This window comes from Chitinophaga oryziterrae (assembly GCF_009758125.1).
GTDB lineage: Bacteria > Bacteroidota > Bacteroidia > Chitinophagales > Chitinophagaceae > Chitinophaga > Chitinophaga oryziterrae.
The window spans coordinates 1-57,671 of record NZ_WRXO01000015.1 but is presented as its reverse complement, the minus strand read 5'-3'; the positions used below and the strand labels follow the sequence as shown (position 1 = coordinate 57,671).

Below are 57,671 nucleotides of genomic sequence, written 5' to 3'. Positions count from 1 at the left end.
GAGTTGGATATGTATGTATCTAAACTAAGAAAAAAATTACAAGAAGATCCTGATATAAGTATAACTAATATATATGGGAAAGGTTACCGGTTAAGTAATATGTCTAGTTACCGCCTCCTGATCTACCGATATAACTTTCTTAAAAAAAATTATAATATAATTCAAATTTTCAACGAAAAGGTTCGAAGGTTGTCCCTCTTGGCCCGCAAACTAGAAAGGACAAATTATCGAAAGATAGTTTGTCCTTTCTTCATTTTAATCCAAAGCTACTTTGCTGTCATATCTTTAATAACTTTATCCCGGTGCAATTTACCCCACACAGCCATTTCATCTGTCAGCGGTTTAAGTGACCGGGCATATTCAGTAAGTTCATATTCAACAGTAACAGGCTTAGTTTCCAGCGCAGACCTTGTAATCAGACCGTTTAATTCCAGCTTGTTCAATTCCTTTGAAAGCATTTTGGGGCCTATACCTTCAACGATACGCTGAAGTTCTAGATAACGCTTTTTACCTGATGCCAGGCAAGCTACGATTACCACTCTCCACTTACCATTTAAAATGTACAATGTATCATTTATCGCTTTAAAGTGGCGTTTACAGTCGTCGGATATTTTCCCGTTTTCCAGTTTGTTAACCATGCTCCAAATTTAAATACTTTCTTTCATGGAAGTACTTCCCTGTGGGGAAGTCACCATCATTAAGAGACTGTGCCCATTAGCTTTGCACAAACAAAATTAATTCAATGAACAACAATAAGCCAAGTGGTATTGTCCTTATCGAACAACCGGGAGCACCGGACGTATTGAAATATCAAAACCTAACACTTCAGCACCCCGGCCCTGATGAAGTGCTGATTGCCCAGAAAGCTATAGGAGTAAACTTTTTGGATATATTTTTCAGGAACGGAACTTTTCCGATGAGCCAATATCCTGCGCCCATTGGCTTCGAAGCCTCAGGCATCATTGAAGCAATTGGAACAAATGTCAGCGGTTTTACGGTAGGCGACCGCGTAGCTTATTACGCATCAATCGGGGCCTATGCCGAAAAAAGAGTCATCAACACCAATGAGATATTTAAACTTCCGGAAGATATATCTAACGAACAGGCCGCTGCTGTGATGATAAAAGGTCTTACCGCTCACATGCTGATCAAACAAAGCCACAAGGTTAAATCAGGCCAGGTGGTTTTAATTCATGCCATGACAGGTGGGGTGGGCACGCTATTGAGCCAATGGGGCAGGGCATTGGGAGCTACTGTTATTGGAACTGTAGGTAGTGCAGCAAAAAAAGATTTAGCGGTAAAACGCGGCTTCAATCAGGTCATAGATCTGGGCTCTGAGGATTTTGTTGCTCTCGTTAACCAGTACACCAATGGCAAAGGTGTTGATGTTGTGTATGATGGTACAGGCAAGACTACTTTTGAGAAGTCGTTGACTGTAGTTAAAGATGGCGGAAGTGCTGTATTATACGGATGGCCTTCTGGTATGCCTGATGTAGACAATAAACTGATGCTGCAAAGAAAAATAAAATTTGCACACGATGCACTTAATGACTACCCGCTTTATCAGGACAAAAGTGGAAAGGGAATGCCTGAAATATTCAGTTTGTTAAGGAATGGTGTATTTGAACCGGAACAGTCATTCATCTATTCATTAACAGAGGCAGCTACAGCTCATGCAGATATGGAATCACGCAAAACAACAGGCAGTATTATCCTTAAACCCGATTAAAGCAACGAGCTTCTTGCATCATGATAGAGGGGGCATCTTGAGGGCTTCTTGTTCTGATAAATTTTCTACTTCGCCAATATATCAAACTAAAAGCTTACTGAAAACCGGTCTAATGATTCACAATCAATTGGATTTTCTTCTCTTGCTCTATGACTTATTACGAATATGGAAAACTATGCTCCACACTCCACTATGGTTTATCTCTATATTTGGGAATGGAAGAATTTGGTGAAAAAATCGAAGTAAACAATATGCACTTCTCCTTGCAGGGCAGAATTTGAACCAGCCTGTCGAAAACTTAAGAATATTACTTATGCCTGTTTTTGACGCAGTAAATTCAAACCCTGCTCCACGAATAGTTTCTAATATAATTTCGGTATAAGAATAAGATAAAGCAGTAGAGCTCGAAGCAGGGATTTTTTGTTGCTTCACTTAAATTACCCCAAAAGAGAATGTGATACATAGCATTGAAGTATCATACAGGCAATGCACCTAAATATATTTTAGTCTTTTAGCAGAAGCTTGAGTAAATTGTGCATAATTTTAGACTTGAACGATGTCCAATTTTGAAGCGTTTTTCGATTACATTCAAAAAATATCAGGCAAACTTCTATCAGAAGATGATAAGCATTTATTGACTGCACATTTCAAAACCAGGAAACTCCGAAAGCGGCAATATTTTTTACAGGAAGGGGACGTATGCAAATATATTGGGTTTATTGTAAAAGGATCCGCCAGGACCTTTACGGTAGATGAAAAAGGACATGAACATATACTGAAATTGTCCGTGGAAAATTGGTGGCTGACAGATTTTGAAAGCTTTTATCTATTAACGCCAAGCCGCTTTAATATTGAGGCGCTGGAGGAATTGGAGATCCTGCAATCAACCAACGCGGAAATTGAAGAGTTTCTTAAGAAGATTCCTGCCTTTTCAGCGATGTCGAACGTAATCAGTCAAAACAACACCATTGCAGCCCAGAAAAGAATGCAGGCTATTAACTATTCGGCTGAAGAGCGTTACGAGGAATTGGTCAGCAATTATCCTCATTTTCTGCAGCGGTTCCCGCAAAATATGATCGCTTCTTGCCTTGGTTTATCCTCTGAAACTTTAAGCAGGATAAAGAAAAACGCTTTAAAATAGACCCTTTGGCCATTTCAGGCTTCACTATCATTACAAATAGGCCTGCTAAAATGAATCGCCCGGGGATATTCTCTCCCCACTGATATAAATGCGTCCGACTGATCAATGTCTGGATTTGCAAAGGTAATAGTCTCCTACTTCTGCCAGAGACTCCAATTCGTTATTTGCCAATTTTATACTTCCCTGGATGAGAAAAAGCGCTCAACAATGGAATATATGCCGTTGTGGTCTTTCTGGAATCCTGCATCTTGATCTCTAATCGCTGCATTAAATGGTTGTATTATAAATAGTTGCCGTGTTTTCTTGATTTAAGTCACCACTTCAACTTGACATTTATCGTGTGTATTTTATGATCCGTGTCAGCATGCAGTTCGTTAAGATGCACCAATTTTGAAGTGTAATTCAGAACGGAAAAAACCGTAAGACGTGAATATAATTAATAATAGAAATCATGAGTAAATTAGAAAACAAGGTAGCGGTAGTTACCGGTGCTTCCAAAGGAATAGGTGCAGCTATTGCCAAACATTTTGCTGCTGCAGGCGCAAAGGTTGTTGTAAATTATGCTTCCAGTAAAGAAGGAGCGGACAAAGTGGTTAAAGCGATAACCGATAATGGCGGCACAGCCATTGCGGTAAAGGCCGATGTATCGAACGAAGCCGATGTGATCAGGCTGTTTAAAGAAACTGAGCATGCTTTCGGCACGCTGGATATTTTAGTAAATAACGCGGTATATCAGGGGTATGCGCCTATTGAACAAATTTCAGGAGAAGAATTTCATAAAAGTTTCAACGTCAATGTATTAGGGCCTATATTAACTATTCAGGCAGCGCTGAAACTTTTTGGCGATAAGGGCGGAAACATCATCAATATCAGTTCGGGTGCAAGTAAATACCCTCTTCAAAATGCCTCATTATATTCTTCAACTAAAGCGGCACTGGATGCCTTCACGATTGCTTTATCAAAGGAGTTAGGTATTAAAAACGTTCGTATCAATTCTATTTTGCCGGGCGCTACGGACACGGAAGGAGCAGCCAGCGCTGGCGTCACTGCCGGCAGTGAGTATGAAAAGATGTTTGTCGAAAAAACACCGCTTGGCCGTAGAGGCCAGCCCGCCGATATTGCGAAAGCAGCAGTATTTCTGGCTTCAGATGATGCAGCCTGGATCACCGGTGAGCAAATTTCCGTGTCGGGTGGTATGTACGGTTTTTAAAATCGTAATCCCCAAAAATGAAACTCAATAAGAAATAAACTATGAAATTAATAGGCATCCTTGGAGCAGGGCATATCGGCAAAGCCGCAGCTACTCGATTTTTGGCCAATGATTTTCAGGTCCTGATCAGTAACAGTAAGGGACCTGAAACCCTTACCGATATTGTCTCACAACTGGGAACCGGCGCAAAAGCTGTAACAGCGGCTGAGGCTTCTGCAGCGGATATTATCCTAGTAGCAGTACCCTGGACTAAGGTCAAGGATCTTACCGAACTCACGGACTGGAACGGAAAGATCGTGATCGACGCCACCAATCGTCTAGAATACGGTGCCGGAATTGAAGATGGCGGAGTTTAATTGGCCGTTAAACAGTCAGAATTTTATTAAGCATTAAGTGCACAGGGGCTTTTCAGAACAGGATATTAATGATTTTATCTAAATCATCCACAAAAAGGTTCGAAAACTGTCCCTCGTAGCTCGCAGATATTAAATGGGGATAATTAAGTTTGATTGCTTGATTATTCCCATTTTTGATTTATATAAATCGGGGTTCGGGATAGCTCTTTTTTTAATTGCCTGAGCTATTTACACTTGTATTATAAAGGATGATTCCCCAAAAGAAATTATCAGGTGGTGGCGAATCCCAGTTGTTATAAGCATGTCCCGCATCTGATTTATACCTTAAAAAATAGCTGCCGGCAGGTAGGGTGATTTCCTGGTCTATCTTCTGGTTTTTAAGCGCTCCGCCAGCATGTTTTGCCGGTTGTCCCTGCATCTGCCAGATCGTTTTGCCCGAGGTATCTTCAATCCAGCCATAGTCACACCATGAACTAAAATCTCCCGAACAATTTTCACCCACACCATATACTCTTAGTCGCATAGGTTTTGAAAGTGTAAACTTTTTTGTAAGGTCCTGATTAATATCTGCATTCTGAATAGCAGCAATTATTTCTCCTGCAGGTAATGTGTCCGTGTGATTAAAATTAAGACTCGCATAAATTTCATAAAATTGCTTTGCCTTTATAGTATCACCATTTATGAGAGCCATGGTAGCCTGTGTTACCAGCTCCTTACTATAAAAATCTTTGTAGGAAGAACTGGCTGTAGTTAGACTTTTCCGGATAGTTTGTACAGGAAGATGATAGTCAAGCCGGATAAAATCACTGTCTTTATTAATGCAATATTTGTAGAACAATTGTCCTACCGGTGACAAAAAGAGATCTCCATCAGCCAGAGGAAAAGGCTGACTGAGTTTATCTATATTAGTAAGTACCACCATTGTCATTTTCAGGGAAGGTACTTTTATAAATAATCCTGATTCACCTTGCGTTTGTCCGTAATGCCAGTAAAAGTCAATTCCTCTGTAAGTTTGTGTAAACCATCCAAGACCATAAGGGGAAAGCGCTCCATTTTTGAGCTTGCTGGCAGTAAAAATCTCCTTTTGAGTGTCTGCTGTTACAAACTGGTTTCTATCTATAGCCGCAGAGTATTTCAGCAGATCTTTTATTGTTGTAATCAATCCGCCAAAAGCGCCAAATTCATCAAAGTATTGTGATGCAACGATTTCTCCTTTTTCATTAAGCGCATAAGGTTTTGCCAGTTGTTTAATGGCTGTTTCAAAATAAGGGATCATGCTTTTATTCTGCCGGGTAAAAGTGAAATAAGAGTAAAGGGAGATTCCCGGAGCTGTTGACGACATTTTGAGAGGAGTTACTATATTCTCCATTAACAGCTGATAAAAAGGAATTCCGGAAGCCTTTTCAATAATAGGTGTTAATTTCCCAAATCGATAACCATTGTATTGATAATGTGTGCCTGGTTCCCCTTCAGAGGTATGGGTCAATAAGTTTTTTACGGTAATATGAGTGTTGTCGAGATTTATACCATAAGCCGATATGGGTGTTTCCAAACTTAAATTCTTCCGTTCTACCTGTTGCATAATAAGTGTAGAAGTAAATGTTTTAGTAATGGATGCTACCCGGAACGAGGTATTTGCCGTTGTTTTGATGTGGTTTTCAAGATCTGCATACCCGAATCCCTCTTCAAAAAGTATAGCGTCTCCTTGCATAAAGGCCGCAGCCATACCTGGTATTTTCAGTTCAACACGGATTGAGTCTAATCCTGCAATGATGGTCTGCATAGGTGTTCTTACCTGCGAATGCCCCTCTGCTATAATACCGCAAAAAAAGGTCAGTAGTTCCCCCAAGATCAGCTTATACTTCATGAAGTTAGTTTTGAATACTTATTTTGTTCATCATCAATCAGATCAGGTCTAGTATAATACCCTGAGATAGCCTGATAAAGTAAAGACGTTGAATAAATATAAAGTTGCTCCTTATAAAGTATTCATTTTGAAATGAGATACTTTCCTTTGTTGATAGTATCTTTTACGGGGCCGATATAATAAATAGGGATAATCCATTCAACGTTGCATCTGCCAATATCCGTCTGGTGTATACTTCCAACAGATGAATAACCAGTTGGTCAGCCTAATTCAATATCCATCTGTTGCAACAAACCATCATTAATTACATATATATGCTTTACTTTTCCTTCAAATAAAATATCACCCTTTAAATCCTTTACCAGTTGGTCAACTTCAACTTCTAAAGTCCCATTTTCTCTTTCACGAAAACCAACCGGTGTTACATTCGGGTCAATCTCTTTCCATTGTCTTTCCCAATAAGCTCTGACTTCATCATGCCCGTTTGCATGGTCTCCTTCCCAAGCCCTTGCCCATTTAACTTCCAGATGCATGACCAGGAGTATCGCGTCAATGTCCCTGGCGTTAAAAGCGGCATAAGTATTTTTAATCAGAGTTTGATTTTTAAGCATTTGTTCTTCATTCATGATATGCAGATTTACTTATTAAACTCTAATTGCAGACGTGGATTTAATCCGCATCCCCTAACACCTCGTCTACCATACCGTATTCTTTAGCTTCTGGTCCTGTCATCCAATAGTCCCGGTCAGATGCTTTATGGACCCAGTCCTGGGTCTGACCGCTATGTTTGGAGATGATCTTATACAGATCCTGCCTTACCTTTACTACTTGTTGTGCGGTAATTTCGATATCTGCGGAAACGCCCTGCACTCCGCCGGAAGGCTGGTGAATCATCACGCGCGAATGCCGTAGCACTGCACGCTTTCCTGCTTTGCCCGCGCAAAGTAAAACAGCACTCATGGAAAAGGCCATACCAATACAAATGGTACCCACGTCAGGTGTGATCAATTGCATAGTATCATAAATACCCATGCCCGAATAGACATCACCACCAGGGGAATTGATATAAAGCTGGATATCCTTTTTAGCATCTACTGATTGCAGAAAAAGTAATTGCGCCTGAATTATATTTGCCATCCTGTCTGCAACAGGTTCGCCTAAAAAAATGATCCGATCCATCATCAGGCGGGAAAAAACATCCATCTGTGCTATATTAAGTTGCCGTTCCTCTGTAATGTAAGGCGTCATGTTTTTGGGGATAGCTATTGTACTGTTCAGGTACCTGTCCACATGCTGGCTACCTATGCGGTGATGTTTAACCGCATATTTTCTAAATTCTTTACGACCTGTGTCCATGGTTTATTGCTATTTAAAGAGGTTAGCGATGCGCTGCATATAGCCCCGGTATTGTGGAGCAGCAGCTAATTTTTCTTGTACAGCAACAATCTCGTCCTTTATCTTTTGGCGGCTATATTGTCTGATAATCTCATAAGCGCTTTGTTGATGCTGTATTTCGTTTATCAAATCGTTGTTCAGTAAAATGTTCGCCTCAAACAAAATCGCATCAGCAGGGGCCATGTGGCCCAAAAGATAATCGTCAATAGCTTTGATGTTATTCAATGAAGTCCGCATAGTTCAATGAGTGTTGTTTAATTGTTTCTCTGACTTTCTCCAGGCATTTATATTTTGCCACCGTTGCCGAATGTTTGCCAGAGTAGCCAAACAGCGCAGCGACATTATCTACCGGCAAATGATCGTAATAATAAGCCTTAAGCAATTCCATACATTTCTTACCTGCAGTTTCAAGGTAATGCAGTATTTTCTCTGTGGCCAGTTGCTCCTCAGGTACAACTTCGATGTTCTGATCATTTAAGGGCTGGTTCTTATTGCTTGCTTTAAAACGCTGCAACCATAGTCTTTTAGCAATTCCCATCAAATAGGCTTTCTCGCTTATAATGATTTCAGGTTGTGTGGACACAGCTTTTTCGTAATATATAACCAGCGAATCCTGAAAAATATCCTGTGCTTCTTCAAGGCTTCCCCCCATCCTCGCTACATAACGCGCAACTATGGGAAACGCCTTTTTGTAAATTGCCCAAAAAAAAGCTTCACGCTGTTTAACCGTTGATAAACTATGATTATTCATTGCTATCATGAGTGTTTATAACTATGTGTATTATATGCATGAAATATCACCCGGAAATTACGAATATTTAAAAAAATGGGTGGTATGGATGAAGGGGACGCAGGGATAGGAGCAAAGCTGCCAATAGCCTCACCATTGACCATACCAGATCTTGTGTTCATTTTCGGCTAATGCCGTTGTCGAAATAGATCTTGAAGTAAACCTTTAATCCCTATTTTGCTGGAATTCCATATCTACCCCAAATTGTGCTATCATTACCTGATTCTATTTATTGATGGTCCGCTATTACTTTCATCTCTTTGCATTGATTAAAAACCATTGATATGCGAATAGTAACTTTAGAGGAACATGTATCGTTTCCGGAAATGGGAGCGCACTTGCCGGATAATATATTGGAAAGCAGGAAACAATCAGAGGCTGCATTGCAAATGCAGGCAAAACTAGCGGACATTACAGGTGAACGTTTGAATTCGATGAAGGCGTCCGGTATATCCATGCAGGTGCTTTCGGTAGAAAGTACGGATGTTTACCTGCTGCCGGATGGTCTTGCGCCGGATTTTGCCTCAAAATATAACGATTTGCTGGCTGATAGAATGAAAGGGCATCCTGAATTTTTTACGGCATTTGCTCTTTTGCCAATGACGACACCGGAAGCTGCGGCAGACGAATTGGAGCGTACTGTAAAAACATATGGCTTTCGTGGTGCGATGATTAGAGGGCTAATAAACGGAGAGTTTCTGGATGCCCCCAAATTTGCTCCGGTTTTTGAACGGGCTGAAAAATTGGGTGTTCCCATTTATATTCATCCTGGCGTTCCGCCGAAAGAAGTAATAAATGCTTATTATAGCAATATAGGTGATACTACAGGGCCAAATGAAGCTATTGCATGTTATGGCTGGGGATGGCATTCAGAAACAGCGATACAAATACTGCGCCTTTTGGTGGCTGGGATTTTTGATACTTATCCGCAGCTAAAAATAATCATAGGCCATATGGGTGAAATGCTGCCTATGATGTGGGGAAGGTCGAACAGAATATTTCATCCTGGCAATGGTGGAAAAAACAAACGTACACTTGTTGATACTTTCAGGGACCAACTTTATATTACTACCAGTGGTTTTTTCACACAACCACCGCTACAACTTGCCATAGACACTGTTGGCATAGACAATATATTGTTTTCTGTAGATTATCCTTTCAGCAGTAATCAGATGGGGATCGACTTTTTGAATAACATTCCACTTCCTGTTGACCAGGTTGCCAAAATTGCTCACGGAAATGCAGACAGATTACTGAGACTTTAATGTATAAAAGCTGGTGAGAAAGGATAATTTTGTTGTATGAAGCGTGTTCCAGTACATAAATTACAGGACAGAAGTAGCCTTGGCTTTAAGCTGAAGTCATTTTCCCAGGAAAAGACCGATCGCAGACAGTCTGCGGATTCAGACGCACACCGGGATGATCATTATATATTTTTTATCATGATGGAAGGATCGGGGGCTGCTATTGTAGACTTTGAGGAGAAAACTGTTGGTCCCAATCAGTTGTATTATATCTTACCTGAACAAATACACCATCGGATCAGATCATATAATGCAAAAGGATGGTTCATAGCTGCAGATCCTGCTTTGGTAGACCCCGAATGCCGGAATATTATTGAAAGCTGGTCAGGCTTCCAGGAACCAATTACATTAGCGCCTGATGAGATAAAGGATTATGATCTGCTGCTGAGTATTCTATATCACCAGACATGCAAGCAGCTCCAGGAGGCTGACCGGTTGTCACTGCTTCATTCATTATTGCGCTCTTTCTTTGAAATGGCTGCCAGCACTATTCGTTTGTATTCAAAAGTGGAAGCTAATAATTCAAGGCCTGCAATATTATCCATGCAGTTCAAAAAACTGCTCAATGAAAATATAAGAGCGTATAAAAGTCCTGCTGACTACGCAGATATGCTCCATATTTCGGAGCCTTATCTAAATGAGTCACTAAAGAAAATTACAGGCTCCACCGTTTCATTTTGGATAAAATTCACCATTGTCACAGAAGCCAAACGGCTTTTATATTTCACCAACCTGAACGTAAAACAAATAGCGGGTGATCTCGGCTTTGAAAACCATTCCTACTTTTCCCGGTTCTTTTACAAGGAAACCGGGATGACCGCTCTGACTTTTCGTAAAAAAAACAGAGGTGATAAGAAAACGGTTGATGACAGGAGTGTATCATAATTGTGGTCTATTCTGGCAGAGATTGGCACAAAACTACTCATCATATCTACCCTTGTCCGCTTCCGATCAACGATTTACAGCTAAAGTAGGTGTCTCTGCCCCCACTTGAGATAAAACCTATATTGAGGGCTTGGTTCTAACCTTTTCTGTTTTTTTTTGACGTTTAAAAAACTCAATTCGTTTCTTATACTCCGTTTCACTTTGTTGCTTTGTCCTGGAGTCCCAATTTGTTCTCTTTTGATCTATTGAAATAGCCAAAGTAGCACAGTCAATCGCTTCTTCATATTTCTTTTGCATTTCCAGGATGTCAATTTTTTGTCTGTAGTACCAGGATTCACTTTTCATTGCAATTGCCTTGTCAATAAGTACCAACGCTCGATCTAAATCCTTGTTCAGGTAATAATAGTACTCTGCAGCCGCCGCGTATTCGTCTGAATTTCGTGACTTATCTGTCAACAGATATTGTTGAATAAAATCATTGACTAGTTTGTCAGATTCTGTTTTTACCTGGAATGAAATCTGGGTATTCTCCCACGAAAGGTAGACGATGGCATTGTTTGGTACTATGTCGATGTCTATGGTTAGGGATTCGTAGTATCGATCTGTCGGGTGCGCCTTTACTTTGAATCGAATTATATCCTTTGTCGCGTCATACGAAGTTACTCCGTAAAGAGCCGTGTCCTTATTCAATATCACAGTCCATTCGCTTCTGCCTGGAATAGTAAAGATTGAGTAGGTCCCTTTGCTTATGTTTTTATTGCCGATAACAACAGCCTTACTGAATCCAATCTTTGTACAATTTCCTGCACCAGTTCTCCACAATTTGTCGTACTTGACTAATTCGCCAAATACTTTGCGCCCTCGGGCTGCTGGTCTCTCGTAGTCTACGGAAATGTCTGTTAGTCCGATCTTTTGCTCAATTCTTCCTTTCGGACTTAGACCAGGAAAGATTGTTTGCGAAAAAGAAACAAATGTCACAGCTAGAAAAAATATAATTAAAAGTATCCTCATTTTTAGTCTTTTTCGATACCACAATCCCGGACAGCATCTTGCCCATAACATTTTATTTCCGTTATTATACATTACTTCCATGAGAAAAAAATTTGCAAACAATTATTTTTACCTATTGTTCAATATTATCAACTAATTACATAGAGAAATCTCAAGATAGTTTGCTCGTCGTTTCGGCAAATGCGTTAGTTAAAATGGTTCGAAAGTTGTCCCTCTTCGCCTGCAGATAAAATGGATATCTTTTAACCATGCCGTATTCCCCTCCATGTGCTCCTGCTGAAAACTTCCAGTCCGTATTTCACTATAATGATGCCGGTGATCGCCCTGAGAATAATGAGCCATCTATCAAGGTAGAGGCTGGACGTAAATGATTTTCTGATCATAAGTTAATGTTTAATAAAACAAACCTAATCTACCTGATTTTTAAACTCTGAAACTAATTGTAAAAAAATGTAAATTGGAATGTAAAATCTTTGTAAACATGTATTCACGGATGTTTCTACTGATTGGAATCATCGTTATTTTTGCTTTTATTAATACGAGAACATCTACTTCTTTAGCGCTAATATTACAAGAACTTTTACTACCATTATCACATTTACAGTAATCGGGTTTTTCCCTTTTAGTTCAATCGTCCTATCCCGGATAGTAGTTATATTTGTTATTATTAACCTTGTACCCGATCGGAGAGCAATCAAAAGTACCCGCGAATACTGGAAATAATCTCTCTTATCCCAATATTACCTTATGAGATTAAGTAAGTATTATCAGCAAGCGATTCTCTACCCATTCCTGATTACAGTTGTAATTACCTCCATTTTTACAGTTATAGAAAACAAGAATTACAAAAGTGAATGGCTGACGGCTGAAGCGGTCACAATGATGACAATCGTGTATATAATTTTATACTGTTTGTTTCTTTGTGTATTATGTCTGACTATTTTTTTGTGCAAACTGGAAGTGGTACGGGATAACCGGTTATTGACTGTTTTAAGCTGGTTTTTATTGCCCTTGTCTCCCACTGTATTAATAGTCCTTAAGGATTTTAGCTATTATCTGGACATCGGATTATCCTCAGCAGGTAGCGACTTGCTGTATTTAGCATTTTTGAACGGGCCATTTATAACCGGACTGACCTGGGCGTTTATACGCTACAGGAAAGCAATGAAGTTGAGCTGACAGTCGGTCTTTTCAAATCAAGACGATTGGCCCCTTTTTCATTTTCAGCTACAACATAAAACAGGATAGGTATATTTGAAGAAAATAAATTTGCAGGCAATTTCTCTAACCGCTCCATGGAAATATATAATCTGATTTTAAAAAATATAAATAAACACATCACTCTTACCAGAGAAGAGGAAGAGCATTTTATTTCCATCCTGACCTATAAAGAAATACCCAAAAGAACAACTATACTGGCGGAAGGACAGATTTGTAACCAACTAAGCTATATTCATTCAGGCGCTTTAAGATCCTATTGTCTTGACGAAGGAGGTAAGGAGTCTACTATTATGTTTGCTATGGCTGACTGGTGGCTGACGGATATGTATTGCTTTCTGAATGAAAAGCCCAGCATGACCTTCATAGAGACCATAGAAGACAGTATCGTTTTCAACTTAAGTAAAAATAATTTTGATCATTTATTCACTGCCATTCCCGGTTTTGAACGCTTTTTCCGGATACTGATGCAGAACGCCTATACACGGGAACAACTACGTACCATAGAAAACCTCACGCTTAAGGCAGAAGAGCGCTACTACCGGTTTCTAAACAAATATCCTCAAATGGCGGGTAAGGTAACGCAAAAACAAATTGCTTCTTACCTTGGCATTACGCCGGAGTTTTTAAGTGGCATCCGTAAAAAACAGCTGCGCAGAGAATAACTTAAACTACCTTAAGATAATTTTGCCCGATTCTGTTTTCTTTTGTAAAAAACAAGCGCTCATGTTAATTCTTATTGCCGGTCCTTATCGCAGCGGGACAAATGATGATCCTGTATTAATGAAGAAAAACCTCGAGAAGCTGGAATCTGTTGCCTTGCCTTTATTTAGAAAAGGACATATCCCTTTTATTGGAGAATGGATGGCGTTGCCATTAATTCGCCTGGCTGGCTCTCAGCAACCTGGCGACAAAGCATGGGAAGAAATTCAATATCCGGTAGCACACCGGATGTTAGAAAAATGTGATGCTGTTCTTCGACTGGAAGGTGCATCTAAAGGTGCCGACGAAGATGTAAGAAAAGCCAGCGCGCGCGGATTGAAGGTTTATTACAACCTGGACGAGGTGCCGGATGCAGAAAACGAATAATGAACTTTTACCAGTTATATTCATGTCCAGCTAAAAAAGGAACAATTCTTTCTAGCGTGATTTGTTCCTTTTTTAGCTGGCAACAACCTGGACAATTTGCGATTTCGGTTGATTCGATCAAGCCTCACTGATCCGATCGTTGACTGAAAATTCTCAAATCACTGAATGTTCTCATCCCAGCCTAACCAGGCAGTACTTGTAGCCTGCTTCGCCATACCATCCGCTTCCATAATTGCATTGGCAAACGCCTCCGGGGCCTCTTCCGGCAAATTATGTCCTATTCCTCCCGTAATGGTATGATGTACATATTTGCCTGTAAATTTAGCAACATACGCTGATGGTGCAGGGTGAGGAGCACCATTCGCATCTCCTTCCAATGTAACCGTCGGTACTGTTATAACCGGTCCTGCCGCCAGCTTCTTTTCAATTGCATCATATTGTTTTTCTCCGCTGACAATACCCAAACGCCAGCGGTAGTTATGTATTGTAATCGCAACATGATCGGGATTCTCAAATGCCGCAGCTGAAACGGCGAATGTGCTATCATCAAAATGCCATTGAGGAGAAGCCGTTTGCCAGATCAGTTTTGCAAATTCACGTGTATTGGCTTTGTAGCCTGCCTCACCGCGCGCTGTGGCAAAGTAGAACTGATACCACCAGCTAAGCTCTGCTTTAGGCGCCAACGGCGCCGCATTGGCTTGTTGACTGCCGATCAGGTAGCCACTTACAGATACGAGGGCTTTACACCGTTCCGGCCAGAGGGCGGCAATAATATCTGCAGTGCGCGCTCCCCAATCAAAACCACCGATGATTGCGTTGTCTATCTTCAACGCGTCCATGAAAGCAATGATATCAGCAGCAAGTGCTGCTTGCTGACCATTGCGCATGGTCTGAGCAGACAGGAACCGGGTAGTGCCGTAACCACGCAGATAAGGCACAATCACACGATAGCCTTTGCCGGATAGTACTGTGGCCACCTGCGTATAACTGTGAATATCATAAGGCCATCCATGTAACAGGATAACAGGTTCTCCATTGGCAGGCCCAACTTCGGCATAGCCAATATCCAGTACGCCTGCTTTGATCTGTTTAACATGACTGAATGCATCTGATACGGCTGCGCTATCGGTTTTATTGGCTGCGAATGCCTGAGATGTGCTCATATAAAGAAGAATAGTAGTGATGATAGAAGGTAAAGTCTTCATGACTGTAGTATTAATGGGTGATTACTGTTCATTATACGCATGAACGGCTTTATTTGTTGACAGATACATAAGTAGCAGGATATAATTTCCTGAACATTATATACGTTACCGTGATAATGGTAAATGCAATGATAGCATCAATGGTAGCAACAAATCCCAGCACTGCGATCTTAGAGAAGAATGCAAACAGGATGTCGAAGAAGATCCCTGCAAAAACCCATTCTTTTAAACGAAGTAGTTTGTTCGGTATGAGCAATACGGCAATGCCGGAGAGCTTGAAAACACCCAGGATATATATAAAATGAGCAGGATAACCGAGTTGTTGTGTAATACCCCATACGATAGGATTGGTGGTCAGTTCGAAAAATCCACTGGCGCCAAACCATAAGGAAATTAATATTGCGCCTGTCCAGTAAATTGCTTTTGAAGTCTGTAAGTTCATAATATTTAGTTTTTTGTGATTGTGATGACACAAAGTTGTATTGAATCTAGCTGGTTGCATAGGGAGGATTTCCTGAAGTGGACAGGTTAAGGGGTCAATTAGACAATCCTGCGGTTAATGTTGATATACTCCCCCTGAAATAGACATAATCAGCTCCCGGGTCCCAGGGAAATGTTATGCCAAAGGATTGCATGTTATTACTATTTTTGCCAATCGTATACAGCAAACAATTTGTCTTTCCATAAAGGGTGTAACATTGTTATTGATGAAAACAAAGTCTATCAACATTTCGCCGGTCATCATCTGGACAAGCTCCATCATACTGGGATTGCTGTCTTCCGTACCACAGTTTGCGCAGCATCAGTTTAACCTGGCAGAGGCCATTGTCAATGCAGTACTCACATCCTCGTTCGCTTTGGTAATGTGGTATGTGAACCTGTACATGCTGTCCCGGTACCCTGCAAAATCTCCAAAGCAGCAGATCTCTTATCGCCGGTTGTCTGTTACGCTGGGAATAGGTATAGTGATCATGTTCGCACTGGCCTGGATACAACAACAGATCCTGACGCATATCAATTTCGGACCGGTGATGCTGATGGTGGAGGTAAGGGGATTACTGATCAACCTGGTATGTTATATGTTCCTGCACTTGTTGCAGCAGAATTACGAAAACCAGTATGTGAATATGGAACTGGAACGTATGAAGAATGACAATCTCGCCGCCCAGTACGAATTGCTGAAACAACAGGTCAACCCGCATTTCCTGTTCAATAGCCTGAATACATTGAAAGCGATGGTGGAAACCGGGGATGAGGATGCGGTCGACTTCATCCTGAAACTGTCTAACTTTTACCGGCATACGCTGGAAAGCCGGAAGTCCGACCTGATACAGGTAACAGATGAAATGGAGATTGTCAGGGCTTTTTTGTTCCTGCAAAATGCCCGGTTTGAAGGGGGATTTACCTTTACAAATACTTTAGAGGAACGTGTGCTGCATACGCTGATCCCTCCATTTACTTTGCAGTTGCTGGTAGAGAATTGTATCAAGCATAATGTGGTGTCATTGGAAAAGCCCTTACATATCAGATTGTATAATGAGGGGGATAAGATCGTACTTGAAAACCCGGTTCAATTAAAGACTGGCGATCATCACTCGCTGGGAGTAGGGTTAGAGAATGTAAACCTTCGTTATAAGCACCTGCTGGATCAGCAAATAGAAATTGTAAATGACAAACACTTGTTTCAAATCAAATTGCCTTTAATTTATGAATATCATCATCGTTGAAGACGAATTAAAGACGGCACGGTCACTGGAAAAGCTGATCCTGGATATTCGCCCTGGAGCAACGATCGCCGGCCGGTATCAGAGTATAGAAAGTACGGTAAGAGCTTTGTCGCAGGAAGTGCAGCCGGACCTGATCTTTATGGATATACAGCTGGCGGATGGTTTATCATTTGAAATCTTTAAACAAGTCAGCGTTACCAGTCCAGTGGTTTTTTGTACTGCATTTGATGAGTATTCTATACAGGCATTTAAACAGAATGGCGTGGATTATGTGTTGAAACCTTTTTCCCGTGAGGACATCGAGGAAGCTTTTAAGAAGGTGGATACGTTAAAGAATTTTTTTCAGCAGAAGCTGATGCCTGATCTGGGACAACTGCTCTCAAAGCTGGGTACAACGTCAGGGAAAACGAGCTTTCTGGTATTCAGGAATCAGAAGTATACGACGATACATACCGATAATATCGCATTCTTTAATATACGCAACGATGCTACCTGTATTATGTGCTTTGATAAACAGGAATACGTGATTAGCCAATCGCTTGAGCAGATCGCTCAACAGGTATCTCCCCGGCAGTTTTTCAGGATCAATCGTCAATGCCTGTTGAATTTTGCAGCTATCAAGGAAGTGGAACATTTCTTTTTGAGAAAACTGCATGTTAAGCTGGTGATTGAAACAAAGGAGAAACTGTTGGTGAATAAGGAAAAAGCAACACGTTTTCTTGCCTGGATGGAGGAACGGTAGAATATCGATCAGGACTTTATGCAATGATCTCTCTTTAGCCTATAAAAATGATAAAATCCACTGCTGTAGCGGATTTTATCATTTTTGCACAATGCCGTATGGTATGCGTCTGTCAGGATACACTTGCCATTGGTTATTGTTTGATAAATTTTAACACTTGATATATTCCCTTTGATTTTAGTTGCACGAAATACATACCGGCTTTCAGTTGGTCAACCGCGATAGATGTTCCAAAGGATGATATCTGCAACAGACCTAAACTATTATATACTTCAATACTTACAGGATTCGTAACCCCACCTACATAAAGTGTGGTCACGGCCGGGTTAGGATACACGGAAATACCGGTTATATCGTCTTTCTTCGTGGCGCTGGCAATTGTGGCCGGCATCGCTGCACTCAGTCGGATTAATTTCCACTGACCGCTGATTTGATTGACATCCGTCCATTGCTGAACATTCCCTCCATTAACGGTACTGAAATTGGAAACCTCAACAAGTTTACCACTGTGTTTTGCTACTATTTTATAATAATCGCTATCAACAGGCACCATCGAAAATTGTTGGTTTGCTCCACTGCCATAGCCCCATTGTTGTACATTGACGCCATCTGCGGTATTGACTCCGGATACGTCAACCGATTTTCCGGATTTGACACAAATGATTTTATAGACATCATTCCCTAAATGAGTAAACGTAAATTGCTGATTGGTCGTACCCATAAAGCCCCATTGTTGGATATTGGCGCCATCTTGCGTAATCAGATTATCATCAACATCCATGTACAACCTGCTGAAACGGTTCTGGAGGTAGTAGGTTCCTGAAATAAGGTTCACTTTCCTTACCTTATTTGTACTCTGTGCCAGGTTTACAATGGGATCTGCGCTAAATACATTAGCACCGTCAAGCGGCGAATAAATTTCGAGGCTGGATTTCAGCAAATTAGCATCAACCATTGCGTTTATTTCTTCGGCAGCCATACCAGAACGATAGAGGAGTAACGTTCTGTAATTTGCCGCCGGGGCATTGGATCCATTTAAGTCGAAGCTGGTCGTAACAATTTTTTCAGCTATAGCGCCTTGTAGTACCTTATCGATATAAAGTAACGTTTTACCCATAGCATAATAATGCGTTAACGTTACTTTATGCCATTGGTTGTCGTTAAGAACAGTAAGTCCCGGAATGCCGGTTGATGAGGCCGACGAATAATCCATTTTACCCGAAGCATTGATAACCAGTTTATTTAGCCCCGCAGCCGTGCTCAATTCTGCCACCTGCCCTGTTGATGAAGTTTGTATATCATAAGAATAGGTAAAGGAATGAAGGGTTTCTTCCGGCTTAATCTGAAGCTTATAACCACTGGCCGCGCTTAAGCTTAACGACGTACCATCCACCCTGTAAGGCTGAGACTTCCCTGCTTTTAAGGCATCGAACAACGAAGGAACAATTGCATACTCAAACTCAAGATGACCGGCATCGTTAGGATGCAAATCGTCATACTTATAGCCCGTAGCCCATCTACCCGATCCATTGTCCAGTGCACCTAACAAATTTACGCTGGCCACATTCCAGGAATGAATCAATAAATTCATCTGCTTAATAAAATTGTATTCCGTAGCAGTGTAATCTTCACGGCTATAGCAATTGGTTATAATGGGTTCGATACCTTGTTGTCTTGCTTTATTTATAAGCAATTTCATATTGTCTCTGAATTGGTCGAAAGTTGCCTGTCCTCCTGTAGTAATGCCTTCATTTCCTAATGAAAGTGCATAAATAACGTATCTGCTGCAGAGTGGTAATAAGTCATTATCCCAGCGGTTTATAACGCTAATGGTGTTGTTGCCGGGGACTGAAATATTCGACACGTTCCATGGTTGCCCCACACCACCGTTTACCCGGGCTGTAAGCAGTTGGGCGTATAACTGGGCATATCCCTGATTGTTGGTGGCACCGGTCCCTGACGGAACAGAAGATCCCATGATTGCTATGCGACCAATATCCTTTGTTGGACAATAGGGCTCAAAGACAACAGGATCAACCTGATTCATTTTCATAACTCCCAAATAGCCAAACGATCCTTCAGTTTTGGTTACTGTAAGGTTTATCTGACCATTATCATCAGGCATTATTATATCTGAGGTCAAAATGGTTTTCGTATTACCATTGTAACCTGTTCCTCCCAGATCGGTCCCGGAGGTTTGCAAAATTCCGTTGTAGAATGAAGCGCCTGTCAGTGAATACGTGGTAATTCGTTTCTCAGGGTCATTCCGGGTTCCAAACAAATTGAAAACATAACCTTTTGTTTTATCTAAACCTCTTATAGAAAGACTGGAAGATGCGGTTGTGTGAAAATAATCCTGGGTAGCTGTAGGGATAGCAAAATCACCTAATAAACCAGCATCTGGTGATAATAAACCTCCATTTTGAATACCATTGGATAAAAACCCGGAAGTGATTTTAATATACGCCCCGGTAGATGCATTCGCTTTATCTGCGAGATTTACGGGAGGGGCTGTGGTATTGATATTGGTTACATTGTTCCAGTAATTACCATTTATGTCTGGGCTGGCGGTGATATTACCATTGGTAACATCATTCGGTCCGAAATCAATATACACCGTTTTCAAAGCTGTAACAGGTATCCTTACTTCCTCAATTTTCAGCGCACCAATATAGGCGAAACTACCAAGTTCCCTTTTTACAGTAATGGCTATCTGGCCCTTTGCATCGGGGCTAATAGTACCCGTAGTCAAAACAGTACTGTTATTACCATTGTACCCTGTTCCGCCTAAATTCGTTCCGGAGGTTTGAAGTGTAGCGCTATAGGTCGTTTTGCCAACAAGTGTATAATTTGACTTGCGCACTTCAGGATCATTCCGGGTAGCAAAAAAATTAAAGACATATCCTTTGCTAACGTCCAGGCCCTTTATTATAAAACCCGCGGTATTATCCGTATGAAAATAATCCTGCGTAGCTGTATTGATCGCAAAGTCCTTTAAGAGTGCCGCAGCAGGTGCTAATAAACCGCCATTGTTAATACCGTTTGAGCTAAATCCGGCCGTAATGTTTATAAATGCACCGGACGATGTGTTCCTGCTTGTTAACAGATATACCGAAGGAGCTGTCGTACTGGTATTCGTAACGTTGTTCCAGTAATTGCCATTTATATCGGGACTGTTAGTGATGTTGCCATTGGTAACATCATTGGGGCCGAAATCAACATAAAAGGTTCTAAGGGCTTGAGCATACGTATCAATCGTGCCAAGACAAAGAATCAATAAATAAAAAAACAGTTTTTTCATAGGGAAATCTATTTTGAGGGTATTTTCAATATAAAGATAATTTATAGTCTTACAAGTTGACACTGTGGCCCCCGTGATAGCCATATTGAATAATGTCTGCACACTGGTCAAAGTAAACCATTAATGGAATGTGATAAGCCGTAATAACTTCGTCTGATAAAAAATCCAACCGGTTTTAAAATTATATATTGGATAATCAATGTTTTATATAGAGACTTGTACCCGAAAATCTAAAGGATAACTGATAGGTTTCAGGCTAAAGGGCGATATTTTTAACTGCTTTGAGGCAACGGATTCTAATGCCGGGAGGTATTGTTTCAGGTAGCCGTTATCCTGAAAGGTTTATGATCAATAGTGTACGGATTAAGTGTAATACAAAAGAAAATGGCTTGCTTACAGCAGGCCATTTTCAAATAATATTAAGGGATGATCTGCCATAACTCTGCGTCATATTGATTTTCCCACCACTGTTCCAGCTTTGTGCCTGGCGTCTGATTGCTGTAAGGCACATTCAACGCCATCAGACTTCTTTTGTTGATGATCTTGAAAAAGCCATTCGCCATATCCTGTACTCTCCACTGCTGCGCAATGTTGCCGTTGTCCGTCTCCTGGACCAGGATATTGCCGGCATCAGGTGATCCACCTGCATTGTCCAGACATAAGCCGGAAGCCACACTGGTGATCTTGTAATAACCATTACCCAGACTGGCGAACGTCCATTTCTGGGCCGTCGCCCCGTTATCCGTCCATTCCTGGATCTGCAATCCGGGAGTGGAGCTGCCGCTGGGCACGTCCACACATTGGGAAGTAACCTTTGATTTAATCCTGTAAGTACCGTTAGCCAACGGCATCGCATAACTTGGCCCGATAGAAGGCGCTGCAACAGGAATCCCCTTTTCAATAGGATAACCAAAATAGGGCACATCCCCGTTCCAGGAGAACTGTTGTGCATTCACTCTCCTGTCCCAGCCGGAACCATCTGCATTGGCGCTGTGATACACGATCCACCACTGGATATTATCAGCAGACTTTACAAAGGAAGCATGACCGGGGCCATAGATGTTCCCGAATTTAGCAAAGGCAGGAGTAGAAGCTTTCGTCCAGGATGCTTTTGCCATCAGGTTGCCATTGGTGCAGGTAATTCTGCCCAGGCAATAGTCATTGGTCCAGCTACCGCTGGCAGAGTAAATGATGTTGACCGTATTGTTGCTGATCAGCGAAGTTGGACCTTCATTCACTGTAGGAGTGCCGACCTTCTCCCAGTCATAATCAGGTCTGGAAATCTCCACCCTTTCCCCTGAAATCGTATAGGGGTTGCTCATTTTGGCAATGTACAGGTACTGGGACACGTTCGTGGAGCCTTCCCATCCCGACCATATAAAATATTGCTCGCTGTTGAAATCAAAAGGATGCCCGTCAATAGCCCAGCGGTCGGTAGTCGCGTTCAGTTTAGCTTTATAGTTATAAGCTCCGTCCAGCGGATCACTGGCATTGGAGCCACCTTCGAGTACGTACATACGGTGATTGTCATTGTTACCATCATCCGCTGCAAAGTAAACATACCACCTGCCACTATAGTAATGCAGCTCAGGAGCCCACAGGTTGGAGGAATAACCTGTCCCCGGGGGAGGTGTGAAGATGAACGTTTTCGTTTGCTGCAACAGATTCTCTAGTATGGCTGACCTCGTGATATACAAACTTCCGCCATTGGATCCGCAATAGTAATAATAACCGCCAATGTTGATCACCCAGGGATCATAATAGCTGCCATTATCTATAGAGGGCAATGAGTTTGTGAAAATATTCGAAGTGCTTAATGCAACACTGTTCGCTGCTACAGTCCTGGCTTTAAATGTATCTGACTGACTCTTCTTACAGCCTTGTGTGAATGCGAGTACAAACAATCCACAGAGGACTAACAAATTGTTTCTTTTCATGGTTTTCAGGTTATGAGGGAGCTACAATAATACACTATGGTATTGAATAATGTAACGCACTCCCGTCATGATTAACGGGAATAATATTCAACAGATTGATAGTTATTGGCTTCGTAGAAAAGGAATCTAAAATGGACAAAAGAAAAGCCCCTACGGGCTTTTCTTTATTTGATTTTTACTGTACGTATAGTCTACGCCATACTAACCATCTTACTCACTTTGCTACTATAAACCAGCAAACCGCCGACCCAGGTTTCCAGCACATTGATATTCCGGATATTCATATACGGATCTTTGATAGTAAGCGGGTCTTGCTGCAACACAACAAAGTCAGCAAAGTTCCCTACTTTCAGTGAGCCTGTCCACTGTTCTGCATAACATTGCCATGCCGCATCATAGGTTATCGCAGTCAATGCCTGTTCAGCAGTAATACATTCCGGCGCATTCAGGGTCGCGAGTGCCGGATCGGCCTCCATTATCCGGGTAACCGATTGCTCCATCATTCTCAAAGGCCCCAGGGGGCTTACCTGATTATCACTGTGCAGCGTTATCTTCATCCCTGCTTTTAGCGCAGCATTACAAAGATCAAGCATATTGGATTTGTCCCCGAAGATCGCTTCCTGGAAAGCATATCCCCAATAGCCCACATGGCCAATCAGGAAACTTGGGGATACCTCCAGTTGTTTCATGGTATTTAACTGATCCAGGGTTGTTAAGGAGCAGTGTTCTATCCTGTGCCGTACTCCCTGCGAGGGTGTGGGTATATATTGCTGATACACCTGAATGGCAAATTGAATAGCGCGGTTACCATTAGCATGGAGCATCAAAGGCCAGCCTTTTTCTGCAATGACAGTTTTCATCAGGTCTTTAAAATCCTGTGGCGCCTGCAGTGGTTGCTTATCCTGTCCGAAATTATATATGCCATAGTTGTTCTCCGGGTTACATAAATACGGTTCAGATTGATATCCTGTTAATCCCTGATTGGAGCCATCAGAAATTACTTTTACATGCCCGATATATACATCCTTGTAATCGGTAGCAGGAGTATAAACCGGTAGCGCTTTCGCATCATCTACAGTATAACATATCTGGGCGGCCCCAATGCGTACGGCCCTCGGATGCACCAATAAATATGCATCAAGTAAAGCTTTCAGACTATTGTTCATCCCTGCATCGTACATAAAGGTTACCCCTCTCTCATTGGCTGTCTGGAAAAGCTGCTTCAGGTGCTTGAATGAATCCAGGAACATGGCTGCTTTCTGTTGCAGCGGGATTGTTTTAAGGGCCGGGTCCATACCCTCAGCTTCCTGCAATTGCCCTTTTGTGGCATTTTTGTAGTCGTTGAAATCAGGATACTGTTTCCTTAAAGAACTGTTTTTTTCATTATTGTAAACTTCTTTCAGCGCGGGCGTGTTCAGATAAAGCGTATGCATGGAAGCACTTATTATCATTACAGGCACTGCTTCGGTAATGGTATCTAACAGGTCAATATCTATAGTTATTAACTCCGTATTATTTTTTTGCAAAGGCATTAAAGCCGGATCAAGACCTGTTCCCAGTATCCAGTGTTTCGGCTTTACATGAGGTACTTCCTGTCTGATAATATCGCGAACGGAGGTGATATCATACCCCTGACGCAAATCCTGTCCGTCAAATCCTCCCACATCCAGCCAGCCCATTAATATAGCTGTGGGGACGAGATGAACATGTGGTTCTATAAGGCCAGGCAGTAATGTGTGCCCCGGTTGCAACTCCCTGGTGATAAAACCGGGATGATTTTGCTGCATGAATTCGTATACCTGTTTTTCGGTACCTGTAGCTACTACATATCCATCTGCAATGCCTATGGCCGGTACTGTTTCAACCGATCCGTTGATCATTGGTCTTATAGTGCCGCCACTGATCATAAGGGTTTTGGGCTGTTCTTTAGCAACGACCTTTGCGGTTGGTAGTGCGGAAAAGTTCGCAGGACTGAATAGCTCATCTTTTAATATTGCCAGTATTGGATTGTTACAGGCACAATGCGTGCAGGAATGGTGGTGGTGTTCCATATTATTTGAGGTTTTGGTTGCTTTTGAGTGGAAAGAGCAGACTTCTGCCAGCAGGAATATAACAATGAACTCCTGTTATTGTTTATGGCTGATATTAAGGAGGATACTGAACTATAAACACGACTACATTTGCCAGGGTATGCCTGCGGCGAATGCCCGGCAAGATTAGTTTGAGTGATATTTGTTTACTGCAGTCAGAAATAAAGTGTTAACTATATATAAGTATCCATATAATTTCATGTTCATGCATAGAATATCCCTGTTTATAGTTCTATTAACGCTTCTTGTTCTTAATATTAATGATGTAAGCCAGGCACAGCAAAGGAAAGATCATATAAGAAAAATAACTTCCGGTACGGATACATTATTAAGTTTATTTCGTTCACCGCCGGATTCTGCCAAGCTGAGAGTTTATTGGTTTTGGATTTATAATCGGGTGACCAAAGAAGGAATTACGCGGGATTTAGAGCAGTTTAAGGCGAAGGGGATCAGTGGAGTCAATCTGATTTGTAATGGGGGATATGCAGGGAAGGAACCTCTTCCTGGTGTAAAGTTTCTTGGTGAGGAGTGGCGTGAGCTTTTTCGTCATGCAGTCAGAGAAGCTAAAAGGCTGCATATGGAAATCGGCTTTAATCTGGCTGGTGGATGGACCCTGATGGGGCCGTCGGTAACCAGGGATAACGCAATGAAGAAGGTTGTGTCGGCGGAATTGAGGACTTCAGGACCGGCAACATTTTCAGGAATACTTCCTCAGCCTCAAATGATAGAAGGATATTATCATGATATTCTGGTACAGGCATTTCAGGTACCGGATAGTACCAAAGAGATAGACCCTGAAACGGTCATTGATTTAACTGATAAACTGGATGCGGGTGGCCATTTTGAGTGGGTGGTGCCGAAAGGGAACTGGGTGATTTTGCGGACCGGATATACGTTGACCGGACATCCATGGAGTAAATGGAAAGCGTATCCCGATGGGGATACTTTTCAGGGAGGAGAAGGCTATGAGATAGACTATTTAAGCAGAGCGGCATTAGACGATTATTTCGCCCATTTAGGCAAGCTTGTAATTGAGGAGACCGGGAAGGCAGGAGGTCATTTGGATTATTTGTGGTCTGACAGTTGGGAATGTGGAAAACTTACCTGGACGCAGGATTTCACTAATCAATTCAGTAAATTCCGGGGATATGATCTGAAAGCTTATATGCCTGTTCTTGCTGGATATACGGTCGCTAATGCAGATGTATCTGCACGGTTTCGGGATGATTTTGATCGTACTATCCAGGATTGTATAGCAGAGAACTTTTATGGCCATTTTGCAGATTTGTGTCATGAGCATGGGATGCAGGTAGGTAATGAAGCCGGAGGCCCTAACGATATTCCTCCTCAGGATGTGTTGAAGAATTTTGGACATTGTGACATCCTTGCAGGCGAGTTCTGGGTAAACGGACATTATAACTCGCCAGATGGCTATAATAAAGACAGAAGAGAACGACTCAATCTTAAACAAACAGCAACTGCTGCCCATGTTTATGGTAAGCGACAGGCTGAGGCTGAGGCTTTCACCCAGCAGGAAAAGGATGTTACACATTGGTCTCTGGGGCCATCCGACCTCAAACCATATGCTAATGATGCTTTTTGCGAGGGGATCAATCGCTTCATGCTACATGAGGCTACCTGCCAGCCCCCATCTGATGGCAAGCCGGGATATGAATATTGCGCCGGGCAGCATTTCTCCCCAAACATTACCTGGTGGGAGCAGTCACCGGCATTTTTCACCTATCTCTCCCGCTGCCAGTATATGCTGCAACAAGGGAAATTCGTAGGGGATGTTTGTTTCTATCTGGGTGAAAGACCGCCGCTTCTTGCCCCACCTAAATATGTTATTCCTTCGCTCGGTCCTGGCTACGACTGTGATTATGTTAATCCGGAAGTCTTACTTACCAGGATGACTGTCAGAGATGGACGTATTGTTTTACCTGATGGTATGAGTTACAGGCTGTTGGTTTTACAGAATTGTACTTCTACATCTCCGGAGATTGCTAAAGAGGTGGGAGCATATCAGGGTTTATCTGTGTCTCCTGTTCCGTCTAATGCGATGTCACTGCCGGTGATTGAGAAGATCCGGGAGCTGATTAATATGGGTGCAACTGTAGTAGGTTCCCCTCCGGAGATGTCGGCAGAGTTGAAGAATTATCCGGAGTGCGATATACAAGTGCGAAAGATAGCGGCAGAGATATGGGGTGATCTGGACGGTAAGAGCCGTACAGAGCGCCGCCTGGGAAAAGGGCGTGTAATTTGGGGGAAAACACCAGGGGAAATCCTCCTTGCTGATGGAGTTGCTCCGGACTTCACTTTTACCGGGCAGACTGAAAACCCTGAGCAATTCGATTATATTCATCGCACAAGCGGTGAAACCGAAATTTATTTCGTTATAAATCGGACTAATCAACAGGAAATACGTGATTTTACTTTTCGGGTTGCGGGAAAACAACCAGAGATATGGAATGCTGTAACTGGTACAACCAGGATGGCAAAGGCCTATCAGCAAGCGGGTAGCTGCACTACATTATCGCTGGAGTTGGATGCGTTCAGTTCTTATTTTGTTGTATTTCGTAAGCCCATTGCCATTGATGTCAAGGGCCTGGCAAAGAGGAATTTTCCTGAGCTGACAGAGCTATGCAAATTAGATGGCCCGTGGCATACTGTATTTGATCCAAAATGGGGAGGCCCGGCTAAGGCGGAGTTTCCGGAACTGGTAAGCTGGACCAAACGATCTGAAGAAGGAATTAAGTATTATTCGGGTACGGCCACGTATACAAAAGCTTTTGATTTGAGTAAGTATGCAGTTGAAAATGTAAAGGGACAAAGATTATTTCTTGATCTTGGAGAGGTTAAGGATGTCGCAGAAGTGCGTCTGAACGGAAAAAAACTAGGTGTTTTATGGTGTGCTCCCTGGCGCGTTGAAATTACTGAGGCCGTAAAACAAAAAGGAAATATACTGGAGATCGATGTTATTAATTTATGGGCTAATCGTGTTGTTGGTGATCTGAATCTACCCAAAGAAAAAAGGTTTACCCAAACACACGACGTTTTCCGTTTTGATATGCTACGGGGAAGCACGCCATTGCTTGAATCCGGATTACTCGGTCCTGTGAAAATATATTCGGCAACTGATGATTAATACATAGTTGCCACCTCTTCACCCCGCAGGAAACAAAAAGCATCCAATAAAAAATCGCAGAAATATTTGCGTAGTTAAATAACTACATATATATTTGTAGTCAAATAGCTACGCAATGAATTTAAGACGAGATGTATTTCAGGCCATAGCTGACCCGACAAGAAGGGCTATATTGTTGTTGGTTGCTTCGCAATCCATGACAGCAGGTGCAATAGCCTCAAACTTTGACACAGCAAGACCTACAGTTTCAAAGCACCTGCAAATACTCACCGAGTGCGAATTGCTTAAACAAGAGCAGAACGGCAGGGAGGTTTACTATCATATAAATGCAAAAAAAATGAAAGAGGTAGCCGACTTCATTGAACCATTCCGCAAAATGTGGGAAGACCGGTTCAACAAATTGGAAACAATCATGAAAAAATATAAAGGCAAATAATGGAACAAAAAACAAAAATAAATGCCGTGGACGGCAAACAGGAATTGGTAATTACAAGGGAGTTTGATTTGCCATTGGAATTGCTTTTTAAAGCTTATGTAGAGCCCGACATTGTTGAGCAATGGATGGGAACGAAAGTGCTGAAACTTGAAAATAAAAGACACGGTAGCTGGCAATTTGAAACAACCGATCCTAAAGGAAACAAACACGGGTTCAACGGGGTAATCCATGAGTTTATCCCGAACCGGAAAATCACGAGGACATTTGAAATGGAGAACACGCCTTTTGGTGTCCAGCTTGAGTTCCTGGAATTTGAACAACTTACAGAGGACAGGAGCAGACTCAATATGCATGTAGTCTACAGATCAGTTGCAGTCAGAGACCAGGTGCTGCAATTACCCTTTGCTCAGGGCATAAATATGGCACATAACCGGATACAAGACATCGTAAGTAAATTAAAATAACACATTATGACAAAGAGAAATAAAATCATCTATTGGATCGCCACGCTCTGGCTTTCATTGGGAATGGTATCAACCGGAATGGTACAGTTATTGAAAGTGCAAGGGGAAGGGGCCGTGGCGCCGCCCGGGGTATATGGTATTAAATATTTGGGCTATCCCATCTATTTTCTAACAATAATAGGTGTTTGGAAAATTTTGGGAGTTGTAGCGATACTTATTCCTAAATTTCCTTTACTAAAGGAATGGGCCTATGCAGGCTTTTTCTTTCTCATGTCGGGAGCAATATTTTCGCATATCGCATTGGGCGACTCCGTGAAGGAAATATTGCCTTCGTTGTTATTATTAGCTCTGACTATAGTATCATGGTATTTCAGGCCCGCGGATAGAAAAACTGTTTTAGTTAACTTTAATAAATGAATAGAATGAATCCCAAGGTTGATTTTTATTTTAGTAAAAACGAAAAGTGGCAGAAAGAACTGGAGCAATTGAGAAAGATCGTTCTTGACTGTGGACTGACAGAAGAATTGAAGTGGGGTGTTCCTTGTTACACGTTTCAGAACAGTAACATAGTTTTGATACATGTATTTAAAGAATACTGTGCGTTGTTGTTTTTCAAAGGAGCCCTGTTAAATGATGCCAATGGTATTCTGATCCAACAAACGAAGAATACGCAGGCAGCGCGGCAGATCCGGTTCACCAATGCCCGGGAAATAGTTGAGATGAAAGCCATCCTGAAAGCCTATATCTATGAAGCCATTGAAGTGGAAAAAGTCGGTTTGAAAGTGAATTTAAAAACGACCGCGGAACTCACCATTCCTGAAGAATTTCAAAATAAATTAGATAAAACCCCTGCATTGAAAACTGCTTTTGATGCATTGACTCCGGGACGGCAAAGAGGATACATCCTTTATTTTTCTGCACCCAAACAATCCAAAACCCGGGAGTCGAGGGTTGAAAAATATACGAAACAGATACTCAATGGAAAGGGATTGGATGATTAGTTATTGCTCCATGATATTTATCCGGATGATTTTTTAGTATTTGTTTATCGTTTTAAATCATAAATATTATTTCCTCTGTTTACATCAGGATAAACCTGATCCGGATCAATAAGGACTTTGGAAACAAGGTCGTCTTTGTTGGCTGCAAAGGTATATGAAGCCCCGTTTTCCCATATTTCCACAGGGAAAGACCGTTTCTCATGCAAGCCATTGGTATAAGTTATATCTATGACAAGTGGCATTGCCGCTCTATCAATATTTTCAATGGTTATGAGAGTCTTGTTCTTAGCGGTAGTTTCAACTTTTGCAATCCTTTGATCCAATCTGAAATTTTCTATAAACATAGATTTCCAGAACCATGTGAGGTCTTCGCCTGTAGATGCGTTCATGCTTCTGAAAAAATCCCAGGGAGTTGGATGTTTGTATGCCCAGTCACGGATATATTTTCTGAAAGCATGATCAAAGCGGTCGGTCCCAAGGATCTCATTGCGCAACAGCGCCAGCAAATACGCAACTTTCTGATATTGGATGGGGTACACCTGATTACCAGGTATTGCATCAGGACGGGTTAAAATAGGTAGTATGGTATCTGCAAAGAGTGCAGCGACCGGCATGTCAATTTCAGCATAACCAGCGAATTCTGCTTTATTAAATTCCCTGGTTGCTATATTGTCTATAAAAAGATTAAAGCCCTCATCCATCCATGCATACTTGCGTTCATTGCTGCCAACGACCATAGGGAACCAGGTATGACCTAATTCATGATTTACTACCGCCCAGTACATGTTACCGGTATCTTTGGCTGAACAAAACACCATGCCGGGGTATTCCATGCCATCCAGGTTAGATGCAACATTGACCGCTTTGTTAAATGGATAAGGAAACCACTTTTGAGAAAAATGCTGTAATGTAAACCTGATGTATTCAGAAGATCTTGACCAACTGTTACGCTTCTCTGATTCAACAGGATATAAAGAACTGCCTGTAACAGGTTTTCCATCACCTATCCGGAAATTTAACACTTCCCATATGAATGATTTGGAGGCCGTCCATGCAAAATCCCTGGTACGGTCCATCCTGAACTTCCAGGTACAGGTGGGTTTTGCCGGCCTGGAAGAAGCATCCAATACCTCTTTGGCCGACCTGATAAACACCGGACCGGAACTTTCTTTAGCAGATTGCCATCGCTTCAACTGAACAGGGGTTAAAACTTCCTCCGGGTTCATTAAATCACCGGATGCTTCTACAAGGTAAGAGGATGGTAATGTTATGTTCACCTGAAAATTGCCAAAGTCAAGATAGAATTCTCCATTGCCAAGATATGGTAACGTGTTCCAGCCTTCTACATCATCTAATACGCACATCCTCGGATACCATTGTGCTACGGCATAAATATTACCATTTTTCGATGGCATAATATCTGTTCTGTTCACCTGGAAATCGGCATTCTTATAATTGACAGGAAAAAGATAATTATATTTTACACGGAAGGTTAATTGCTGTCCTTTTTTTAGTGGTTCAGACAGGGACAATTTCATTCTTGTATCGTATACATCATAAGCGATGTTACTATTGTCAGTCAGTTTTACCTCCTCAATTTCAAACCCGCCATCCTTTACCTGTTCATCAGGATTCTTGTACTGAAACAGTCCGGATAATATTCCCCTGGAATTCTGCTTATAAACATTCTGGTCCAATTGCAGCCATAAGGAAGAAAGTGGCCGGGGACTATTATTAGTATAAGTAATGGTTACAATCCCCTTGATCAGGTTTTGCTGGTCATCAAGCGTTACATCTATTACATAATCCGACTGGTTCTGCCAGTATGCAGGGCCCGGTTCTCCCGTGGCAGTGCGGTATTCATTACCGGCGGGTAAAAGCGGCAGTGCCGGAAACAAAACGGAAGGATTATACCTGGATTGACAAAATGATGTATGACAGGTAAAAACCAGGATAATAATGGTTGCTATTTTTGTAAAACTCCTGTTGCGGGAAAATATATACATGTTGTCAATTGATTAAGAACCCTGGTAAACTACTATAATTTTCTGGCAAAAGAAAGCGGCTGAATCCCCCACTTATTTTGGATACAGGTCTTGTAATTCATCTGTTTCTGATTTTGTGAAACAACAACAGCAGAAGATGGTAATGACTCAGTTTAAATGTTATGACAGCGTAGATTGGCAGATGTTGTTGATCATAAATACACTGCATCTGACTGTTTAGTTCCCTGATGCAGCTTTGGAATATGGGTTCAGGATTTGTTTTTCAATATAACTTCACCTGATATTCACGTCAGATAAGGTGTATTTATTGATCAACAACATCCAGCGCGAAGATTATGTAATCAAACTGAGTCACTACCCCAAAGATGGACATTGTTTTTAAGACCGGAATTTACTTATATTAGCTTGTGTAAGTATTTTATATGAAGAGGATATTTGAGTTGTGCCCGGGAAAGTTAAATACTATACAAAGAGCCCAGACTTCGGTTGTTGCCGGAGATACTGTTTACATCCGCGGTGGTAATTATACAATGACGGAATCGCAGATAGCTAAGTACACCGGCATATGGGCATATGTTACTATTGGTTATCCGTTTAAGGGAGCCGCACCTGATCTTGGTTGTTTTGAATAATTTAGAATGCTTCATTTAAGCCAAGAAAGAACCCTTTGGCGCCATATTTTCCCCAGGCATAATCCATACAGAGGTTAGTGCGTGTATGCTTGTTAAATAGTACGCGTAAGCCTGCACCTCCGCCGGGCTGCCATACCTGGAAAAGTTTTGTACCTGATTCATCATTTGCGGTTTGCATGTGAAAGAAGGCAACACCACTGAGGAACTTATTTCTTAATATGGGAAAACGGTATTCCACTTCGGCATCATTGTATTTTGTGCCTTTAAAATAACCGATAGTATATCCTCTTCCACTGTGGAACCCTGCATCTTTACCTGTCCCCGGTAGTTCCAGGTAAGGGATATTCCCACTCAGCAGATAAGATCCCCAGTTCCAGAAGGCCAATACATGTTCCGGGTTACGGTGGGAAAGACTGAAGTACTTCCTGAAATCAGTAGTAAATTGTAAGGCCCCTCTTGTACTTCCCATCCAGGTTTGATTCAAACGGAAGCCCGCATCTGCGTAGATCCCTTTATAAGCACGGTTCTGGTTGTCGCGGGTGGTATATTGAACGTTGAAGAAAAGGCCGTTCGCCATGTAGTGCGTCCTGTTAAATCCATGTCTGTCGCTATAAATATTGTAGGGGGTTAAGTTGCTTGTATCCTTACTGTGAAGATCTCGTCTTATATCAAATGATACGCCCACTCCGACAAAAAGATTTTTTTGTACTTCCTTATATACTTTTTCTCTAATGTTATAATATTGACCATTGAGCGCACGTCCCTTGCGACCGGGATTGGCTAATATCTTATCTTCCGTACTGCCATTGGAAGGCTGGGCTATCCCTAGCCCGAAATCGGGGGTAACGGTCTTTGCGGCTACTATATTGCCCTGGAGATTCCACTTATTACCGGGCGTATAAATATTATGATTGACATAAAAATAAATGATCCCCTTGGTGGTAATAGATGCTGATGTAGCAGCTACAGACATCAGAGTGGAGGAATCATTCCCCAGTTTCCTGCCTGCCACGGCTTTAATGCCTATCTGAAACCCGATACTCGGGTTAGATGCTATATTAGGAATGACAACAATCCCGGAAGGCTTTTTAGGCCGCTGAGGGGGAAGCCTGTTCGGGTAAAAGATCCCTTTGATCAGATTGGCTACATCGTACTGTTTGGACAGATCTTCTGTTTGTATATGTTTATTGGGTAAAGAGTCCACATGTAGAGAATCTGCCTGGACAGGCGTCTGGGCATGTACTTGTATACCTATCATGATGAAGAATAACAGACAAAATATTTTGCGGCACTGGCCTTGCGCACTTTTATAATGTAGCAATGGGTTATTTATATTGTTCTTTAAACCAACCCGCAAATTTTAAACCAGCATTGTTTGTGTAACAGCCCGGTCTGCCCCCAGGTATCATAACCTCGAATCAAATTATGCAGGATTGGACAGATTTGGAGGGGGTATTATCTGACGGCAAAAAGTGGAGAGAAAATTTAACTATGACTCCAAGTCGGTTGTTGCACGGGCTTTCAGCGTGTGGCAAGGCGTTTGTGATAGATTTTATTTTATCTTTGTTAGTATGAGGAAGTATCCAATAGGTTTACAGGATTTCGGAAAAATAAGAAAGGGGGGGTTTCTATATATTGATAAAACTCGTTTGATCTATAATTTGATTGAATCGGGTAACTATTACTTTCTCAGTCGTCCCCGGCGTTTTGGTAAATCCTTGTTGCTTTCTACCATTAAGGAGATTTTCAGTGGCAATAAAGAACTATTTGAAGGCCTTTGGATCCATGATCAATGGAATTGGGCGCAAATACATCCGGTAATACACTTAAGACTGAGTAAGCTTGATTATCAAAAATTAGGATTGTATGAGGCGCTCAATATAGAAATGGGCGTTTTGGCAAAAGAGCTGGGCATAGAATTGGAAACAAATCATTTAAAAGGTAGGTTTGAAGAATTAATACGTAAGGCCTCAGCGAATGGCCAGGTAGTGATCCTAATCGATGAATATGATAAGCCCATTACGGATTATCTTGAAGATTTAGAGAAAGTGGAGGAGAACCGGTCGGTGTTTAAGAGTCTTTATTCTGTATTAAAGGATGCCGATGAATATATTCGTTTGTTACTGATCACTGGTGTAAGCAGGTTTACCAAGGTGAGTATTTTCTCTGATCTGAATAACCTGTATGATATTACGCTTAATCCCCATTATGCTACACTTATGGGTATCACCCAACAAGAACTGGAGTCAGATTTTAGAGAAGAAATAAGTGTTCTTCAGCAAAGACAACCTGATATTTTGCAGAAATTAAAAGAATGGTATAATGGCTATTCCTGGGATGGTACTAGTAAAGTGTATAATCCATTCTCTGTGCTTAGTTATATGGGATCAGGGCGGATTCAAAATTTTTGGTTTCAGACTGGTACGCCAACCTGGTTAGTAAATCTGATGAGACATAACCTGGAGTTTGATCTGGAAAATGTACAGATTGGAGAAAATGCCTTGAGTAGCTTTAATGTGGAACATATTGCCCCAGTACCGGTTTTGTTCCAGACAGGTTACCTGACTATTAAGAGTTATGATGCTGAAACAAGGTTATTTGAGCTGGGGTATCCTAATAAGGAAGTAGAAGAAAGTTTAACCGACGCGCTACTGAGTGCTTATCGGAATGTATTTCCTGGTAATGATTCGATGGCAGTTACATATGATTTAGGAAAGGCATTAAAGAATAATGATATTCCTCAAATGATCAAAGCGCTGGATGTACTTTTATCAACTATTCCTTATGATCATTGGAAAGCCGAAAGTGAATCGATCTTTCATATCATAGTGCATCTTTCTTTTAAGCGTTTAGGTCTTGATATACGTAGCGAAGTACATAGTTCTACCGGTAGATGCGATGTCCTGGTATTTACTGATCAATATATTTTTGCTTTAGAGTTAAAACTGAATGGCACCGCACAGGCGGCCCTCGACCAGATTTTTGACAAAGGGTATTTACGTTCTTACCAATTAGATGCGAGGAAGAAAATAGCTATTGGTATTAATTTCTCTTCAGAGAAACGATCTGTTGAAGAATTTCTGGTTAAAGAAGTGGAATGATTTTCCATAAACAATTACCTCATTTTACGATATCTGTCGAACGTTTCAGGAAAAAGAGAACCCCGACTTGCTGAGATAATTCTCAAGAGGTCTGGTGTGACGGCAGCCTGATTACATGAAAATCCCAGAGGTCCATAAAAAAGAAACCCTTTATCCACCTGCCTTTCAGCAGGAAAATAAAGGGTGCTGGTATTTACGCAGTTAACTGTATATTGAAATGCAGCTTTATTTCCTCTCCGACAACAACACCGCCTGCTTCCATCAGCAGGTTCCAGACCAGCCCAAAATCTTTACGATTGATTTTTCCATCTACCTCAAAGCCTGCCCTGGTTTCGCCAAAGCGTCCTTTGCCAGTGCCGGTTAATTCAGCGTCTAATGTAACGGGCTTGGTCACATCATTAATGGTAAGGTTACCGGAAAGGGTATCATTATTAAACGTACCCTTAAAAACAATGTGAGGATGTTTTTCAATGCTGAAGAAATCGTCGGATTTAAGATGAGCGTCTCTGTCGGAATGATTAGTATCGATACTGTTTGTATGAATCGTAAAACTGATAACTGCATCACTAAAGTTTTCATTCTCACTGATTACCTCTCCTTCAAACTTTTTAAAAGTACCTGTGACAGTAAACATGCCCAGGTGTTTTACTTTAAACTGAATATCAGAATGCGCCGGATCAATTGTCCATTTTGTTGCTTTTGCCATAGTAATACTTGTGATTTTAAGTACCACAAAATTAGTCCGGCTTTGGCTTTTGGACGTTGAACCAGGATAATATTAAACAGGAAAGATATTGAACCAGGTTAAGATTTTACTTTTGTTGTAGCTTTTTACGGATTTTACTCAGGAATTCCGGTGTAATGCCAAGATAGGATGCAATATGTTTTTGAGATACATGCTGTTCCATGCCCGGAAACCTTTCCCGGAAGGACAGATAACGGCTTTCCGCCGTAGCAGAGTAATTCTCAATAATGCGGAACTGCAGCCGCATTAATGCATTGTGAAAGAGAATACGAAAATAGCGTTCGAACTTGGGATACTTATCCAGTAGCTGGTCCTGGGCTGCTTTGGGGAAGAGCAATACTTCTCCGGCGCTTAGCGCCCGTGTTGAATAAATCGTAGGGACGTTCTCGGACAGGCTGTAAAGATCGCCGGACCACCATCCTGTTGAGGCAAACTGGATAACATGATCAAACCCCTCTTTATCAGTATAATAGGTCATCACATAACCTGCGTTCATGAAAATCATATACCGGGCTGGTTCGCCACTTTCCACAATTAATTCACCCTGTTTTATTGTTTTAGAGATCAATGCGGAACTCAGTGCCCTGACTTCCTCTTCATTTAACGAAACGTATGAATTTATATGCGATACAATGACGTCCATATTCATTGAGTAAATATAATATTTTTCTCATAGGCCTCAGATAGACTATGAATAGCCACTTTTATTTTCTCTGGCCCGCTGATCTTTATGAGCATGAAAGAAGGGGTATTTATTATCTTTGGATAGTGAATGAGAAAATCCTTGAATATTTCCTGCAGTTAGTACCTCTTTCTGAGGAAAGTATTGCTATACTGACAGCAAATCTTGAACATAAGACCCTTGAGAAAGGGGAGGCTGTTTTAAAGGAAGGCCAGATATGTACGGATGTTTATCTTGTGGAAAAAGGATATCTGCGTACATACTACAATAAAGATGGTATTGAAATAAATATTCACTTCAACTTTGAGGGCACTTTTGCTACTTACCTGAAAAGCAGTAAGGTGGGGGAAGCTTCTGCATTTACCATAGAAGCTGGTGAAAAAAGTGAGGTGTGGATATTAAGCCGTCAAAAGCTGGTGGATCTCAGTTTGTTATATCCTGATATTATGCTTCTCAGCAGGCGGGTGATCAGCCGGATACTGGTTGATACAAGCGCTAATAATAGTCTGCTAAGAATTTATTCCCCGGCAGAACGCTATCAATATATAGAGAAAAACAATCCGCAGTTGTTACAGCGTGTTTCCTTGTCACATATGGCCTCTTACCTGGGTATGACCCGGAGAACACTTACCCGTATCAGAGGAAAGAAATAAGCTGCATTTTGAGACTTTTGTCTCACACCTGCCTTTTACGAATGAGTAGTTTTGTCTCATATTTATGAAGACAGGCAAAATTACAAACACATTCAGGGCGTTCAGGAACCGTAATTATGCATTATTTTTTAGTGGACAGTTAGTATCCCAGATAGGTACCTGGATGCAACGTACAGGTGTTACCTGGGTTATTTATACGATGACGCACTCGACCTTCATGTTGGGCCTTACCGTATTTGCGTCTCAGTTTCCCTCTTTTCTTCTTTCGTTATTTGGAGGGATTGTTTCAGACAGGTACAGCCGTTATAAAATATTGCTGTGTACACAAACAGCTTCTATGATACAGGCGATACTACTGGCTGTATTGACACTTGCAAATCACTACAGTGTTTGGCCAATACTCTTTCTCAGTGTCATTCTTGGCGTGATTAATGCCTTTGATGTACCGGCAAGGCAACCCCTGGTACATGAGATGATCAACGACAAAGCGGATCTGCCCAACGCACTTGCGCTCAATTCTTCTATGGTGAATCTTGCCCGGCTGATTGGCCCTGCCTTATCGGGTATTGTGCTGGCAAAATTCGGTGCAGGCATATGTTTCTCTTTAAATGCATTGAGTTTTGTAGCCGTACTGCTTTCCCTCTTATTAATGGAGCTACCGCCGCATCAGCCAGCCATCGTTAAGAAGAAAGTGATGTCAGAGCTTACTGATGGATTCGTATATCTTAAACAGCATACCGCATTAGGTATGATCCTGTTAATGCTCACGCTGATAAGTCTCCTGATATTCCCTTACAATACACTGTTACCTGTATTTGCTAAAGTGATTTTCAAAGGAGATGCTGTTACCTTTGGCTATATTAACAGCTTTATAGGTTTAGGCGCAATCATCTGTACTTTCTTTCTGGCATCATTGAAGCCACACGCCAACCTTACCGTAATATTACTTGTTAATACGATCATTGTTGGCATCTGTCTTATCTGTTTCTCTCTTATTAGTTATTTCCCCCTGGCCATGGTTTTTGCCACTTTAATCGGATTTGGAACGATGGCGCAGACGACTATCTGTATTACGATTGTACAGGTGCATTCGGCGCATGAAATGAGGGGCAGGGTGATCAGCTATGTAGCAATGTCTTATTTCGGAATGCTACCGTTAGGGAGCTTGCTGAGCGGAGCTGTTTCCCAATTGATAGGATCGCCTGTTACCCTGCTTTGCGAGGGTATTATGGGCCTTATTATTGCGGCTGTATTTGCAAAATTTTTAAGAAGTGACAGTCTGAGTAAAAAAGAGGAGAAACTGGTAATGGAAAAAGTATAGTTAAATATTCAATCATAAAATACCGTAAAAATGGAACAGAATACCGCCCTTCTTGTGATGGATATGCAGACTGCTATCCTTAGCAACCTTTCTGATAGTTCAATAGTGAAGAGTAATGTAGCTAAAGCTATTGCGAATGCACGGAGTAAAAAAATCCCTGTTATTTATGTAATAGTCGGCTTTAGGTCCGGCGCTCCGGAAGCAAGTGTAAAGCAGAGAGAAATGTATGGTAAGATAGATATGGATGAGTTCCTGAAAATTGATCCGTCAGTTGCTCCTTTAGCTGGGGAGATTATCGTTACCAAACGACGTGTCAGTGCTTTTTCAGGCAGCGATCTTGAAATAGTATTGAGAGCACAGGGTATTCAGCACATTGTGCTTACCGGTGTGGCTACCGGCGGAGTGGTATTATCTACTGTACGTGAAGCTTCTGACAAAGATTACAACATCACGGTATTAGATGATTGCTGTGCAGACAGGGATGAAGAAGTACATCGTGTGCTGACAACAAAGATCTTCCCCCGTCAGGTAGAGGTATTGACGCAGGGGAAATGGAGTGAAAAGTAGCTTGATACTGTATTAAAATAGTGAATGTTATTCCACCATCACTATTTTAGCGCTACCGGTATTTTTTACGATACCGATCAGTTCATTGGTAATAGGCTCGCCCATTTCAATCCCAATTGATAATATCAGTGTCTGACCTTCTTCATCTGCATATCCGTTTTCTATTTTTACTTCAATCTGTTGTGCAGCAAAAGGTATTTGTGCTGTCTGCCATGCGGTATAAACGCGTTTAACGAAACGATGGGTTCTTTCCTGTACTGGTTTAGCCCCATTATCAGTTAATATACCCAGAGAGATAATAAAGCGGTAGAGAGGCGCTTTCCAGGGGAGGAACAGGTTTACACCGGGGATCAGGTCCGGAAACTGGACTATTGCACTGCAGGTTGTCCTGTTAATGGTACATTGCAGTGGGTGTCTTACAATGCCATCAAGAGGATACCTGTTATTCAGACTAAACCCGTTCAGCAGTTGCCTGTGTTTAGCGAATAATACTTCTCTCTTACCTTTAGGATTTACCCTATCATAAGATTGAATAATTTTTGATAAGCTATTCAGTTTTGGAGTGATATTATAATCTGCCAGGTGTTTCACATAGGTCAACATCCATCTCACATTACTACCCGCCTTTGAGCTGACGCCAAAGTCTGCGTTATTGTCCCGGATAGCTTTACAGGTGGGGGATTTAGCTATTTTCTTTCTGGAGCCACCACCTTTTGTACGTACTATGTAAACGCCCTCCATGTCTTTTCGTGTGTAACAAGACATGTTACCCACGCTTCCGGTAAATGGGATCCCGCTCTTTAATATTGCCATAACAAGTTCTTTAAAAGGTTATAATGAGTATTCTAAAATACTTAAATTCTATATAAAAACCAAGAACAAAGCATATATAAAGCATACTTCTAGAAGGATGCTTTATATATGCTTCACATATGGATTATATATGGCTTATATATGGATTATACTCCTGATCACAAGCCTGTTAAGGCCTTAGAAGGAACCTTCTAAAAAGGACTAACACAGATGACTGATGGAAGAATTTTCCTTATTACATAGTTGGTTGTAATAATATGTGTATTGGCGGCGCTATTAACGAATAAACTATGTACTGTGAAAAAATTGTATGTAGCGGTAGCGCTTTAATTGACTCCGTAGGAGTCAATTAAAGCGGATATAAATATTGCTACCAACACGTCGCTCCAACGGAGCTAATTATGTTTTGTTATGAACACAGAATCCAACGGGGCCGTTTTATTTCCTGTTCCAGAGCGGATCAGCTTTCAATACTTTTTTATAAACACTGCAACTGGCAGCATGTGCACCGGGCAAATATCCTGCACTCATCAGAAACTCATTCACTATTTCTCCTCCTGTAAACCGGAACGTTTTTTTAAACAACTTTACCCATTCGGCTTTTGTTTTAGGATGATGCAGTTCCAGCCATTTTTCAAATGAGCCATGTTCCTTTTGTAATTGCAGGATAGTTTTGGCGTTTTCTATAGCTGCATTGATCTTCAGCCGGTTTCTGATAATACCGGGATCTGCTATCAGTCTTTCCCTGTCTGCCTCTGTATAAGCTGCTACCTTCTTAATATTAAAGTTGTCGTACGCTTTTCTAAACGTAGCTTCTTTCTTCAGGATGATTTCCCAGCTAAGGCCTGCCTGGTTAATTTCCAATACCAGCCGGCAAAATAATTCATTGTCATCATGAATTGGAAAACCATACAGATGATCGTGATATGGTTTATGTATAGCCTTTTTATCTTCAGACATATACTCGATTACACTGCAATAAGACATATCGTAAATTAATTAAAAGAATTTCTGAATTCGACCGGCGATAACTTTGTTTTACGTTTGAAGATCTTATTAAAAGACTGAGGATGTTCAAAGCCCAGTTGATATGCTACTTCTCCTATGGAAAGATTAGTTGTACTGAGTAACTCTTTCGCCTTTTCAATCATTTTATTGTGAATATGTTGTTGTGTATTCTGCCCTGTCAGCGTTCTAAGCATATCACTCAGGTAATGGGGCGTAACATTCAATTGATCTGATAACTGCTGAACAGTAGGTAACCCTGTCATCAGCGTTTTTTCGGTATCGAAATAAGCAGACAACAATTCTTCCAGCTTAATCAGTATATCATTATTAGCAATTTTGCGTGTAATGAACTGCCTGTTATAAAAACGTTTACTGTAATTCAGTAATAGTTCTATCTGCGAAACCATCACATCCTGACTGATCTGATCTATTGCTGTATTCAACTCATATTCAATATTCTTAAAGATACCGATAATGATTTCCTTCTCCTTCTCGGAAAGATGCAATGTCTCTGACACTGAGTAAGAGAAAAAACCATAGTTTTTGATATTCTTTCCCAATGGGAAATTCCTTATAAAATCCGGGTGAAACAAAAGTGTATAGCCTCCATAATCCGCTTCCGTTTCGACCGCTGAAATAAGCTGGTTAGGTGAAATGAAAGACAATCCTCCTTCATCAAAATCATAATAATTCTGTCCGTACTTCACCTTGCCTTTAAAATTCTTTTTATAAGAGATTTTATAGAAATTAAAGATCATCCCCTTAGAAATTTCGGTCGTATCTGCTGTAATTTCACCATAATCTACCAGGCTAACCAGCGGATGCAATGGCTTGGGTAAGCCTAATGCCTTATGTAATTCCGAAATGGAATTGAATATATGTGGTTGTTTCGCGGCTGTTTTCATATGCTAACAATTAAAGCATCAACCCCTTGAAGGGGTTATTGTACCAAGTTACTTATTGTTTCTAATTGTTTAGCAAAGGTCTGTTCTTATCAGGTGGGGGAGGTAGCCAAATGGGAGTATGTTGTAGCCAAAATGAAAAGTCCGGGGGGCATAAGATAAAAAGCAGAAAGTAAATTACTTTACTTTCTGCTTATAAGACGGGTGAGCCATATTAAAATAACAGCGCCTACCACTGCAATAAACAATGAGCCTATGATGCCATGGCCTATATGAATGCCCAGTTTCCCAAACAACCATCCACCGAACCATCCTCCTACAATTCCTAACAGGATGTCCACGATTATTCCATATCCATCGCCCCTCATTATTTGTCCGGCCAGCCAGCCTGCAACAGCGCCAATTATCAGTGCTAAAATCATATATTGTTTTATTTTGATACAATATACAACTTTTACATGAGTTTGCTCTTTAAAATGTTATCCTGTAAATCTTAGTATCCGATGCCGGTACTGTAACATTCAAACTGCCGCTCGCCGTACTTGTAACGCCTGTAAATAATTCTTTTACGGCACTGTAAGTAGCGGTGGGATTAAGGCCGATCCTTGCCAGGTTTATCGTGTATGTTTTAGCCGCCGAACCAAAATTGATAATGGCCAGGTATTGATAATTGCCGATGGTCGTTGTAAATAATTCATTGGGTTGATCTCCTGTATTTCCTTCTACCGGCTGGAAGGCTTTTCCGTTACCGTTTCTCGAAATATTCAGGAGGTCCTGGTTTTGCAGGAGAGATTGTGCGGTGGTAGTCCATGCGCCGGTAGTGGAATAATCATCGCCGGTGATCAGTGTTCCTGTAACGATACCGGAGGTCATTCTTGCCCTGTTTTCGGCCAGTGGTTCTGTGCTGAAAACGAGGTGATCGGCATCGATATAATTATAGATGTTCTTTTGCCACCATCCGTAGGTAGTACTATTAAGTGTATATCCTGTTTCGCTGATATCTTTATAGGCGTCACATGCAATGCGGCGCATGTTGACGTATCTGGCAGTGGCCAGGTTAGGACTGATGGCGGCGTAGGTCAGCATCGTGCCTGCCAGTTGATCTGATACATATTCCATCCCTTTTCTGAAGGCTTCCATCCCTGTATGAATAGTGTTATCATAATAGCTGTCTGCTTCCAGTGAGGCATGCGCCAGGAAATCGAGTTTGATCATTTCGAACCCACAGGCTTTGAATTTACCGATGAGGTATGCGATTCTGCCTTTGGTAGCGGGGTGGGTAGGGTCCATGGCCCTGGCGCCATCAAGATCTACCGGTGAGCCGTTTACTTTTGTCCAGCAGCTTTGATACTGGTAAGAAGTACCTTCTACGGTACCACCGGCATTTTTGCCCCAGTCGACAAATGGAGCCCAGTATATACCTGCTTTGAAGCCTTTGCTTTTACAATAGTTCACGAAAGTGGTGAGCTGACTGAAATCGCCTGTCCAACCGCCGGAAGCCAGGTTGTCCCAATAAGAATCGAGGTCGATGTACAGGGTGTTATCACTGTTTCTGAAGGTCGTGCAGTTGTTGGCGAAGAAGTCAACAACGGACGTCGCTTTTGCAAGAGTAAGATTCGACTGGACAGCCCCCCAGCTATTCCATCCAAAGGGAGTACCATGTGTCCAGGAGGAAACATACCGTGGTTCAGCGAGGGCGGTAGCACTGCCATAAGTTTCGAAAGCAGTTCTCCAGTCGCTTTCATAGTCTACGAATATCTTAGGCGATTTACAACTGGTACCACCTACGTTTACCCAGCCGTGTCCGCGTCCGTCGCGGGTAACGGTAGCGCTGGTGAAGCCCCCGAAGACGGTTAAGTTGGAGAGGGAGGACGCACCGTTGCCGGTAACGGTCACCCCTGTTTTCCAGGTAGTATGTTCTACAGAACCTACTATCAGGCCATTCCTGCTGGTATTATCATAGATACCGGTTACTTCTGCACCGGTGAAATTGGCAGAAGCCATTGACAACGCATTGTACCTTACCCAGGCATCATTATCAAAAGGAACGTTTAACGCCCTCATATCACCTCCGGCAGGTAATGTGACTTTTGCGGTGGTCAGCGGTGACATGCGGTAACAGTTAGAGCCGTTGCCGTTCAGCAATACTTCGGTAAAGAAGTAGTCCTTTCCGCTGTAGGTATAAAATACCTGTTGCATTTGCAGCAGTCCGCTGCCATTCATTGTGATGATGTGTTTAGTCCCGTTACCGAATGCATCTGTGATACTGGCAGATGAATAGGAGCGGCTGGTATATCCTGTGTAGCTGGAATAGGCAGCATCGGAATTACAGACAGCGTAGGCATCTTTAATGAGCTGTTTATTGCCGAAGGACACATTGTATGTACCGGTACTGAGATTATAAAAGATGGAGTTACCTGAACCGAAGGAGATGGTAACGCTTTGCTGTAATTTGATCTTGTCGATGTTTGGCCCATAACCTCCTTGTCCGTTATCCAGCCTGATGATGTTATTACCGGCATTCAGGGCCAGGTCTGTGGTAGTACTGTCTACGGTAGTCCATCCTCCGGAAGCTGCGCAGTTTATACCGGTATAGACGCCATTGTTTGGTGTGACGAAGATCGTACGTGGGTCGGCGGTACAATAATATATGGTGAGGGTATAGTTGCCCGCCACGTTAACGCTGACGGGAATGGAGACCATCCCGTTGGTAGGGCCGCCTAAGTAGCCGACCTGGTTGCTGCCGGAGCAACTACTACAGCTTTGTATGTTGGCTCCACCGGAAAGTGTACCGGATTCTGCTTCATATGTCTGAGGAAAGGCCGTGGAAACAAGCAACAAACAGAGAAAGGTAAAAAGGGTGTTTTTCATATTTCATGTTATTGGGTGAGGGATAGGTAGCGTTTTCAGGTTTTCAAATATAAGGATTTGGAAGTTCTTCCAATTTCAACAATGATGACAAGTATTATCCCTAGAGTATAACAGAGCATGTCTGTCCAGGAGAAGCTGGTACCTAATATAATGCAGGCTAATCTTGAATGCCGGAGGCCCAGCCACGCAATTATCCGGAAATATTGTAATATTTCTACCACGTAAGCAAACAGCAATACGGCAATGGCTGTAGGTATAATTGGGGTGTTTAAGCATGTTTTAACCATGCAGTAAACGAGTATTACTACCAGAAAGTCCCCGCCATAAGGTCTTATGAAGTTATCGTGCAGGTATAATGCAATCAATATTTCTGTTATGAACAGCAATATTGCCAGGATAAAATAGTTCTTATAAAAGTTCATGTATAAAGTGCTTTGAGGTGCAAAGTAAATATTATTATTCTGCATTTACAAATGCTATGAAAATAAGGCCCCTATAATAGATCCTATATAATAATCTTCTAAAAAAAACGGCCTTTCATTAATTATTCGTCAAGGTTTAAGATCCGTTAACATTCTGTAGGATTCTGTTAACAGGTTTTGTTAAGAAAACCCTATAATTTTAGGATGTTGAATAAAAATGCAGGGCTCTTTATATAAACCACTCATAAACAGGTCTCTCGGAGAGAAATTTCCTTGAAGGATGTAATGGAAAACAGAATCAGGATTTACAGCAGATCCAATTGTAGTACTATACCGAAAAAATGCAGGGGAAGTTTTAAGATTGTACCTATGGCCGTGGCTAGAGTTTAGATGTAATAATCGTCGAAGTAACTTTTATTAATTCAATAATGGGGATCGTAATAATGATTAATCAGCCAGAACAGTAACCGTCTTTTCATAACAGATCAGGATTAGAACAATTTCAATTCATCAATATATAATCTGCCGGCATTAGCTCTGCCGGGCGGAAGGGGGAATTTCATGCTTATTCGAAACACGTTACTCGACAGTAAAAACTTTTAATAGCCAAAATCAACTTGAATATGAAGATTTACAAATCAACCAAATTTAGTGCGGTTATCCTGCTGACTCTGATGGTTGCAATTTTCATGGGATGCTCTAAAAAGAAAGAGCGTGTCTATGAACTATTGCCTCCCGATCCGGAAATGGAAAAGGATCTTACCGAACTGGTAGTTAACCTGACCGTTAGTATTGAGAACGACGGCGGACCGACTGCAGGTGAAGGGTCTCCAAAATTGATCGACGGGGATCTTGATTCTAAATTCCTGATCCAGTCATTTGCTCCATCTTTCTACATCCAGGAAGAATATGATTCTGCTTATAGAATAGATGCCTACACACTTACTTCTGCCAATGATGCAGATGGACGTGATCCTAAAGACTGGACTATTCAAGGTTCCAATGATGCATCAACCTGGACTATCCTGGATACACAAACAGGCCAGCTATTTGACGCAAGGAAGAAAACAGTGCGTTATGAGTTCACGAACGCTGTTAAGTACAAGTACTACCGTTTTGCCATCACTGCGTTGAAAGGAGGTACCAGTGGACTTTTCCAGCTGGCTGAATGGCGTATGATCAGAAGACCGCAGCAATAAAAACATAACAACCTGTACCTGACATTCCTCTGGACCTGTTCAGCATACATTACTCTAATCAACTAACCAAAATTGGCTATGCTTAGAAATCTAAGAAAGTTTGTAGCGATAGGCAGCCTGTGTTTCCTGGGCCTGTCCATAACATCGGAGGTGCTTGCCCAGCAGTCCGAAAAAATTAAGATCACGGGTAATATCAAGGATGAACTGAGAGCAGTGATGCCTGGTGTTGCCGTTTACAACCAAAATACCAAAGGGGGTGCAACCACAGATGACAAAGGTAACTTTGCTATCGATGCAAGAAGAGGGGATACCCTGGTAGCCCGTTTGATCGGTTACGAACCATATATTATCGTCATCAACAAAACAATCGATTTTGATATTACACTGAAAGCTACTAACAGCAGTCTGAACGAGGTGGTTGTTGTAGGTTTCGGTCAACAGAAAAAGATCAGCCTCGTAGGTGCACAGTCTACCGTTAAAATGGAAGAGCTGAAACAACCGGTGGCTAACCTGAGTGCTGCACTGGCAGGTCATATCTCCGGCCTGGTTGGTGTACAGCGTTCCGGTCTTCCGGGTTCAAACGGCGCTGACCTCTGGATCCGTGGTATCTCTACCTTTAACCAGTCCGGTAACAGTGCTTCTCCTTTAATAGTAGTAGATGGTGTACAGGGTCGTGATATTAACAGCTTTGATCCTGAGGACATTTCTTCCTTCACCATTCTGAAAGATGCATCTGCCACTGCGGTATATGGTGTGGCTGGTGCGAACGGTGTTATCATTGTTACTACCAAAAAAGGTTTACCGGGTAAGACTAACCTGATGTTTAACTACAATCAGGGTATCACTTCTTTTACCAAGAAACCAGAGCTGACTGATGGTGTAATGTACATGATGCTGCGCAATGAAGCAGAACGTAATACAGGCCTCACGCCGGAGTATTCCAACAATACTATCAACGCTACTATTCTGAAAGAAGATCCGAATGTATATCCTAATGTAGACTGGATGAGCGCTATCTTCAATGATGTAAGTCAGAACAGACGTGCCAACTTCAGCGCCCGTGGTGGTACTGATAACACGAACTACTACTTATCACTGGGATATTATGACGAAACGAGTTTACTGAAAACAGATGCACTGCAAAGCTATGATGCATCTACCAAGTTCAAACGTTATAACTTCACTTCCAATATAAATTCAAACTGGACAAAGACGACCAAGTTTGATCTCGGTATCCAGGGTTATATCTCTTCTACCAATACTCCTGACGTAGGCCCTGAAGATGCATTCAGAAATGTAATGCAGACCAACCCTGTATTATATCCTATTATGTACCCGGGCAACCTGGTACCTAGTGTGAACTCACAGGGTGCACAGCCAAACCCTTACGCTCAGATTACGCAGACTGGTTACAGGAATACTTTCCAGAACCAGATCTATTCCAACGCACGTCTGACTCAGGACCTGAAAGCAATTTTGCCAGGGTTATCCGCTTACGGTTTATTCTCATTTGACGTATATAACTCGCACCAGATCCGCCGTTACCGTAACAGAAGTGCTTACCTGATCAATAAGGCACGTCCTTATAACGCAGATGGCTCTATCAACCTGAACCTGATCTCTAACGGTAGTGATGATCTGTCTTACGAACGTAGCAATAACTCTAACCGCCAGTTCTATGTAGAAGGTGCCTTGAATTACGATCATGATTTCGGTCCTAAGAGTCATCTGACTGCATTATTCCTGTACAACCAGCGCGAACGTGTGGAAGCATTTGCAAGTGACGTTACCAGCTCTCTGCCTTACCGCAGTATGGGGTTGGCAGGTAGAGGTACTTACTCTTATGATAACAAGTACTTTGCTGAAGTGAACTTTGGTTATAATGGCTCTGAGAACTTTGCACCAAGCCGCAAATTCGGTTTCTTCCCATCCTTTGGTGCTGGTTGGGTAATATCTAATGAAGCATTCTTCGCAGAAGCTAAAAATACATTCCAGTTCCTGAAACTGCGTTACTCTGATGGTAAAGTAGGTGATGGAGGTAATGGTGGCCGTCGTTTCGGTTACCTGACACTCGTAGCAACTAACCCTGGCGGTAGCGATGTAGGACTGGACTTTGGTAAGGCAGGTGCTACAATTGGCCGTAATGGTACGGTAATCACAGACTATGGTTCCAATGTAACCTGGGCTACTTCACACAAACAGGATTTAGGTCTGGAATTCAGAACACTGAAAGATCACCTGTCTGTAACAGCAGACATCTTCAAGGAAAAACGTTCCGGCGTATTCCTGCAGAGAGAATCATTGTCCTCTTTCGTAGGTCTGAACAGCGCTCCATGGGGTAATCTTGGTGTGATCCAGAACAAAGGGTTAGATGCAACTATCGAATTAACACCTGTTAAGATCGCCAGGAACATGACCCTGGATATGCGTGCAACTTTCAGTTACAACAGGGATAAAGTAATTGAAAATGACCAGCCTACCCAGCCTTTCGCTTACATGGAAAAACGTGGTACCAATTACAACTCAACTTTCGGTTATGTAGCAGACGGTTTGTTCATCGATCAGAACGATATCGACAAACATGCCAATCAATCAATATTCGGTACCGTTCATCCCGGTGATATCAAGTACAGGGACCTGAACAACGATGGTATCATCAATGCAAATGACGTACAGAGGATCGGTAACGGGGACGTACCAACTACCGTGTATGGTCTGGGAGTTAACGTTACCTGGAAAAACTTTTACATTGGCGTATTCTTCCAGGGTGTTATAGGTGCAGACAGACTGTTATCCGGCGATGGTATCATTCCGTTCAACAACAGTACTGGTCCTGAAAGAAGTAACCTGTTCGCAATCGCAGAAGACAGATGGACTCCTGAAAATCAAAACCAGCATGCATTCTATCCAAGACTTGCATATGGTAACGCTGCTAACAAAAACAATTCACAGACTTCCAGTTGGTGGGTAAAGGATATCAGCTTCCTGCGTTTGAAAACTGCTGATCTTGGCTATAATCTGCCAAAAGGTACGTTCAAAGGTATTGGTTTAAAGAATGCCCGTATATATGTACAAGGATTGAACCTGTTCTATTGGAGCAAGTTTAAACTGTGGGACCCTGAGTTAAATACAAGTAACGGTACTAATTATCCAAACACGAGATCTGTAAACTTTGGTGTTCAGGCTAATTTCTAAAACAAAGACATTGAATCATCGTATTGAGATCAGTGCATAAACAGTTTTAAATGAAAAGAGTTTTCTTAATATTAGCAGCCGTAATGGCATTAGGAGTAACCTCCTGTAAAAAGTATCTTGATCAGGTGCCAGATGATGTACTCACCATCGACGATATCTTTAAATCCAAAACAAATACGGATAACTTCCTGGCAAACATATACTACTATTTACCAAATGAACACGAACAGCGGTTCACCGGAAATGAGAACTCCGGACCATGGTATGCCGCTTCCGACGAATCGAAATACACCTGGTCTTTCAACTACACCAATGATATGAATGTTGGTGCATGGGCAAGCACAGATGATGAAGTAGCTACTTACTGGACCAATTATTACAAAGCGATCCGTAATGCTTCTTACTTCATTCAGAACATTGATAACGCAAATACGGTAGAAGTAAACGCGGGATTAAAAAAACAATATAAGGCTGAAGCAAGAGCATTACGCGCTATGTTCTACTTCTTCCTGGTACGTACCTACGGGCCGGTAATTATGCTGGGCGAAACACCGATAGACATTAACGCTTCTGCAGATGAACTAAAACTGAAACGTTCGCCGATGGATAGCTGTATCAGCTTCATCGTAAGTGAACTGGATAACGCAGCAGCAGACCTGGGAGCAGCTATTCCAGGCGGTAAAGAGTATGGGAGAATCACCAGCGGTATAGCTAAAGCCTATAAAGTTGAAGCATTGTTGCTGGCAGCAAGCCCTCTCTTTAATGGTAATACAGACTATGCCAACTTTAAAAATCCGGGAGAATCTGATGCGTTGATCACACAGACCTATGATGCAACAAAATGGGAGAAAGCCGCTACTGCCGCTCAGGAGTTCATTACTACGTATGTTCCAAGTCAGTATAGCCTCTTCAAAGTATCTGACGATGATCCTTTCGTAGCTGCTTACAAATCCTGCCGCGACGTAATGACCACTGAATGGAATAGCGAATGGATCTATGCCCGCGCTAACTCAGGCAGTTATATGCGTTACGACAGAACTCCTTTCCATGCGGGCTTGCCTGCCGATGAACATGGTGCAGGCGCAAATGGTGCTACACAGGCAATGGTAGATGCTTATTTTATGGCAAACGGTTTGCCTATTACTGCAGCAGGTTCAGGATATGTAGCTACTGGTTTCTCCAGCTTCCAGGCACCTTTTGATGATGCAGCAAGAAGCACCTACAACCAGTGGACAAACAGAGAGCCACGTTTTTATGTAGGCATTACCTATAATAACAGCTACTGGTTATACCAGACAGGTTCTGATCCGATCGTTACCAATATGGAGTTTAACGGTAACTCCGGCAGAGGCCAGAGTACTTCCGACGTTTCACCAACCGGTTACATCGTAAGGAAAGATGTAGCGGCTAATGATGACTCCCGTGGTGCATTATTGCTTAGATTAGCAAACATCTACCTCGATTATGCAGAAGCACTGAACGAATCAAATCCTGCCAGCGCAGATATCCTGAAATACCTGAACCTCATCCGTGAGCGTGCCGGTGTTCCTCAATATGGTACTACTATCCCTGCTCCGGCTTCACAGGCTGATATGCGCGAAGCTATCCGTGCAGAAAGAAGAGTAGAGCTGGCATTTGAAAGTGTTCGTTATTTTGATACACGCCGCTGGAAGATCGCAGAGACTACTAACAACGGTCCTATCTATGGTATGGATATGACTAAGAGCGGTACTGATTTCTATAAGAAAACAGCGATCGAAACACGTATCTTCAAACCAAAGGATTATCTCTTCCCGATTCCAAACAAACAAATCCTGATTAACTCCAACCTGGTTCAAAACCCGGGATGGCAATAATTCCGATCTAATCATTATAACCTCCATTCTGCATAGGGGCCGATCTGAAAAGACCGGCCCCTTTTTTATTTTGGTTTTAACATTGAGTTCATATTGCATCTTTATTTTGCGTTTCGATTAATATGTGAGACCCGACAGGAACATCTGTTGATGAAAGCCTGCAACCTATACCCATGTACTGAATACAAAGAGCAACAAAATCTGGTTTATTAATATTTTATCCCTTTACCTAAAATTCACAACCCTCATGAAAACACTTAACCTATGGATGTTAGGCTGCTGCAGCGTATTGCTGTTCACGCAGTGTAGCAAGCAGGACAATGAAGAATTGTTATCCCGTAAAGACAGCCGTCTGGCAGTAAGCTCCACTTCAGAACTGGCCTGTAATTGCCAGGAAAGCAGTACCAAACTTACCGGTGCTGATGCTGATGCATGGGCGAAGAAATTTGCACCTTTATTGAAATTTGATCAGGCTGCTCCTGATTATCCAACTTCTGTTGAAGACGTATGGGTTGCTACAAATCCTGCCAGTATCGTTTGTGGTGGTAAGTTGATCTTAACGAACAACACACCTCCGCGCAGCCTGATTTTCCCTACCTATTATGAAGTACAGGTACACCCAACAGATGCCAACAGGATCTTTGTTGACTACTGGTGGATTTACAAACGCCAGGAGAATTGTATCGGCAGCATTGGCGGTCATGATTATGATCTGGAACATGTAGTGGTACAGTTCAACAGATCTACACAGGCAGCTATTTCTGTTACTTATTTTCAGCATGCCGGCTGGTACACCAAGAAAGCGCAGAATGTAACTTCAAATGGCGCAATAGAAGTGTACGTAGGAAAGATCGCTCATGGCAGTTACCACTTCAGGAACACGATCAGCTTCATTGGTTACGCCTGCAGCTACTGGGGTGACTACAGAAATCCAAATGGTACAAAAGACGAAGCTGTTACCGGTAACAACTTATCACAGATCTCCTGCGATATCACACAGTTTAACTTCAGCGGTGGCTGGGGAGATCCTGGCTATGGTCCGTTATACCGCGACAGAGCTTACTGGAATTACACTGCCTGTAAAGGTACTGATGGTGCACTGGGTTCTGTAGATGGTTGCAGCCAGAGCGATTACAACAATACTACTTTAATTGGTAGTTTATAATGTTTGATTAGTTTAAGAAGCCCTGGTAACGTCACTGTTATCAGGGTTTTTATTTAATGTCGCAAAAGACCCCTTCTTTTGTCGCCTTCGCGTATCTGATGAGTGAATATCACGGTGTATGTTTGCATTATCAATTAAAAAATATCAACTATGGCAAATAGAACTGCAATCACCGTAGAAACTACCATTCAGGCTCCTGTAGAAAAGGTATGGAAATACTGGACAGAGCCTGCTCATATTCAGAACTGGACTTTTGCTTCCGATGACTGGCATGCGCCTTATGCAGACAATGATCTGAAAGAAGGTGGGAAATTTAAAACGACGATGGCTGCTAAAGACGGGAGTTTTAGTTTTGATTTCGGCGGCGTATATACAAATGTAGGAGAATATAAAGTGATTGAATATACGATGGACGATAGCCGGACGGTGAAAGTTAATTTCAGCAGCGATGGTAATGCTACTAAAGTTGTGGAGACCTTTGAAGCAGAAGATACAAATTCCATTGAAATGCAGAGAGGCGGATGGCAGGCTATTCTGGATAATTTCAGGAAATATACAGAGGCAAACTAGTGCCTTATAGCAGGCTGTTAAAAGTAACGAAGACACCCCGGGATGTTTTGCTGCAAAACGTAATGCATTTTGTAACAAAATATGAAAGGCTCCGTCAGGAGCCTTTTTAGTGTCTGCTAATACTTTTGACAGCCTGTTACCTTTAGGGTAGAACTTTTAATGGACTCGTAGATTGGCCAGAAGTTATGTTTACCGGTATTGAATAAAAACATAAGAAATCTGTTATCTTTAAATATATTAAAAGTAACCCAATGAGAAAATACTGTTTGTGGCTGATATTGGCGTTCTGCACCGCGCCGGCGTTCTCTCAGACCTATATCACACATGCTACCCTGATTAATGTAAATACCAGTAAGACAGATCCCGATCAGACTATTGTTATTGAAAAGGACCGGATTACAGCAACGGGGCCTTCCAAAAAGATAAAGATCCCGGCGAATGCTACCGTAATAAATGCCAGCGGCCAGTTCATCATGCCCGGCCTGACAGATGCCCATATTCATTTTTTCCAGAGCGGCGGATTGTATACCCGGCCGGATGGACTGAACCTGAATAAGGTATATCCTTATGAGAAGGACCAGCAATGGGTGAAAGATCATCTGAGTGATCTGATGTCGCGTTACCTGGCTTGTGGGATTACTACGGTGATTGATGTTGGTGGCCCTTTCAGCAACTATGCTATCCGGGATAAAGCGAATGCGGATACTGCTTCTGTCACTGCATGGGTAACAGGACCATTAATATCTACCTTCCTGCCTCCTAACCTTGATAAGACAGATCCTCCCATTATTAAAGTTAATACACCGGAAGAAGCCCGTGAGCTGGTGAAGAAACAACTGCCTTATAAACCTGATTTTATCAAGATATGGTATATCGTGCTACCGGGGCAAACAGCAGAAAGTACCCTGCCTATCGTGCAGGCTGCAATAGATGAAAGCCATGCGCATGGGTTAAAGGTAGCCGTACATGCTACAGAATATGAAACGGCGAAATCAGCCGTTACAGCGGGCGCAGATATCTTAGTGCATAGTGTGGACGATAAGGTACTGGATAATGGCATGCTGGAGCTCTTAAAGACTAAAAAGACCGTTTATATCCCTACCCTGATAGTGTCTGAGAATTACAGGCGTACATTTACGCAGCAGTTCAATTTTACGGCACATGATTTTGCTTACGCGGACCCTTTTATGCTCGGTACCCTGATCGACCTTAAACATATCCCTACTCCCGTTGATTATAAAGTAGCCCGGACACGCTATCGTGTTCCTTCTGAAAAGGATAGTATGATGCTGGTGAATCTGAAGCTGGCAGAAGATGCTGGTGTACTGGTAGTAAGTGGTACGGATGCGGGCAATATCGCTACACTGCATGCCGCTTCTTTTTTAACAGAACTACTGGCTATGCAGCAGGCAGGGTTGAGCAACTGGGAAATCATCCGTGCTTCTACCATTAATGCCGCAAAGGGATTTGGGAAGGATAAGGATTATGGAAGTATTGAAAAAGGGAAAATTGCAGATCTGATATTATTAGAGAAAGATCCTGTACAAGATATTAATGCACTTGCGGATATTCATACGGTTATTCACCGGGGAAAGACATTTTATCCGCATCAGTTGCTGGCCGTGACTCCTGAGATACTGGTTCAGCAGCAATTGAATGCCTATAACGCACATGATATTGACGCATTCCTGCAACCTTACAGTGATAGTGTGGCATTATATGATCAGGCATCCGGTAAATTACTGATGAAGGGAAAAGAGCAGGTAAGATTGCGATATACTGATATGTTCAGTAAGCTGACGGAATTACATTGCCAGCTGGAAAACAGGATAGTACTGGGGAATACGGTTATTGACCATGAGAAAGTAACAGGTATGAGAAGTACGCCGGTAGAAGCGGCAGTTGTTTATACTATAGATAAAGGGAAGATCGTGAAGGTGTATTTTATAAGATAATCTGAATTGAATAAGTAGCTTTATGGTATGAAAACTGAAGAAAAGACAGATGTTTTGGTAAAGGTTCCTGAATCGGAGCTATTATCTTTGGCCTCTGTAAAATTAAAAGGTAGAGTACTGTTTCCTCAAAGGATTGAGGATGCAAAGAAGTATCTTAAAAATATTAAGGTCACTGCTCTTTAAGATATTCTTGAAATAGTTATAGTAAAGGCGCCAATTTCTGGCGCCTTTACTATTTATAACCTTGGATCAACTGGTTCACTTTCCAGTGATAATACACCAAATACACATTGGTGTATCTTTCCGAGTGGTTCTTTGTTGGCAAATCTTTGTAAACCTTCAATGCCCAATGTAAATTCTCTTAAAGCAAGAGAACGTTTGGCAGATAAGCCCCTGGACTTTAAACGGGTGAGATTTGCAGGAGTTGTATACTCTGGGCCGTATATGATACGGAGATATTCTTTCCCACGTACTTTCACCGCTGGTTGCGTCATCTTATCTTCGTTTATATGTATAAACTGGTAAGGCTTTACGACCATCCCTTCTCCACCTTTACCTGTCATTGATACCCACCAGTCTGTAGCTTCCAGTACACTCGCGGCATCCTGCAAATTGACTACTTTATATGGAGTCGCTTTTAGTATGGAGGTATCAGCTTCACAGATTTTTTTAATCTGTTCCATATGCCATCCATGATCCTGATCTGTCCAGGTTTTACCTGCTGTAGCCAGGATGTGAAATGGCGCCAGTTTATAATCATCCAGACTGTCAACAGGCCAGCAATATTGCTGGTAAGATTGTATGTATTGTGTTACCTGTTGTTGTTTGGTACTATACTTTTCTAACAGGGCATTTGCTTCGGGATTAATCCCAACAGCCTGTTGCAATTGTTGTACGGCGGATTGTAATGAATAGGTAGCTGCAGCTCCTACAGAGCCGTATTGTTTTTCCAGCAGGCTTTGTGCTTTGGCGCTCCATGGCATTAATTCAGCATCAAAACAAACCCAGTTTGTCTGAAACGCTTCATAAAAACCGGATTCTTCCAGTGCCGTATTTAACCGTTGCAGAAATGCCTGTTCTAATTCTTTGTCGTTAAAGAAGGCTCTTCCAGTGCGGGTATATATTATTCCTATTCCTTCATTTGTAATCCCGAAAGCATCTTTGATAACAGTTTCATTTTTTCCTACTATTACAACTGTTCTTGATCCCATATGTTTCTCTTCGCAAATCACTTTCTCTATACCAACATCTGCGTAATAGTCAAATGCTTCTTTGGGATGTTCGAGATAATCATCCAGTTTGCTGGTTTCTACAGGGCTCATTGTTGGTGGCAGGTAAATAAGCCATTTAGGATTCACTGCAAAACGGCTCATTACTTCGAGCGCTGCTATTGCATTTTCTTCACGGATAGTTACATTATGACCAAACCTGGTAGGTATGATATGTTTACCTGTGAAGTCACTGATGTCCAGGATATCGTCGTATTCCTGCTGTAAGTTGATGGTGGCATCAGCCGTGTAATAGAGCGGTCTTACTGGTTCGCAGTAGGTTGTTAATGCAGGTACGCTCACCAGTTGTTTTTCCGGATAACGCAGGGCGGTTAATTTGCCGCCGAATACGCAGCCGGTATCGATATCTATGGTCCTGTTCAGCCATTGTGCTTCCGGTACGGGCGTATGACCATACACAACATTTGCTTTGCCCTTGTATTCTGCCGCCCAGTTGTATCGTATAGGTAAGCCAAATTCGTCCGTTTCTCCGGTTGTTTCTCCATACAGGCAAAATTCCCTGACAGCGCCGGAGCCTCTGCCCTGCATTTCTTCTCTTATACCGGCGTGGGCAACAACCAGTTTGCCCTCATCCAATACATAATGACTTACCAGTTTGTCGATAAACTTTTTGGTCTCTTCCCTGAATTCGGGTGTTTCTTTTTCCAGTTGTTCTATGGAGTGCTGTAAGCCATGG

Annotated in this window: 51 protein-coding genes; 27 read left to right on the top strand and 24 right to left on the bottom strand. The window is 42.0% G+C overall.

What is annotated here, in order from left to right; translation table 11 throughout:
- Positions 1 to 266 precede the first annotated feature (266 nt).
- Complete coding sequence (locus tag GO495_RS31010; RefSeq protein WP_157303840.1) at positions 267 to 638, bottom strand: winged helix-turn-helix transcriptional regulator; 372 nt, start codon at positions 636 to 638, stop codon at positions 267 to 269.
- 104 nt (positions 639 to 742) lie between these two features.
- Here GO495_RS31010 and GO495_RS31005 point away from each other — a divergent pair, with 104 nt between their 5' ends.
- The 4 genes from GO495_RS31005 to GO495_RS30990 all read left to right on the top strand — a co-directional run bounded on the left by GO495_RS31005 (position 743) and on the right by GO495_RS30990 (position 4,436).
- Entirely contained in the window at positions 743 to 1,729 is a 987-nt protein-coding gene (locus GO495_RS31005) for a quinone oxidoreductase family protein (RefSeq protein ID WP_157303839.1), read from the top strand.
- A 556-nt stretch (positions 1,730 to 2,285) separates the two neighbouring features.
- Entirely contained in the window at positions 2,286 to 2,870 is a 585-nt protein-coding gene (locus tag GO495_RS31000; RefSeq protein ID WP_157303838.1) for a Crp/Fnr family transcriptional regulator, read from the top strand.
- Positions 2,871 to 3,321: 451 nt separating this feature from the next.
- Entirely contained in the window at positions 3,322 to 4,080 is a 759-nt protein-coding gene (locus GO495_RS30995; RefSeq protein ID WP_157303837.1) for an SDR family NAD(P)-dependent oxidoreductase, read from the top strand.
- 41 nt (positions 4,081 to 4,121) lie between these two features.
- Positions 4,122 to 4,436, top strand: a complete 315-nt coding sequence (locus tag GO495_RS30990) for an NAD(P)-binding domain-containing protein (RefSeq protein ID WP_157303836.1) — start codon at positions 4,122 to 4,124, stop codon at positions 4,434 to 4,436.
- A 211-nt stretch (positions 4,437 to 4,647) separates the two neighbouring features.
- On the opposite strand, the gene GO495_RS30985 is transcribed toward GO495_RS30990, so the two are convergent.
- From GO495_RS30985 to GO495_RS30965, 5 genes are all read right to left on the bottom strand, one after another.
- Complete coding sequence (locus GO495_RS30985) at positions 4,648 to 6,303, bottom strand: serine hydrolase domain-containing protein (RefSeq protein WP_157303835.1); 1,656 nt, start codon at positions 6,301 to 6,303, stop codon at positions 4,648 to 4,650.
- A 260-nt stretch (positions 6,304 to 6,563) separates the two neighbouring features.
- Complete coding sequence (locus tag GO495_RS30980) at positions 6,564 to 6,929, bottom strand: nuclear transport factor 2 family protein (RefSeq protein ID WP_205691365.1); 366 nt, start codon at positions 6,927 to 6,929, stop codon at positions 6,564 to 6,566.
- A gap of 43 nt (positions 6,930 to 6,972) precedes the next feature.
- Entirely contained in the window at positions 6,973 to 7,659 is a 687-nt protein-coding gene (locus tag GO495_RS30975; protein ID WP_157303834.1) for an ATP-dependent Clp protease proteolytic subunit, read from the bottom strand.
- A 9-nt stretch (positions 7,660 to 7,668) separates the two neighbouring features.
- The gene (locus GO495_RS30970) at positions 7,669 to 7,935 is read right to left on the bottom strand and encodes a hypothetical protein (protein ID WP_157303833.1); all 267 of its coding nucleotides are present in this window, start codon (positions 7,933 to 7,935) and stop codon (positions 7,669 to 7,671) included.
- Positions 7,916 to 8,458 carry an RNA polymerase sigma factor gene (locus GO495_RS30965; protein ID WP_240915392.1) on the bottom strand — a complete coding sequence of 181 codons (543 nt, stop codon included), beginning with the start codon at positions 8,456 to 8,458 and terminating at the stop codon, positions 7,916 to 7,918. The genes GO495_RS30970 and GO495_RS30965 overlap by 20 nt, the downstream gene beginning before the upstream one ends.
- A 314-nt stretch (positions 8,459 to 8,772) precedes the next feature.
- Here GO495_RS30965 and GO495_RS30960 point away from each other — a divergent pair, with 314 nt between their 5' ends.
- Together GO495_RS30960 and GO495_RS30955 are read left to right on the top strand one after the other, a co-directional pair.
- Complete coding sequence (locus tag GO495_RS30960) at positions 8,773 to 9,753, top strand: amidohydrolase family protein (protein WP_157303832.1); 981 nt, start codon at positions 8,773 to 8,775, stop codon at positions 9,751 to 9,753.
- Positions 9,754 to 9,789: 36 nt separating this feature from the next.
- Positions 9,790 to 10,677, top strand: a complete 888-nt coding sequence (locus GO495_RS30955; RefSeq protein ID WP_157303831.1) for a helix-turn-helix domain-containing protein — start codon at positions 9,790 to 9,792, stop codon at positions 10,675 to 10,677.
- Between the two features lie 117 nt (positions 10,678 to 10,794).
- Here the strand turns inward: GO495_RS30955 and GO495_RS30950 are convergent, their stop codons facing one another.
- Together GO495_RS30950 and GO495_RS30945 are read right to left on the bottom strand one after the other, a co-directional pair.
- Positions 10,795 to 11,769, bottom strand: coding sequence for a DUF2911 domain-containing protein (locus GO495_RS30950; protein WP_157303830.1), 975 nt, complete (start codon positions 11,767 to 11,769; stop codon positions 10,795 to 10,797).
- Between the two features lie 161 nt (positions 11,770 to 11,930).
- Positions 11,931 to 12,071, bottom strand: a complete 141-nt coding sequence (locus GO495_RS30945; protein ID WP_157303829.1) for a hypothetical protein — start codon at positions 12,069 to 12,071, stop codon at positions 11,931 to 11,933.
- A 912-nt stretch (positions 12,072 to 12,983) separates the two neighbouring features.
- Here GO495_RS30945 and GO495_RS30940 point away from each other — a divergent pair.
- On the top strand, positions 12,984 to 13,571 hold the full coding sequence (locus tag GO495_RS30940) for a Crp/Fnr family transcriptional regulator (RefSeq protein ID WP_157303828.1): 588 nt from the start codon (positions 12,984 to 12,986) through the stop codon (positions 13,569 to 13,571).
- Positions 13,572 to 13,632: 61 nt separating this feature from the next.
- On the top strand, positions 13,633 to 13,995 hold the full coding sequence (locus GO495_RS30935; RefSeq protein ID WP_157303827.1) for a DUF4406 domain-containing protein: 363 nt from the start codon (positions 13,633 to 13,635) through the stop codon (positions 13,993 to 13,995).
- A 158-nt stretch (positions 13,996 to 14,153) separates the two neighbouring features.
- Here GO495_RS30935 and GO495_RS30930 read toward each other — a convergent pair whose 3' ends face one another.
- Both GO495_RS30930 and GO495_RS30925 read right to left on the bottom strand, forming a co-directional pair.
- Positions 14,154 to 15,200 carry an alpha/beta fold hydrolase gene (locus GO495_RS30930; protein ID WP_157303826.1) on the bottom strand — a complete coding sequence of 349 codons (1,047 nt, stop codon included), beginning with the start codon at positions 15,198 to 15,200 and terminating at the stop codon, positions 14,154 to 14,156.
- A 49-nt stretch (positions 15,201 to 15,249) separates the two neighbouring features.
- The gene (locus GO495_RS30925; protein ID WP_157303825.1) at positions 15,250 to 15,642 is read right to left on the bottom strand and encodes a DoxX family protein; all 393 of its coding nucleotides are present in this window, start codon (positions 15,640 to 15,642) and stop codon (positions 15,250 to 15,252) included.
- 265 nt (positions 15,643 to 15,907) lie between these two features.
- Here GO495_RS30925 and GO495_RS30920 point away from each other — a divergent pair, with 265 nt between their 5' ends.
- Both GO495_RS30920 and GO495_RS30915 read left to right on the top strand, forming a co-directional pair.
- Positions 15,908 to 16,927, top strand: coding sequence for a sensor histidine kinase (locus tag GO495_RS30920; RefSeq protein WP_157303824.1), 1,020 nt, complete (start codon positions 15,908 to 15,910; stop codon positions 16,925 to 16,927).
- Entirely contained in the window at positions 16,908 to 17,669 is a 762-nt protein-coding gene (locus tag GO495_RS30915) for a LytR/AlgR family response regulator transcription factor (protein WP_157303823.1), read from the top strand. Before GO495_RS30920 ends, GO495_RS30915 begins: the two co-directional genes overlap by 20 nt.
- A 133-nt stretch (positions 17,670 to 17,802) precedes the next feature.
- On the opposite strand, the gene GO495_RS30910 is transcribed toward GO495_RS30915, so the two are convergent.
- The 3 genes from GO495_RS30910 to GO495_RS30900 all read right to left on the bottom strand — a co-directional run bounded on the left by GO495_RS30910 (position 17,803) and on the right by GO495_RS30900 (position 24,958).
- Positions 17,803 to 20,970 (bottom strand): RICIN domain-containing protein, encoded by a 3,168-nt coding sequence (locus tag GO495_RS30910; protein WP_170302750.1) that lies wholly within the window; start codon positions 20,968 to 20,970, stop codon positions 17,803 to 17,805.
- A gap of 419 nt (positions 20,971 to 21,389) precedes the next feature.
- Positions 21,390 to 22,907, bottom strand: a complete 1,518-nt coding sequence (locus GO495_RS30905) for a family 43 glycosylhydrolase (RefSeq protein ID WP_157303821.1) — start codon at positions 22,905 to 22,907, stop codon at positions 21,390 to 21,392.
- A gap of 191 nt (positions 22,908 to 23,098) precedes the next feature.
- A complete protein-coding gene (locus tag GO495_RS30900) occupies positions 23,099 to 24,958 on the bottom strand; it encodes an amidohydrolase (protein ID WP_157303820.1) in 1,860 nt (619 codons plus the stop codon).
- 244 nt (positions 24,959 to 25,202) lie between these two features.
- Here GO495_RS30900 and GO495_RS30895 point away from each other — a divergent pair, with 244 nt between their 5' ends.
- From GO495_RS30895 to GO495_RS30875, 5 genes are all read left to right on the top strand, one after another.
- Positions 25,203 to 28,142, top strand: coding sequence for a glycosyl hydrolase (locus GO495_RS30895; RefSeq protein ID WP_157303819.1), 2,940 nt, complete (start codon positions 25,203 to 25,205; stop codon positions 28,140 to 28,142).
- Between the two features lie 115 nt (positions 28,143 to 28,257).
- Complete coding sequence (locus GO495_RS30890) at positions 28,258 to 28,578, top strand: ArsR/SmtB family transcription factor (protein ID WP_157303818.1); 321 nt, start codon at positions 28,258 to 28,260, stop codon at positions 28,576 to 28,578.
- Positions 28,578 to 29,042 (top strand): SRPBCC domain-containing protein, encoded by a 465-nt coding sequence (locus GO495_RS30885; RefSeq protein ID WP_157303817.1) that lies wholly within the window; start codon positions 28,578 to 28,580, stop codon positions 29,040 to 29,042. The genes GO495_RS30890 and GO495_RS30885 overlap by 1 nt, the downstream gene beginning before the upstream one ends.
- Positions 29,043 to 29,048: 6 nt before the next feature.
- A complete protein-coding gene (locus GO495_RS30880) occupies positions 29,049 to 29,459 on the top strand; it encodes a DoxX family protein (protein WP_157303816.1) in 411 nt (136 codons plus the stop codon).
- Between the two features lie 5 nt (positions 29,460 to 29,464).
- Positions 29,465 to 30,043, top strand: a complete 579-nt coding sequence (locus tag GO495_RS30875) for a YdeI/OmpD-associated family protein (RefSeq protein ID WP_205691364.1) — start codon at positions 29,465 to 29,467, stop codon at positions 30,041 to 30,043.
- Positions 30,044 to 30,087: 44 nt separating this feature from the next.
- On the opposite strand, the gene GO495_RS30870 is transcribed toward GO495_RS30875, so the two are convergent.
- Positions 30,088 to 32,049: a M1 family metallopeptidase gene (locus GO495_RS30870; protein WP_157303814.1), complete on the bottom strand. Its 1,962-nt coding sequence runs from the start codon at positions 32,047 to 32,049 to the stop codon at positions 30,088 to 30,090.
- Positions 32,050 to 32,471: 422 nt separating this feature from the next.
- Here GO495_RS30870 and GO495_RS30865 point away from each other — a divergent pair, with 422 nt between their 5' ends.
- On the top strand, positions 32,472 to 32,681 hold the full coding sequence (locus GO495_RS30865; RefSeq protein WP_157303813.1) for a hypothetical protein: 210 nt from the start codon (positions 32,472 to 32,474) through the stop codon (positions 32,679 to 32,681).
- 1 nt (position 32,682) lies between these two features.
- Here GO495_RS30865 and GO495_RS30860 read toward each other — a convergent pair whose 3' ends face one another.
- Positions 32,683 to 33,939: a BamA/TamA family outer membrane protein gene (locus tag GO495_RS30860; RefSeq protein ID WP_157303812.1), complete on the bottom strand. Its 1,257-nt coding sequence runs from the start codon at positions 33,937 to 33,939 to the stop codon at positions 32,683 to 32,685.
- Positions 33,940 to 34,252: 313 nt separating this feature from the next.
- Between GO495_RS30860 and GO495_RS30855 the strand changes: the two genes are divergently transcribed.
- Positions 34,253 to 35,782 (top strand): ATP-binding protein, encoded by a 1,530-nt coding sequence (locus GO495_RS30855; RefSeq protein ID WP_157303811.1) that lies wholly within the window; start codon positions 34,253 to 34,255, stop codon positions 35,780 to 35,782.
- Positions 35,783 to 35,975: 193 nt separating this feature from the next.
- Here GO495_RS30855 and GO495_RS30850 read toward each other — a convergent pair whose 3' ends face one another.
- Positions 35,976 to 36,488, bottom strand: a complete 513-nt coding sequence (locus GO495_RS30850) for a YceI family protein (protein ID WP_157303810.1) — start codon at positions 36,486 to 36,488, stop codon at positions 35,976 to 35,978.
- Between the two features lie 106 nt (positions 36,489 to 36,594).
- The gene (locus GO495_RS30845) at positions 36,595 to 37,170 is read right to left on the bottom strand and encodes a Crp/Fnr family transcriptional regulator (RefSeq protein WP_157303809.1); all 576 of its coding nucleotides are present in this window, start codon (positions 37,168 to 37,170) and stop codon (positions 36,595 to 36,597) included.
- A 125-nt stretch (positions 37,171 to 37,295) separates the two neighbouring features.
- Here GO495_RS30845 and GO495_RS30840 point away from each other — a divergent pair, with 125 nt between their 5' ends.
- The 3 genes from GO495_RS30840 (at position 37,296) to GO495_RS30830 (ending at position 39,750) form a co-directional block, all read left to right on the top strand.
- A complete protein-coding gene (locus GO495_RS30840; RefSeq protein ID WP_157303808.1) occupies positions 37,296 to 37,862 on the top strand; it encodes a cyclic nucleotide-binding domain-containing protein in 567 nt (188 codons plus the stop codon).
- A 64-nt stretch (positions 37,863 to 37,926) separates the two neighbouring features.
- Entirely contained in the window at positions 37,927 to 39,183 is a 1,257-nt protein-coding gene (locus tag GO495_RS30835) for an MFS transporter (RefSeq protein ID WP_157303807.1), read from the top strand.
- A gap of 30 nt (positions 39,184 to 39,213) precedes the next feature.
- Entirely contained in the window at positions 39,214 to 39,750 is a 537-nt protein-coding gene (locus GO495_RS30830; RefSeq protein ID WP_157303806.1) for a cysteine hydrolase family protein, read from the top strand.
- A 27-nt stretch (positions 39,751 to 39,777) separates the two neighbouring features.
- Here the strand turns inward: GO495_RS30830 and GO495_RS30825 are convergent, their stop codons facing one another.
- The 6 genes from GO495_RS30825 to GO495_RS30800 all read right to left on the bottom strand — a co-directional run bounded on the left by GO495_RS30825 (position 39,778) and on the right by GO495_RS30800 (position 45,766).
- A complete protein-coding gene (locus GO495_RS30825; RefSeq protein ID WP_157303805.1) occupies positions 39,778 to 40,563 on the bottom strand; it encodes a hypothetical protein in 786 nt (261 codons plus the stop codon).
- Positions 40,564 to 41,001: 438 nt separating this feature from the next.
- A complete protein-coding gene (locus GO495_RS30820) occupies positions 41,002 to 41,550 on the bottom strand; it encodes a DNA-3-methyladenine glycosylase I (protein ID WP_157303804.1) in 549 nt (182 codons plus the stop codon).
- Between the two features lie 8 nt (positions 41,551 to 41,558).
- Positions 41,559 to 42,476 (bottom strand): helix-turn-helix domain-containing protein, encoded by a 918-nt coding sequence (locus GO495_RS30815; protein WP_157303803.1) that lies wholly within the window; start codon positions 42,474 to 42,476, stop codon positions 41,559 to 41,561.
- Positions 42,477 to 42,655: 179 nt separating this feature from the next.
- On the bottom strand, positions 42,656 to 42,895 hold the full coding sequence (locus GO495_RS30810) for a GlsB/YeaQ/YmgE family stress response membrane protein (protein WP_157303802.1): 240 nt from the start codon (positions 42,893 to 42,895) through the stop codon (positions 42,656 to 42,658).
- Between the two features lie 49 nt (positions 42,896 to 42,944).
- Positions 42,945 to 45,344, bottom strand: a complete 2,400-nt coding sequence (locus GO495_RS30805) for a CBM35 domain-containing protein (protein ID WP_157303801.1) — start codon at positions 45,342 to 45,344, stop codon at positions 42,945 to 42,947.
- Positions 45,345 to 45,379: 35 nt separating this feature from the next.
- A complete protein-coding gene (locus GO495_RS30800) occupies positions 45,380 to 45,766 on the bottom strand; it encodes a ribosomal maturation YjgA family protein (RefSeq protein WP_157303800.1) in 387 nt (128 codons plus the stop codon).
- Positions 45,767 to 46,389: 623 nt separating this feature from the next.
- On the opposite strand from GO495_RS30800, the gene GO495_RS30795 reads away from it, so the two are divergent.
- The 7 genes from GO495_RS30795 (at position 46,390) to GO495_RS30765 (ending at position 55,889) form a co-directional block, all read left to right on the top strand.
- On the top strand, positions 46,390 to 46,965 hold the full coding sequence (locus tag GO495_RS30795; protein ID WP_157303799.1) for a discoidin domain-containing protein: 576 nt from the start codon (positions 46,390 to 46,392) through the stop codon (positions 46,963 to 46,965).
- Between the two features lie 78 nt (positions 46,966 to 47,043).
- The gene (locus GO495_RS30790) at positions 47,044 to 50,160 is read left to right on the top strand and encodes a SusC/RagA family TonB-linked outer membrane protein (protein ID WP_157303798.1); all 3,117 of its coding nucleotides are present in this window, start codon (positions 47,044 to 47,046) and stop codon (positions 50,158 to 50,160) included.
- A 50-nt stretch (positions 50,161 to 50,210) separates the two neighbouring features.
- Entirely contained in the window at positions 50,211 to 52,016 is a 1,806-nt protein-coding gene (locus GO495_RS30785; protein ID WP_157303797.1) for a RagB/SusD family nutrient uptake outer membrane protein, read from the top strand.
- Between the two features lie 247 nt (positions 52,017 to 52,263).
- Complete coding sequence (locus GO495_RS30780; protein WP_157303796.1) at positions 52,264 to 53,181, top strand: hypothetical protein; 918 nt, start codon at positions 52,264 to 52,266, stop codon at positions 53,179 to 53,181.
- 150 nt (positions 53,182 to 53,331) lie between these two features.
- A complete protein-coding gene (locus GO495_RS30775) occupies positions 53,332 to 53,751 on the top strand; it encodes an SRPBCC family protein (protein ID WP_157303795.1) in 420 nt (139 codons plus the stop codon).
- Positions 53,752 to 54,002: 251 nt separating this feature from the next.
- Positions 54,003 to 55,706, top strand: coding sequence for an amidohydrolase family protein (locus GO495_RS30770; RefSeq protein WP_157303794.1), 1,704 nt, complete (start codon positions 54,003 to 54,005; stop codon positions 55,704 to 55,706).
- 27 nt (positions 55,707 to 55,733) lie between these two features.
- Positions 55,734 to 55,889, top strand: a complete 156-nt coding sequence (locus GO495_RS30765; protein ID WP_157303793.1) for a hypothetical protein — start codon at positions 55,734 to 55,736, stop codon at positions 55,887 to 55,889.
- A 53-nt stretch (positions 55,890 to 55,942) separates the two neighbouring features.
- Here GO495_RS30765 and GO495_RS30760 read toward each other — a convergent pair.
- Positions 55,943 to 57,671, bottom strand: a 1,729-nt coding sequence (locus GO495_RS30760; protein WP_157303792.1) for a polynucleotide kinase-phosphatase, incomplete at its 5' end; no start/stop codon positions are given.

Bases quoted from the DNA above. Each gene is read 5' to 3' on its own strand.
- GO495_RS31010 (WP_157303840.1), bottom strand. From the start codon at position 638: ATGGTTAACAAACTGGAAAACGGGAAAATATCCGACGACTGTAAACGC.
- GO495_RS31005 (WP_157303839.1), top strand. From the start codon at position 743: ATGAACAACAATAAGCCAAGTGGTATTGTCCTTATCGAACAACCGGGA.
- GO495_RS31000 (WP_157303838.1), top strand. From the start codon at position 2,286: ATGTCCAATTTTGAAGCGTTTTTCGATTACATTCAAAAAATATCAGGC.
- GO495_RS30995 (WP_157303837.1), top strand. From the start codon at position 3,322: ATGAGTAAATTAGAAAACAAGGTAGCGGTAGTTACCGGTGCTTCCAAA.
- GO495_RS30990 (WP_157303836.1), top strand. From the start codon at position 4,122: ATGAAATTAATAGGCATCCTTGGAGCAGGGCATATCGGCAAAGCCGCA.
- GO495_RS30985 (WP_157303835.1), bottom strand. From the start codon at position 6,303: ATGAAGTATAAGCTGATCTTGGGGGAACTACTGACCTTTTTTTGCGGT.
- GO495_RS30980 (WP_205691365.1), bottom strand. From the start codon at position 6,929: ATGAATGAAGAACAAATGCTTAAAAATCAAACTCTGATTAAAAATACT.
- GO495_RS30975 (WP_157303834.1), bottom strand. From the start codon at position 7,659: ATGGACACAGGTCGTAAAGAATTTAGAAAATATGCGGTTAAACATCAC.
- GO495_RS30970 (WP_157303833.1), bottom strand. From the start codon at position 7,935: ATGCGGACTTCATTGAATAACATCAAAGCTATTGACGATTATCTTTTG.
- GO495_RS30965 (WP_240915392.1), bottom strand. From the start codon at position 8,458: ATGATAGCAATGAATAATCATAGTTTATCAACGGTTAAACAGCGTGAA.
- GO495_RS30960 (WP_157303832.1), top strand. From the start codon at position 8,773: ATGCGAATAGTAACTTTAGAGGAACATGTATCGTTTCCGGAAATGGGA.
- GO495_RS30955 (WP_157303831.1), top strand. From the start codon at position 9,790: ATGAAGCGTGTTCCAGTACATAAATTACAGGACAGAAGTAGCCTTGGC.
- GO495_RS30950 (WP_157303830.1), bottom strand. From the start codon at position 11,769: ATGGAAGTAATGTATAATAACGGAAATAAAATGTTATGGGCAAGATGC.
- GO495_RS30945 (WP_157303829.1), bottom strand. From the start codon at position 12,071: ATGATCAGAAAATCATTTACGTCCAGCCTCTACCTTGATAGATGGCTC.
- GO495_RS30940 (WP_157303828.1), top strand. From the start codon at position 12,984: ATGGAAATATATAATCTGATTTTAAAAAATATAAATAAACACATCACT.
- GO495_RS30935 (WP_157303827.1), top strand. From the start codon at position 13,633: ATGTTAATTCTTATTGCCGGTCCTTATCGCAGCGGGACAAATGATGAT.
- GO495_RS30930 (WP_157303826.1), bottom strand. From the start codon at position 15,200: ATGAAGACTTTACCTTCTATCATCACTACTATTCTTCTTTATATGAGC.
- GO495_RS30925 (WP_157303825.1), bottom strand. From the start codon at position 15,642: ATGAACTTACAGACTTCAAAAGCAATTTACTGGACAGGCGCAATATTA.
- GO495_RS30920 (WP_157303824.1), top strand. From the start codon at position 15,908: ATGAAAACAAAGTCTATCAACATTTCGCCGGTCATCATCTGGACAAGC.
- GO495_RS30915 (WP_157303823.1), top strand. From the start codon at position 16,908: ATGAATATCATCATCGTTGAAGACGAATTAAAGACGGCACGGTCACTG.
- GO495_RS30910 (WP_170302750.1), bottom strand. From the start codon at position 20,970: ATGAAAAAACTGTTTTTTTATTTATTGATTCTTTGTCTTGGCACGATT.
- GO495_RS30905 (WP_157303821.1), bottom strand. From the start codon at position 22,907: ATGAAAAGAAACAATTTGTTAGTCCTCTGTGGATTGTTTGTACTCGCA.
- GO495_RS30900 (WP_157303820.1), bottom strand. From the start codon at position 24,958: ATGGAACACCACCACCATTCCTGCACGCATTGTGCCTGTAACAATCCA.
- GO495_RS30895 (WP_157303819.1), top strand. From the start codon at position 25,203: ATGCATAGAATATCCCTGTTTATAGTTCTATTAACGCTTCTTGTTCTT.
- GO495_RS30890 (WP_157303818.1), top strand. From the start codon at position 28,258: ATGAATTTAAGACGAGATGTATTTCAGGCCATAGCTGACCCGACAAGA.
- GO495_RS30885 (WP_157303817.1), top strand. From the start codon at position 28,578: ATGGAACAAAAAACAAAAATAAATGCCGTGGACGGCAAACAGGAATTG.
- GO495_RS30880 (WP_157303816.1), top strand. From the start codon at position 29,049: ATGACAAAGAGAAATAAAATCATCTATTGGATCGCCACGCTCTGGCTT.
- GO495_RS30875 (WP_205691364.1), top strand. From the start codon at position 29,465: ATGAATCCCAAGGTTGATTTTTATTTTAGTAAAAACGAAAAGTGGCAG.
- GO495_RS30870 (WP_157303814.1), bottom strand. From the start codon at position 32,049: ATGTATATATTTTCCCGCAACAGGAGTTTTACAAAAATAGCAACCATT.
- GO495_RS30865 (WP_157303813.1), top strand. From the start codon at position 32,472: ATGAAGAGGATATTTGAGTTGTGCCCGGGAAAGTTAAATACTATACAA.
- GO495_RS30860 (WP_157303812.1), bottom strand. From the start codon at position 33,939: ATGATAGGTATACAAGTACATGCCCAGACGCCTGTCCAGGCAGATTCT.
- GO495_RS30855 (WP_157303811.1), top strand. From the start codon at position 34,253: ATGAGGAAGTATCCAATAGGTTTACAGGATTTCGGAAAAATAAGAAAG.
- GO495_RS30850 (WP_157303810.1), bottom strand. From the start codon at position 36,488: ATGGCAAAAGCAACAAAATGGACAATTGATCCGGCGCATTCTGATATT.
- GO495_RS30845 (WP_157303809.1), bottom strand. From the start codon at position 37,170: ATGGACGTCATTGTATCGCATATAAATTCATACGTTTCGTTAAATGAA.
- GO495_RS30835 (WP_157303807.1), top strand. From the start codon at position 37,927: ATGAAGACAGGCAAAATTACAAACACATTCAGGGCGTTCAGGAACCGT.
- GO495_RS30830 (WP_157303806.1), top strand. From the start codon at position 39,214: ATGGAACAGAATACCGCCCTTCTTGTGATGGATATGCAGACTGCTATC.
- GO495_RS30825 (WP_157303805.1), bottom strand. From the start codon at position 40,563: ATGGCAATATTAAAGAGCGGGATCCCATTTACCGGAAGCGTGGGTAAC.
- GO495_RS30820 (WP_157303804.1), bottom strand. From the start codon at position 41,550: ATGTCTTATTGCAGTGTAATCGAGTATATGTCTGAAGATAAAAAGGCT.
- GO495_RS30815 (WP_157303803.1), bottom strand. From the start codon at position 42,476: ATGAAAACAGCCGCGAAACAACCACATATATTCAATTCCATTTCGGAA.
- GO495_RS30810 (WP_157303802.1), bottom strand. From the start codon at position 42,895: ATGATTTTAGCACTGATAATTGGCGCTGTTGCAGGCTGGCTGGCCGGA.
- GO495_RS30805 (WP_157303801.1), bottom strand. From the start codon at position 45,344: ATGAAAAACACCCTTTTTACCTTTCTCTGTTTGTTGCTTGTTTCCACG.
- GO495_RS30800 (WP_157303800.1), bottom strand. From the start codon at position 45,766: ATGAACTTTTATAAGAACTATTTTATCCTGGCAATATTGCTGTTCATA.
- GO495_RS30795 (WP_157303799.1), top strand. From the start codon at position 46,390: ATGAAGATTTACAAATCAACCAAATTTAGTGCGGTTATCCTGCTGACT.
- GO495_RS30790 (WP_157303798.1), top strand. From the start codon at position 47,044: ATGCTTAGAAATCTAAGAAAGTTTGTAGCGATAGGCAGCCTGTGTTTC.
- GO495_RS30785 (WP_157303797.1), top strand. From the start codon at position 50,211: ATGAAAAGAGTTTTCTTAATATTAGCAGCCGTAATGGCATTAGGAGTA.
- GO495_RS30780 (WP_157303796.1), top strand. From the start codon at position 52,264: ATGAAAACACTTAACCTATGGATGTTAGGCTGCTGCAGCGTATTGCTG.
- GO495_RS30775 (WP_157303795.1), top strand. From the start codon at position 53,332: ATGGCAAATAGAACTGCAATCACCGTAGAAACTACCATTCAGGCTCCT.
- GO495_RS30770 (WP_157303794.1), top strand. From the start codon at position 54,003: ATGAGAAAATACTGTTTGTGGCTGATATTGGCGTTCTGCACCGCGCCG.
- GO495_RS30765 (WP_157303793.1), top strand. From the start codon at position 55,734: ATGAAAACTGAAGAAAAGACAGATGTTTTGGTAAAGGTTCCTGAATCG.